This window comes from Pontibacter sp. JAM-7 (genome assembly GCF_048548695.2).
Classification (GTDB): Bacteria; Pseudomonadota; Gammaproteobacteria; order Pseudomonadales; family Balneatricaceae; genus Neptuniibacter.
Genome location: NZ_JBLYIF020000010.1, coordinates 1,594 through 58,885, shown reverse-complemented (window position 1 = coordinate 58,885; position 57,292 = coordinate 1,594). Strand labels below are relative to the sequence as shown.

The window sequence follows — 57,292 nt, the reverse complement described above, 5'->3', positions numbered from 1 at the left end:
AAACCCCACCGGCAGATAAACACTGCCCTGTAGCGGTCAGGGAGGCGCATTCTACACCGCACAGAATTAAGGTCAACCGTTAAGGAGAGATTGGGCGCTATTTATTTTTTCAGCACAAAAACCGAGCAGGGCGCTCGCTCGACCACTTTTGCTGTCACTGAGCCAACCATCAGTTTATCTAAAGCGCCATGTGTCTGCGCTCTGATGACAATCAGATCAGCCTTTTCCCGTTTAGACAATTGTACAATTTGTTCTTGTGCTTCACCGATGGCAACCATGCATTTCACATCTACCCCCGACAATTGAGATTGTGCCAAGTTGTCTAGCGCATTCAGCAAAGCAGCACGAGCCTTATCCTGACTACCTTTCGGGAAGTAAGATGCCACCAGAGGCATTTGCCAGTCCGGCATGACCGTCAGCAGAAAAATCTGCCCACCTTCGGTGAGGAACGGCCCTAGCTCCGCCAATGTCTCAGCGGTACCTTGCTTATCCTGCAAATCCAGAGGCACCAACACTTTCTTGAACATAGATCACCTCAGCTTGCAGCGTTTTCTCTGCGCCTGGTTTGTATAAATCCCATAACCAGCAACAATGCGAGGGCGGGCAGCCACAACCATTGCTTATCCGGCCGAATATTATCAGCTTCGATATAGAGGATTTTCCAATCGAAATCGATACCCACATTCTGTGCATCGCTGCCAAATTCCACCATATCCACAATGACATCCTGTTGGTCTATGCGTAGTTCAAGACCAGTCGACATGAGTTTTTCTTCGCCACTACCCTCTTCCGACAGCTGCAGCTGAACAGTCTTTTCAACCCAATCACCGTCTAGAGTTTCGCCTGCCACACGCATGCGCAAAGGCTGACCTGATGGTAGCTGCTCAGCATATTCAACGATTTCTACCGCAGATAGCTGCTGGGTTGGCGGAAACACTTCATCCCAAAAAAAGCCCGGCCTAAACATTACAAAAGCGATCAGCAATAACAAAATCGTTTCATACCAGCGATTTTTGGTCAGCCAAAAGCCCTGCGTTGCGGCCGCAAACACCAGCATAGCAACCAGAGCACCAAAGATTGTCATTAACAAGTGCGGCACGCTTTCGATGCCATAGAGGATTAACTCTGTATTGTAGATAAACATGAAAGGCAGTACCGCAGTTCGAATATCGTAGGTAAAGCCTTGAATACCGGTTCTGATCGGATCAGATCGCGCAATAGCAGCGGCGGCGAAAGCAGCTAACCCCACTGGAGGCGTATCGTCAGCCAAAATACCGAAGTAAAACACAAATAAATGCACCGCAATCAGCGGCACGATCAAACCATGCTCCGCGCCAAGGGTAACGATGACCGGCGCCATCAGTGTTGATACCACGATGTAGTTAGCAGTTGTTGGCAGACCCATGCCAAGAATCAGACTAATGATCGCCGTAAACAGCAGCATCAGGAACACATTACCGGCAGAGATAAACTCAACAAATTCGGTCATGACCAGGCCGATACCTGTCAGGGTTACAGTACCAACAACGATACCGGCCGCTGCAGTCGCAACGCCAATACCGATCATGTTGCGTGCCCCCGATACCAAGCCATTAAATAGATCTTCGACGCTCTCAACAAGATGTCGGGCAAGATCCTGCTCTTGACGGAAAAATGCTTTCAACGGCTTATGCGTTAATATAATTAACACCATGAAGACAGTAGCCCAGAATGCGGATAGACCCGGCGAAAACCGCTCTACCGTCAGGCACCAGATCAGCACACCTACGGGTAACAGGAAATACAAACCTGATTTAACCGTTGGCCCGGTTTCTGGCAACTGCACGATATCAGCCTCAGGATCATCCATAACCAGGTCCGGGTATTTTGTCGCATAACGCAACAAAAACAGGTACAGAATCAATATGCCGCCACCGGCTAAGAGGTAGGACCAACTGCCCAGATATTCTTTACTCCATCCCAGGCCGTAATATATTGCCAATGAACCAATACAGACCCCAAGAATAATAAACGCCCAAACCACAAGTTTTTGTGCCAGCGTTGCTTTGTTCCTGCTTGGCAGGCCCTCCATGCCGGCTTTCAAAGCTTCAAGATGGACGATATAGATCAACGCAATATAAGAAATAAGCGCGGGCAGGATCGCATGCTGGATAACTTCGATATATGAGATCCCGACATACTCAACCATGAGAAATGCCGCAGCCCCCATAATCGGCGGCGTTAACTGACCATTGGTAGAGGCCGCTACCTCAACCGCACCAGCTTTATATGCGGGAAAACCCACCCGCTTCATCAACGGGATAGTGAAAGTACCCGTGGTTACCACATTGGCAATAGAGGAGCCCGACACCAGTCCACTCAAACCAGAAGAGACAACGGCCGCTTTTGCCGGACCGCCGCGCATATGACCCAGGAGAGAAAAAGCCACCTGCGTGAAATAGTTACCAGCACCTGCTTTATCAAGCAGCGCACCAAACAGCACAAACAAAAACACAAAACTGGTGGAGACACCCAGTGCCACACCAAAAACACCTTCAGTCGTTAACCACTGATGGGACATCGCTTTATTAAGGCTTGCCCCTTTATGTGAGATCACCTCTGGCATGTAAGGGCCGGCAAAGGTGTACAACAAAAACACTGAGGCCACTACCATCAATGGTGGGCCAAGCGCGCGACGTGTCGCCTCAAGCAGCAAGATCATGCCACACACAGCAACCACGATATCGCGCGTGATTGGAGCACCTGCCCGATCTGCCAATTCAGCGTGAAAAACCACCAAATAACTGGCGCAGAAGGCACCCAGCAACGCAAACAACCAATCCTGCCAAGGCACAGAATCAAAGGAAGACGATTTCAGCGCGGGAAACGCTGTAAAAGAAAGAAAAATCGCAAAGCTCAGGTGAATAGCACGAGCTTCGGTATCATTAAAAACTGCAAAGTTGACGATAAATGGTAACGGTGAGGCATACCACAGCTGAAATAATGCCCAGCTCAGCGCTACTAACCATAAAAATTTACCCGGCAGGCCTGCAGGAGATCTGGCTCCCGAATCAGATTGAGCCACCATCTGCTGAACTTCATCAGCAACACTCTGTGCATGACGCCCGGTTTCATCCATGGAGGGACCTCCTCATCATTACCACGATAACAGCCCGGGGACTGACCCCGGGCAGATGCTTTTATAGAAGGCCTGCTTCTTTATAGTATTTCATCGCACCCGGGTGCAGCGGTGCTGACAAACCATCTTTTATCATCTCCTCTTTTTTCAGATTGGCAAAAGCGGGGTGTAACTTACGAAAATCATCGAAGTTTTCGAATACTGCTTTCACCACCTGATAAACAACTTTTTCAGGCACCTGAGCAGAAGATACGAAGGTTGCACCCACACCAAAGGTAATTACATCATCCGGGTTACCACGGTACATTCCACCTGGGATAACAGCTTTACGGTAATAGCTATTATCGCCCACCAGCTTGTTAACCACATCATCATTCACGTTTACCAATGTGCTGTCACACGAGGTAGTTGCTTCTTTGATCGCACCACTTGGATGCCCCACAACATAAACCATGACATCAATCTTATTGTCACAGAGCGCACTGGCCTGCTCCGATGCTTTCAGTTCAGAAGCCAGAGCAAGATCGTCCAGCGTCAAGCCCTTAGCATTCATCAGAACTTCAATCGTCCCACGCTGCCCCGAGCCCGGATTACCAATATTGACCCGCTTACCCTTGATATCATCAAAATCTTTGATGCCTGAGTCAGCTCTGGCAACAACCGTAAAAGGCTCAGGATGCACTGAGAAAACGGCTCTTAAATCCGGGTTAGCGCCCATCTCTTCAAATTTACTGGTGCCTTTGTAAGCATGATACTGCCAGTCAGACTGGGCTACCCCCATGTCCAACTCACCCGCACGAATCGTGTTGAGGTTGTAGACCGAACCACCGGTAGACTCTACGGAACAACGAATACCATGCTCTTTACGCCCCTTGTTGACCAGCCGACAGATCGCACCACCAGTAGGGTAATACACGCCAGTCACACCACCGGTACCGATGGTTATGAAATCCTGCGCCTGAACCGTCGGCACCGCAACAGTCAAACCTACGCCCAATGCAGTACCCACGACTGCGGAAACCAATGTTTTTTGTGCTCGCATCACTCTCTCCCTGCATTAATCAGTCTGACACTGTGTAATATGCTCATTTTTATTAATACGCCACTTATCAGCCTAGTGGCATTCCTAAGATTTTCAAGGAAATCAATATATTAATGTGAGCGGGAGAAACGATGCAGCTGGCGATATGGGAACACATCCACCAGCACACCCTGCTGTACCTGAGATTGCATACTTAACCAGCATTCCACCGATAACAGGTCACCATGTAATTCATTAAACAACCGCCTGACTTTTGGGTGACAAGCCGTTAACAGAGAAAACTCTTCCGGGAACACATCATTTTGACTTACCGAATACCAAGGTTCGCCCGAAAGCTCCTGCTCTGGGTACATAGGTTCAGGTATCCGGCGAAAGTTGCACTCGGTAAGGTACAGAATTTCGTCATAGTCATAAAACACTACCCGCCCATGCCGGGTTACACCGAAGTTTTTAAATAACATATCGCCCGCAAAGATATTCGCCGCCGCCAACTGCTTAATCGCTTTGCCATATTCGTTAATGGCGTTAAATAACGCCGTATCATCATTGCTCGACAGTGCATCATCGATATAAATATTCAGTGGCGTCATATACCGCTCAGTCCATAAGTGGCGAATAATCACCCTGGACTCTTCAATCACCACACTATTGGCAGCCACCAATTGCAGTTCTTGCAATAACGCCTCGGAAAAACGCGCTTTCGGAAAACTGAAGTTAGTAAACTCTTGGGTATCCGCCATCCGGCCTACCCGGTCATGCCGCTTAACCAATTGATACTTTTCCTTCACGCCCTCACGGGTAATCTGTTTCGAAGAGGAAAACCGGTCTTTTATAATTTTGAACACGACCGGAAAAGAGGGCAGCGTGAAAACGGTCATAACCATACCTTTAATACCCGGTGCAATAATGAACTGATCCTCGCTTTGCGCTAGGTGCGCCACAAAACTACGAAAGAACTCCGCTTTACCCTGCTTGTAAAAACCGATCGAACTGTAGAGTTCCGGTATAGACTTTGCGGGAATTAACGTATGAAGAAACCGCACGAATTCAGATGGGATATCGACATCAACCAGGAAATAGGAACGAGTAAAGCTAAAGATAATGGAGACATCATTCTCATCGCAGATCAAAGAATCCACATATAATGCGCCCTGCTCGTTATTGAGAATCGGCAATACAAAAGGAATACTCTGATCAGCAATATGTACCCTACCCACCACATAGGCTGCTTTGTTGCGATAAAACAGACTACGAATAACCTGCACCGACGCGCCCTGCTCCGACAACCTGGCTAACGGCAGAACACCTCGTGCCCGCACCACCAGATTACGAATATCACGACGCAGATTTTCCCAGGGCGCTTGCAACGGCAGATCTTGTAATAACCGGGACAGCAGTCTTACACCACCCAATTCAGCCAATGGGTATGTACGATAGATCGCACCACCCGTATTAATCAGCCGTTCCCGCCAGGATGAAAAAATGAACATGTGCTCATCGTCTATCTGCCGGTGGCGAAAAACATGACAGTACACAGAGTTATAAAAGGTCTCCGCCAGTTCCGGGTCTGTCCGCTGCTGCAATAGCCGACGATAGTAAGGTTTAGCCTTATTCCATAACTCTGGTGTATACAACGCCTCGCCTAACAGCTGCTGCATCTCTGAAGCGGCCGCCACCACCATGGATTCATACAGGTCGATACGCTGTGCTGAAAGCGTTTGAATCGCCCCCCAGTCAGCACCCTCGAAAAAAACCTGTGCCTCCTCGGTTATTTCCTGAAAGTTCAGGCGATACTCCGCAAAATACACCATAACGCTGGCAGCAATTCGCTGATATGGCTTACGTTCCATGCTCGATACTCAAACCTAAGATGTTGGACCGAATTATTCGCACGATAAATTGGATCACATGATGATTCTGTCATGCAGCTTAGATTACACTGAAACCAAACAGCCAGCTGATCATAAGCCGATGTATACCATTCCAACATTTTCTGTAACCCAAAAACCACGCGCCATTGCTGTTTTGACCAGCGGCGGCGACTCGCCAGGCATGAACCCAGCCATTCGTGGCGTCGTGCGCGCAGCACTCAATCAGGATATTCGTGTAGTGGGCATACACCGCGGTTATAGCGGGTTAATCACAGGTGACTTTGAAGAAATGAACTCTGCGTCTGTCACCAATATCGTGCAACGAGGCGGCACCTTGCTGAAAAGTGACCGATGCCTGGCATTCAAAGATGCAAAAGTACGCCAGCGTGGCGCTCAGATATTGCAGGAAAATACAATTGACGCCCTGGTAGTGATCGGTGGTGACGGCTCACTGACGGGAGCTCACTTACTGTGCCGTGAAAGTGGCATTCCAGTGGTCGGACTACCGGGCACCATCGACAATGACATCTTTGGCAGTGATGACACCATCGGCTTTGACACTGCGGTTAATACCGCACTCGATGCCATTGACAAAATTCGTGACACCGCCCTATCTCATGAAAGCCTGTTTTTGGTAGAGGTTATGGGACGCAACTCTGGATTTATTGCCACCCACGTCGGCATTGCCTGCGGCGCGGAGATGATTGTGGTGCCTGAGTATGAAGTTGAGGTCGATGCGATCTGTTTTCAACTGGCGAATAATCGACGTACCGGACAAGGTTCTAGCGGCATCATCGTCGTAGCAGAAGGCCCTGAACCCGGCCTGACATATAGCCTCGCCCACCAACTCGAAGCAAACGGGCAAATAGCCAAGGTCTGCATATTGGGCCATATACAGCGCGGCGGCAGCCCCTCAGGTCATGACCGAGTTCTGGCCTCCTGCCTTGGGGCATCTGCGGTCGATTATCTATGTGCCGGTTATTCTGACATTATGATTGGGGTGCAGAATGGCGCCATCTGTGACACGCCGCTGAAGCATGTCATCGCGAATAAAAAACCGCTTGATCCGACCCTGTTTCAACGCGCACTTCTGTTGCACAAATAAGTGCCACCAATCAAGGAACGTTAAGAGATGAAAAACCCGTTGTTATTTCGCAGCCTAATCAGGTTCTTCTTTCAAGGCCTGCTGATACTGCTACCAGCGGTGCTCACTGTCTATCTCGTCTACCTGATCTTCGCCGCGTTGAATAACACCGTATTTTCAGCCATTGGTAGCGTTATTCAGGTATTTTTTCCTGCAATATCTCCCGGCGCAGAAACAGTGTTACTGGGAGGCCTCTGCACGCTGGCATTAATCATACTGACCGGAGCAATTGCCTCAAACTACCTAGGGGCTATCGTCCTGTCCTGGCTTGACCGCCTGCTGGAAAAGACCCCGGTTGTTAAATTACTTTACAACACCTTAAAGGATCTATTTAAAGCTTTTCTTGGCGATCAGAAAAGCTTTGAGGCCCCTGTACTGGTTACCCTGACACCGGATGGCGCCATCAAGGCCATGGGGTTTATTACCAATGACCAGCTTGATGAATTTGGCTTGGCACAGGACGTGGCGGTTTACCTGCCCCAATCCTACAACTTTGCCGGCAATCTGATTATCGTGCCTAAAGACCGTATAACTCGTTTAGACGCCAAAGCCAGCCGAGTGACCACGTTTGTAGTCAGTGGCGGCATTACCAGTGCGAGCAAAGGGGAAGGCTCTGCGCTGAAAGAGACTACCGAATAAACGGGTTGGTGAGGCGCTCCACACCCAGCTCAGAATTAGGTCCATGCCCCGGAATAAACATGACATCATCACCCAAGGGCAGAATCTTTTCCTTAATCGCCTGAATGAGATCAGCATGATTGCCCCGAGGGAAGTCAGTGCGACCGATGGAGCCCCTGAAGAGCACATCACCAACTAATAACAGCTTCTCCGCAGCATGAAAAAACACCACATGACCGGGCGTATGCCCGGGGCAGTGAATCACCTCTAACCTCTGGTTACCCACTGCCACCTGATCCTGATCATTTAGCCAACGGTCAGGGGTAAAACTATCGCATACGGGAAAATTAAACATCCGGCTCTGCTCTGCCATACCATCGATCCAGAATTTATCATCGATATGCGGCCCTTCCACAGGCAGCTTGTGCGTCTGCATCAACTCAGCTGTGCCTCCAGCATGGTCAATATGGGCATGGGTCAGTAGCACTTTTTCAAGTACCACACCTTCCTCTGTGACCGCAGACAGAATACGTTCCACTTCACCACCAGGATCAACCACAGCCGCTTTTTTAGTCTCTTCACACCAGATCAGCGTACAGTTTTGCTGAAATGGCGTTACAGGAATTGTTCTGAATTTCATAAACTTGTTTGAATTTACTCTTAATCTGAGGGACAAAAACTTGCGCTGAATTTGCTACCATCTGCGTAATATTGCTATCAGCCTACCTTTTAACTGGCGCAGAACCTGCGTCAACTCTAACAGAGTTAGCTGAGAGTGATAAGAAATCCACATACCTGAACTGGTCACATGCAGCATCAACAGTGTTGCAGCGAAACTAAACGGGATGTTTTATACTTGCGGTTTGCTATTGCCGGTGACGATTGGTCCGCACTTAGAAAAAGATCCCTCTCGTTCGGTAGCCAGACCATCCACGTGGGACTCTGAACTTTGCGTCCCGTACTTGCGTACGGTTTGCCTTTATCGAGAGAGGATCCTTTGCTGGAGACGGAAAGCTGATTGAAACAGGACTGGTCCAACCAACAAACCTTAACGTAAGATTAACAGACATCGGTGCAAAAGCAATTTAATCACGATACAATTTTTCATTAAATTGCAAAAAATGCCTAAAAACTTTCCATAAACGACCGATGAAGAATAATATCTTTAAAGATACAAGCTGTTACTAACAGGGAACCCATATATGGAAACCTCTTCCAAGACCCATCCAGCGGACTCATCTGCTGACTTTCTAGACTGTATGCGTCTTATTGAACGTCTACATCGACGGATTCTCGATCTGTTGAAACTTCGTCTAGATTCATTGGGTTACACCGATGTTAACAGTGTGCAAGCCCTGTTGATGCACAATATTTCAGATCGCGAAATGACTGCAGGTGAGTTAAGAACACGTGGCTACTACCTCGGTTCCAATGTGTCATATAACCTGAAAAAGCTAGTTTCCAATGGTTACATAAATCAGGTCCGATCCGAGCACGATCAACGCTCAGTTCGCATCAGCCTTAGCGACAAAGGCAAGGCAATCCATGACCTGGTTCAGGAAATGTTTGATAAGCAGCTGGATCAGATTAATGCTGAAGACGTGATGAATGACACATCATTCTCACAACTAAGCAGTCAGCTGAAGGAAATTGAAAAGTTCTGGGATCTGCAGATCGGTTTTTCCTGACTACAAATTTATTACAAAAAAAGGGCGAACCGCGGTTCGCCCTTTTTTATTACAGCTTGTGATATATCTCGGCACCCGTTGCCTTAAACTCCGCTGATTTATCCTGCATGCCTTGTTCAGCCTGCGCATTTATCGCCGCAACCTGATCGGCATCCAGTTCACGTACTTCCTGCGAAATTTTCATGGAACAGAACTTCGGCCCACACATTGAGCAGAAGTGTGCCACTTTGGCAGATTCCTTAGGCAGGGTTTCATCATGGAACGCTTTAGCCGTATCTGGATCCAAACCAATATTAAACTGATCTTCCCAGCGAAACTCAAAACGCGCCTTGGACATCGCATTATCACGAATTTGCGCACCTGGGTGGCCTTTCGCCAGATCCGCCGCATGAGCAGCAATCTTGTAGGTGATGATACCGGTTTTTACATCATCCTTATTCGGCAGCCCTAGATGCTCTTTTGGCGTCACGTAACAAAGCATGGCACAGCCATACCAGCCGATCATCGCAGCACCAATACCCGAGGTAATATGGTCATAACCAGGGGCAATATCTGTGGTCAATGGACCCAGTGTGTAAAACGGCGCTTCATGGCACTCTGTGAGCTGTTTATCCATGTTTTCTTTAATCATGTGCATAGGCACATGGCCCGGACCTTCAATCATCACCTGCACATCATGCTCCCAGGCGATCTTAGTCAACTCACCCAGGGTTTCCAGTTCAGCAAACTGCGCTTCATCATTCGCATCGTAAACTGACCCTGGACGCAAACCGTCTCCCAGCGAGAACGAAACATCATAGGCTTTGCAGATCTCACAGATATCTTCGAAATGGGTATACAGAAAGTTTTCCTGGTGATGGGCTAAGCACCATTTGGCCATGATAGAGCCACCACGCGAGACAATGCCTGTCATGCGTTTAGCTGTCATTGGTACATAGCGCAGCAACACACCCGCATGAATGGTGAAGTAGTCCACACCCTGTTCTGCCTGCTCAATCAACGTATCGCGAAACACTTCCCAGTTCAGGTCTTCAGCAACACCATTCACCTTTTCCAGCGCCTGGTAGATTGGCACAGTACCGATCGGCACCGGAGAGTTCCGAATAATCCACTCCCGGGTCTCATGAATATTCTTGCCGGTAGAAAGATCCATGATGGTATCTGCACCCCAGCGGATACCCCAGGTCATCTTTTCCACTTCCTCTTCAATACTTGAAGAGAGCGCAGAGTTACCAATATTACCATTAATCTTCACCAGGAAATTACGCCCGATGATCATCGGCTCAAGCTCAGGATGGTTAATATTGGCAGGAATAATAGCGCGGCCTTCTGCCACTTCTTTGCGCACAAATTCAGGCGTAATCTCTTCAGGCATATAGGCTCCGAAGTTTTCTCCCGGATGCTGTTCTGCAATAAGGTTACCCTCAGCACGCGCCTTTGCCAGCTTCATATTTTCGCGAATCGCGATATATTCCATCTCCGGCGTAATAATACCCTTGCGTGCATAATGCAGCTGAGACACATTCTTGCCGCTTTTGGCACGCAGGGGTTTGCGCTGCAAATGGAAACGCAGGGCATCCAGGCGAAGATCCGCCTCTCGCACACGCCCATACTCTGACGTTAGCTGCTCTAGCTGTTCTGAGTCATCACGCTCAGCAATCCAGCTTGCCCGCAGCGGATTCAAACCTTTGCGTACATCGATCTGCGCTTCCGGGTCCGTGTAAGGACCAGACGTATCGTAAACAAACAGGGGAGCATTTGGTTCACCACCGAATGCCGTTGGCGTGATATCTAATGTAATTTCGCGCATCGGCACCCGAATATCGTCCCGAGAACCCTCAACATAGACCTTGCGTGAACGCGGAAAAGGTTGCACAGAAGCATGGTCAACCTGAGCTGACTGACTAAGCACTTTTGCCTGTGCATCGATAGGCGTTTTATCCGTCATGGTATTAACCTGTAATAGTTATGATTATTAATAAAGCACCTGTTAAGACCAGAGTGCATAAAAATGATTTACCGGCCCGTGACCTGAGCCCACATTAAGCTGACCGGACATTTCAATAGCAGCAGTAATATAATTTTTGGCTAACGACACAGCCTGCGGCAGATCCGCCCCCTTTGCTAACGCAAGCGCTAACGCCGAGGCAAGTGTACAACCCGTGCCATGCGTATTATTGACTGCCAGTTTAGGGCACATGAACTCGTAGTACTGCTCTCCATCAAACAGCACATCAATACAATTTTCGCCGGGCAAATGCCCACCTTTAAGTAAAACCGCAGCACCACACACGTCGTATAAAGCCCGCGCTGCCTGCTTCATTTCGTCCACGGACACCGGCAATACTGTATCCAGTAACTTAGCAGCCTCAGGCAAGTTCGGTGTTATCACCGCAGCCAAAGGAATCAGCTCCGTGAGATAGGCATCTAAGGCAGACTGCTCCAGCAAACTATCTCCACTGGTGGCAACCATGACCGGGTCAACCACTATCGGCCCAGTGAAATTCGCCTTGAGGTAGCTAGCCACTCGTTGAACCACCTCAGCACTTCCCAGCATACCGGTTTTAATGGCACTGATATGTATGTCATCCAGGACCGCAGCTAGCTGATCCTCAACCAAATCTGCTGACAATACTTGACTAGCCGTCACTCCCTGAGTGTTCTGTGCAGTCACTGCAGTAATAACTGAGCAGCCATAGCCACCTAAGGCAGCAAAGGTTTTCAGATCAGCCTGAATGCCAGCGCCGCCGCCGGAATCAGAACCCGCGATAGTCAGGATATTGAGGGGACAAACAGATAACACGTCAGGCACCTTCATCAATCAAGGGGAGCGCTAACGGGATATGAAAAAGAGCGAAAATAAGACGTTTAGACATCTGGATTTCCTACGCCGGGGCAAGCCGGATCAGGTTCTACGGGTATATTCTCAGCCCTTAAGGGCACCCCGACCAAGATAATAGGTTCAGTTTATCGCTGAAAAATTAAACTGTCCAATCCCCTGCAGGAAAGACCGAAAAAGAATTAGCCATGTAAGCGATCAGCAGCAAAAAACCACTAACAACAAAGATAATTTCCACCCCGCTTTCTACCCATCAGAAATTAAGAAGTTTTCTTATACCAATAAACAACAAAGCCACCATAATAGGAAACGTGGATCTCCTGTTCACGGAATGAATACAAGGATGGCATGTAAGCGACAAAGGATTGCAGGACGCACACGGAAGAATTAGATGTCGCAAGGACAATGGATGCCAATAAGGGGCGCTTCAAGGATTGAGGTGCCCCTTTTATTTTCTCTTCTACATCCAATCTGTATTTCGCGCTATCCCGCCTGAACTCAATGTAAAATTAGGCAGTTTTCCTATTTCGCTTTCCGGCTTAATTACCATACTAGAAGTTATAGGATCTCCTGTTTATGGAACAAACAACAGGGATGAACGGTCAGCGGCACGGGAGGGCAGGACGCTCAGGGAAGCATGTCACGCCGCATGGAATCTTGGACACCGAACGAGGGCATCTCATAGCATGAGATGCCCTTTTTATGTTCTGTAGGAGTGTCACTTTTTCAGTTTTGCGTGACTGACTGAGCGACCACTGGCATACCAGTACGCGGGTTAACCCATAGCTGATCGCTCAACTCCGATAAAGGCGCCTGACAGCCAGAAATCAGCCAGTCTGCCAGGGCAGAACCAACATCAGGCCACTGAACCGGCACAGGAGACGCTGAATTGAACCAGTTTTGCAGCTGAGGATCTTGCAGTGTTTTGATCACCACACCGTATTCCAGCTGACTCAAAACCCGCGCATTGGATATCTGCTCCAGCTGCCCTTGCTGTGGTAAACAAAGAATCTTTTTACCATACTGCATTGCCTCGCTGAGCAAGCCAAATCCTGCGTTACAAATCACCCCTTCACAGCTGGCCAGATCACGTTGAAAACCATGCCTGGAAAATGGGCAGAGCACGATATTATCTTCTACCCGTTGCTGGCTAACATTGCAGTAAACAAAAAATCGGAGCGTACTGAAGCGCTTTAAGCACTGGATAATCTCTGACAGATCATCATGCGGTAAGTAGATAAGGTACTTATATGGCTCAGACACCGGGCCATATAAGGGGGCCTGAATCATTGGCGGCAAGCAGTGTCCGCCAAATGATTGCCAATGTAGACCGATTGCCTGTGCCACTGGCGCAAACAGTTTAATCTGAGGTTTCAACAAACGCCAAATCGACCGATCCGGCAAAGCATGCAGAAACGCATATTGATGAGCAATACCAACTGATGGCACCCCTCTTAACCGGGCAGCCCAAGCAGAAACAGGTTCAAAATCACTCACCACCAGATCATAGCCAGACAAGTCCAATGCCCGTATATCTTTAATTAGTCGTAAATACTGATTTTTCAGCAATGTTCGCCAGCCATCAACCCGCCCCTTTCGCATGCAAAAGGTCAGACCTGTGCGGCACTGGTAGTCGCCAAAGGGCTCCATATTAAATAATTGATCTCGCGCCCGGCCGCTGAACAGGAAATCCACTTCCGCACCACGCTCAGCCAAAGCCGGTGCCAAAACCCTCGCCCGCGTAATATGGCCGTTGCCAGTAGCCTGTACGCCGTAAAGAATCTTCATCAAGCATACCCACACAAACGCAGAGCCAGCACGGCACATCCGCTGCCAAGTAGTGCCCCGGCCAGAATATCGGCAGGAAAATGTACGCCCAACATAATACGAGCAGCACCTACCAAGACTGCAAATAAGTACCCCAATACCAACAAGGCCGGATAAAAAAACGCCAGCACGGTAACAAACACAAAAGCAGCAGAGGCATGACCAGAGGGAAAACTAAAACGATCTGCTGGCTGGATAAATGCCTGATGCGCTTGTAGCACCACAAAAGGACGATCTCGTTTAATCGTGCGTTTCAAAATCAGGTACAGCGGCAGCTCAAATGCAAACGCCAGCAAACCAACGGTTAAAAAAGCACTACCATCCACTGGCTCAAACAGCGCCAGTAAAACACCAACCGCCAGATACAAGAAGCCATCGCCAAGACGGGAAATCTGACGACTGATTTTAGCAATAAGCCTTGCTTTCGGCAGTTGTAAACACCAGCTAAACGCCAGTGTATCGAGATGAGAGAGTTTCTGCAGGCTATTCATAGCTCAGGCTCCGCGAGTTCGCTTACTGCCTGATGCTGACTGCCGGGGGTTACATCAAAATGAATATAAAATGACAGTTATGTGACTGCCTAGCTGTGCTTCTCGGCGGTTTCATGCAACCACCGCGCCGCCCTGCGCACCATTCGTTCCGGCCAAAGCCAAGGAGTAATGTGCCCTTGCCGTTTCAGTTCCGCTACTTGCACCGGGTGCTTACAAAACGATTGCAGGGCCTGAGAATAGGAAAGCGGCAACACCTCGTCACGATCTCCATGCATCACGAGCAAATCAAACGGCATCTCCTGACGTACGATTTTGCAACGGTAGTTAAACAGGCTGGCTAATGTCTGTAAGGGATAGTCATATACCATCAACGGATCTTTGAGCAGTTCATCCACTGCGGGATGATCGCCCAGCAAACGTTCAAAATCGAGAAAGGACTTTAACGGCACCTTATAGGTCGGGAACCAAAGGGCAGAACCCCAGAGCCAATTCCAACCCATACGGTGCATAAGATCCGGGGCTCGGTCAGGTAACAACAAGGTATGACAGAGCACAGCCTGAACACGCGGATCTCGCTCAGCCAGAGCGACAGCAAGCAGTGCACCTATCGAATAGCCATAGACCATCACCGCGCCATTATAACGCTGCTGCAAGACATCCAGCACAGCACTGACAGCATGGCTCATCTGCTCAACCGTATAATGCCCACGATCACCACCACTGTAGCCATGCCCCGGCGGATCAATGGCCACCACGTTAAACCCCTCGCGGGAAAGCTTATAAAGCAACTCTGCATAAAGTTCGCTATAGGTACCCATACCCGGCAGGAACAATACCAGCGGCGCATCAGCACCATACTCATACAGCTCACAATGGACTGCCGAAGCACCAACATTAAAAGCCTGACGCTGTTCAAGATAAGGATCCAGCTTGAGTTTTTTGCGCAATTCCATGCGAGAAGGCAAATGCTCATGGGAAATTACCGGCTGCCTGATCTGAACGGTCATATTGCTACTCCACTAACGCTGACAATGGCGGCAAAAAACTGTTGAACGCTGCCCCAATTTAATTTCTACCAAGGGTTCAAAACACTTGATACAAGGCTTACCACCGCGGCCATAAACATTCAGCTTCTGTTTAAAATAGCCGGGCTTGCCATCTGAACCACTAAAGTCCCGCAGCGTCGTGCCACCCTGCTCTATTGCTGCAACCAGCACCTCCTTGATGCTTGTCACCAGATCCGTCAAACGCTGTCTGGATATATTACCGGCGGGTCTTTTGGGATGAATACCTGCCAAAAACAATGCCTCGTTAGCATAAATATTGCCAACGCCCACCACAACTTTACTATCCATGACCACCTGTTTGATGGCGGTTTTACGGCCACTGCAACGCTGTTGCAAGTAAAGAGGGTTAAACGCATCCGAGAGTGGCTCAGGCCCAAGATCAGCAAGTAGAGAATGCACTTCACCCTCTGCCTGCCAGAGCACAGAACCAAACCGTCGCGGATCCGTCAGACGCAACATCTGACCACTCTCCAGCAGTATATCCACATGATCATGCTTTTCCGGCGCAGTTCCCTGCGGCAAAACCCGCAGACAGCCGGACATACCCAAATGGATCATTACCTCACCGCCAGTCAAATGCAGGAGAATGTATTTCCCGCGGCGCGTCACGGCCGTTATTCGATTATCTGGCAATATACTGAACAACAGATGTGGAACTGGCCAGCGTAATCGGGGCTGTCTTACTTCAAGCCCCGAAATTTTCTGTCCTTCCAAGTAGGGCCGGATACCCCGGCAACTGGTTTCGACTTCTGGTAATTCAGGCATGTGATTTCTACGGCTAGCGATTTATTCAGCATAACACCGCACCTGAGTTACGGCATCAAATGCATAAAAAAACCCGGCATTGCCGGGTTTTTTATATTAGACGCGATTACTTAATCTTCGATTCTTTGTACATCACGTGCTTACGAACAACCGGATCATACTTTTTGAATTCCAGTTTTTCCGGTGTGTTTCGCTTGTTCTTGTCGGTGGTGTAGTAGTGACCTGTACCGGCAGAAGAAACCAGCTTGATCTTGTCGCGAATGCCTTTAGCCATGACTGCGCTCCTTATACCTTGATGCCGGTGGCACGAACATCAGTCAAAACTGCGTCGATACCTTTCTTATCGATGATACGCATACCTTTAGAAGATACACGCAGACGAACAAACTTCTGCTCACTTTCTACCCAAAAACGGTGCCAGTGCAGGTTCGGCAGAAAACGACGACGGGTTTTGCGTTGTGAGTGGGAAACATTGTTCCCTGTAACCGGACGCTTACCAGTTACCATACATACTCGAGACATGGTAATACCTTAAAATACTTGTTGAAGTTACGTTCCTATCCAGGATATTTATCAATGCAACTTAAGCCAACTGCGTCTGCACTCTCCAGACTGACGATCGCATCTCAGGCGGAGCGTCCCGTAACTAGACAGAATACCGTACCGGAGTGTGGATAGAAGGTCGCGAATTATACAGCAATCAATGCTATTGCCAATAGTTTTTACAGCAAACCCTGCTCTGCCATAGACACCACTTCACCATCGCCAACCACCATATGATCCAGCACTTTTACTTCAAGCATCTGTAGGGCAGCAGTGACATCTCGGGTAATCTGCTGATCTGCCTGACTTGGCTCAGCCACACCAGACGGATGATTGTGCGCCAGTATCACCGCTGCCGCATTAAGATGTAATGCCCTGCGAGCGATTTCACGGGGATACACCGCTGCGGCAGTCAAAGTACCCTGAAACAACTCTTCATATTCGATAACCCGGTGTCTGTTATCCAAAAACAAGCAGGCAAACACTTCTCTTAATTGATGTCGCAAGCGACTGGAGAGATAACAGCGAACATCATGTGGACTGTTCAGGGCTGACTCTCGCATCAAGCCGGCAGCCAAATGCCTGCGCGCCATCTCCAGCACAGCTTGCAATTGAACATACTTGGCAACCCCAAGCCCATGAGCCGCACAAAAACTGGTTTTGTCGCACTCCATCAGCTCGCGCAATCCACCAAATGCCTGTAACAGCTCGCGAGCCAAGTCTACAGCCGTCTTTCCCTGAACCCCCGTACGCAAGAAGATTGCCAACAACTCGGCATCCGACAGCGCCGCAGCACCCTGCTGTAACAACTTTTCCCGCGGCCGCTCCGCCGCAGGCCAATCGGTAATTGCCATATTTCACCTCCGTGTGAAATTGAAAAATCAGCTTAAAAAAACTGAATTGATATAAAGTCAATCTACGCAAGTTTAGTGGAAAATGATAAAGTTACGACTTCAATTCAAGCACAACACCCGGCGCCATTAGCGCAACGGCCTCTGCTTTCACGGTACGTGTCAGGTATGCATAGACTTACTAACAAACAGATCATTCTTGGTATCACCGGCGGCATCGCGGCTTATAAAAGCGCCGAACTAACACGCCTGTTAAAAGCAGCAGGGGCAGATGTTCGCGTCGTAATGACCAGTGCCGCGACAGAATTCATTACCCCGTTAACGCTACAGGCGCTCTCAGGCAACCCCGTACACCGCCACCTGCTGGATACTGAAGCAGAAGCAGGAATGGGCCATATAGAGTTAGCCAAGTGGGCTGATCTGGTATTGATTGCTCCCAGCAGCGCCAACTTCATGGCACGGCTCGCCAGCGGCCTGGGTGACGACCTGCTGACCACCCTCTGCCTGGCCACCGATGCTCCTATCTGCCTGGCCCCGGCGATGAATCAGGCAATGTGGCGGGATGCCAGTACCCAACGTAACGTTGAGCAGCTCAGCGCTCGCGGTATACGTTTATTTGGCCCTGGTGTGGGCGAACAGGCCTGTGGAGATACCGGCGCCGGCCGTATGCTGGAACCCACCGAACTGGCGCAGCTAGCAGCCAACTGTTTTCATTCGGGCTGCCTGAGCGGTAAGACAGTATTCATCACTGCCGGTCCTACCCGTGAACCGCTTGATCCGGTGAGGTACCTCTCCAATCATAGCTCCGGAAAAATGGGTTACGCCCTGGCACAGGCAGCGATTGATGCCGGCGCCAGGGTGCGTCTGATCAGCGGCCCGGTCACACTTACCCCGCCAGCCCGGGTAGAGTGCGTTCAGGTCGAAACCGCAGAACAGATGCTGGCCGCATCTATCCGCGATATTGAACACTGCGATATTTTTATTGCCGCCGCCGCTGTGGCCGATTACCGCCCGACAGCAGTGGCCGAGCATAAAATTAAAAAAGGCTCTGAAGAGATTATGGAGCTGCATCTTGTCAAAAACCCGGACATCGTCGCCAGCGTAGCTTCGCATACTCACCGCCCATATACCGTAGGTTTTGCGGCTGAGACTCGAGACCTGCTGACCTACGCCCGTGACAAACTGGAACGTAAAAAACTCGACCTTGTGATCGCCAATGATGTGTCACGTCAGGAGATCGGTTTTGGCAGTGACGAAAATGCCGTAACTCTGGTCTGCCGGAACAACGATACCCCCCTGCCACAAACCAGCAAACGTCAACTGGCTGTAAAACTCATTGAAGAGATTGCCCGCCGCGCTTCAGCGGACCAGGAAACCGTAGCCGACTTTTAACTTGCCACTAGGATAGCCCATGCGTTACCCACTCAACGATCTAGACCCAACCATTTTTCGTGCCTATGACGTCCGGGGCATTGTTGGCTCCGCGCTCAGTGACAGCACCGTCTACCACCTTGGCAGAGCCTTCGCAGCGGAAGCCCGCAGCCAAGGTGTATCTTTGGTGCATGTCGGTGCTGACGGTCGACTTTCCAGCCCGGCATTAAAAACGATATTCAGTGAAGGCCTGTCCGACGGTGGCTGCGATGTTTGTGATGTCGGCTACCTGCCAACACCAGGCCTGTACTATGCGGCCCATCAGCATACTGAATGCTCTGGCGTCATGATCACCGGCAGCCATAACCCGGCCGATTACAACGGTTTTAAGATGATGCTGGCAGGCCATACCTTATCGGGTGATGATATTCAAAAACTACAAACACGCATCCGACAGCAAGATTACAGCGAGGGCGCCGGTAGCATTCAGCATCTTGATATTCGCCAACAATATCTGGAACGCATTCTGGGTGACATTCAACTGACCAAGCCACTCAAGGTCGTGGTTGACTGCGGCAACGGCATTCCCGGAGAGCTGGCACCACAACTGATGGAGCGACTCGGCTGCGAAGTCATTCCTTTATACTGCGAGGTTGATGGCAACTTCCCAAACCACCACCCGGACCCAGGCAAACCCAAAAACCTGATCGACGCCATTGCCAAGGTGCGTGAGACCGGTGCCGATCTGGGGCTGGCTTTCGACGGTGATGGCGACCGAGTCGGCGTGATCACCGCCAGCGGGCAGATTGTCTACCCAGACCGGATCATGATGCTGTTTGCCGAAGATATCCTTACCCGCAACCCGGGTGCTGAAATCATCTTCGATGTGAAGTGCTCCCGCCTGCTGGCCGATGTGATTCGTCAGGCCGGTGGCGTAGCAACCATGTGGCGAACCGGCCACTCGCTGATCAAACAAAAAATCAAACAGAGCGGCGCCCTGCTGGGCGGCGAAATGAGTGGCCATATTTTCTTCAAAGAGCGCTGGTACGGCTTTGATGATGCCCTCTATAGCGCAGCGCGTCTGCTGGAGATACTGGCGTCTTCAGATGCCAGCGCAGATGAGCTGTTCAATCGCTACCCTGAAGACATTAGCACTCCTGAGCTGAATATCACTGTCACCGACGAAAACAAGTTCGATATTGTCACAGCATTGCAGCAGCTTAGCTTCCCCGGCGGTAAAGCCAATCATATTGATGGCGTCCGAGTTGATTACCCGGATGGCTGGGGGCTGGTACGCGCTTCCAATACTACCCCGGTGCTGGTATTGCGCTTCGAAGCTGAATCAGACGCAGCATTGAACCGTATCCGGGATGATTTTCAGCAGAAGCTACATGCAATAGATCCGCAACTGACTATTCCAGCCGAATAACAAATATTAGCTGATCCGGTACATAGGCCAGATCACAATAATAAGGAACGACCATGCCATTGACCCGTCAAGATGCCATAACCACCGCCGAGGTTCTGAGTCAGGCAATGCCTTATATCCAGCGCTTTGTCGGTAAGACCATCGTCATCAAATATGGTGGTAATGCGATGATCGATGAAACACTACAGAACAGTTTTGCGCGGGATATCGTCATGATGAAACTGATCGGCCTGAATCCGATTGTAGTACATGGCGGTGGCCCCCAGATCGGCCAACTACTCAATGATTTAAAAATAGAGTCTCACTTTATCAACGGCATGCGCGTGACTGACTCTAAAACCATGGATGTGGTGGAGATGGTGTTGGGTGGCGCTGTCAACAAACAAATTGTCGGCCTGATTAATAGCAATGGAGGTCTGGCCATTGGCCTGACGGGCAAAGACGGGCAACTACTGCGTGCCCGCAAACTGAAAGTAAAACATAAAACCCCGGAGATGGAAGCCCCAGAAATCATCGATATCGGGCATGTTGGTGAAGTCGCCAGCGTCAATGTGAAAGTTCTGGACATGCTGGTCAACTCGGACATTATCCCGGTCATCGCTCCCATAGGCGTGGGCGAAGATGGCGCTTCCTATAACATCAACGCAGACTTGGTCGCCGGCAAGGTAGCCGAAGTATTACAGGCCGAAAAATTGATCTTGCTGACTAACATCGCCGGACTGATGGATAAAGACGGTCAAGTTTTGACTGGTCTTACCACTCAACAGGTAGATGAATTGATTGCTGACGGCACTATCTACGGTGGCATGTTGCCCAAAATTGACTGCGCACTGGGTGCCGTAAAAAGTGGTGTGAACAGTGCACATATTATTGATGGCCGAGTTGAACACTCCTGCATGCTGGAGATCTTCACTGATGAAGGTGTCGGCACCCTGATCACCAACCGCGGTTAAGGAGTTAGCATGCCCGAGGTAAAACTAAATCGACGTGACCAGATCCTGCAAGCCTTAGCAGAAATGCTTGAAGGCAGTGCCGGTCAACGGATCACCACTGCGGCGCTAGCAAAAACGGTAGGGGTCTCTGAAGCCGCGCTCTATCGTCACTTCCCCAGTAAGGCCCGCATGTTTGAGGGCCTGATAGGCTTTATTGAAGATACAGTTTTCAGCCGGGTGACCACCATCACACAAAGTGAAACTAACGGAGTGCGGCAGTGCGAACAGATTTTAACCCTGATACTGACGTTTGTAGAACGTAATCCCGGTATGGCGCGGTTGCTTACCGGAGATGCGCTTACCGGAGAAACCGACCGCCTACGCCAGCGCATCAATCAGTTTTTTGAGCGGCTGGAAACACAGATCAAGCAGATTCTGCGCGAAGCAGAACAGCGCGACGGTCTGCGCACTCACAGCACCGCAGGCACCACCGCCAACCTCTATATCGCAACGATTGAAGGACGTATCCGGCAGTTTGTTCGCACTGAATTCCGGCGCCGGCCAACCGAGCTATGGTCTGACCAATGGGCCCGACTGGCAGATGGCACCTTCCGGCCAGTCTGACCCGACACTGGCCAATTAATGGAACTGTTGCTTGAACAACTAAGTCTGTTACTGCTTTCACTGATTGCCAACGGGCTCTCAGCCATGGCCGGCGGAGGTGCCGGCCTGTTGCAATTACCCGTACTGCTGTTTCTTGGCCTTAATTTCAGCATGGCATTGGCAACCCATAAGATTGCCAGTATCGCGCTTGGCGTGGGTGCCACCCTGCGTCATATGAAGGAGGGCCGACTAGACTGGCGCTTCTGTAGCTATATTTTGTGTTGCGGTTTACCGGGCGTGGTTCTGGGGGCAGACCTGGTGTTGCAAATACCTGAAGGCTGGACAGTACTCAGTCTTGGACTGCTCACCAGCGGTCTTGGCCTCTACTCTCTGCGAAAAAAATCCCTCGGCATGGAGCTAGAAACTAGACACAGGGACCTGCCTGGTATGGTTATTGGCGGCATCGGTCTGTTTCTGATTGGTACCCTGAACGGTTCCCTGACTTCAGGCACCGGGCTATTTGTCACGCTGTGGCTGGTACGCTGGTTTGGCCTGGACTACAAAACCGCAGTCGCTTATGTACTGATTCTGGTTGGCCTGTTCTGGAACGGAGCAGGCGCCATTACCGTAGCACTGCAGCAGGCCCCACGTTGGGACTGGTTACCGGCATTACTGCTTGGCGCTGTTGCTGGTGCTTATCTGGGCGCACATGTTGCCATTAGTCGTGGCAACCGCTTGGTTAAGCGTGCGTTTGAAACCCTGACCATTCTGGTAGGGTGCAAACTCATCTATGACGGCTGGTTATTGCTGACGGCAATCAACACTGCCATTGGGCTGGCAGAATAAAGCGATCAAGCGCGCAGGTATACGCTGTTGGCGTTTCAATAACTGCGAGGCAGGTATCAATGTAATGCCCTGCTGCGTTAATTGGGGTAACTCTCTTTCCAAAAAACTCAGGGTTTCTGGATAGGGGTGCCCAATCAAAACAGCGAAACCTTGCTCACGGGCAGTCTGGAGTGCTTTTTCATACTGCCCTGCCAGTGCTTCAGGCGTGGTTTCATTGTCGAGAAATACATCCCTGATCAAATAAGGCAGACCCGCATGATGCGCGACTTGCCAGCCTTGCGACTCAGGATTGGTAAAACTATCGACAAAAAACAGGTTTTTCTCCAGCAGCAGCGACATTAACTCTGCCATGCTGGTCATATCCGCCGTCAGGATACTGCCAGTATGATTGTTCAATCCAGTAACATGAGGAACTGATGCCAGCGCTGCAGTCAGGACGCTACGCTTTTCCTCGTAGGACATGTCCACCAATAATCCACCATCGCCTAACCAGCGGTCATCCGCATTTTGCATCGGTTGATGGAGCAAAATATCCCGTTGTTTAAGGAACGCCTGTTCCGCCAAGGATTTCGCATGCGGGGTATGTGGCAGAAACGCCAAGCTAACCGGACCCGGCAAATCAACAGCACGCTGCCCCAAGGAATGGTTAAAGCCAATATCATCAATGATGACTACCAAAACGGCTTCTGCCTCCCCAGCGATGACAACAACCGGGGTAAAGCTGAGCAGCAACAGACTAAGCAGCCTATTGAAGCAGCCAGATTTCATCGCTGAATGATCACCAAGGCTTTCAACAACCCCAGAGCTTCATATAGCAGGTAATCCTTACTCGCTAAGACCTGACTGTCCTTGTTATTGGGCTGCTGAGGATCAGAAGAGCCATTTTCAAGGTGCCCGCTAAGTTCGCGCTCCTTGATAAATTCAGGCTGTTCCTCTCGCAATTTAATCTCAGCATTCTCAACCTGAATATCCGGCACAATGCCCTGCGCCTGAATAGAACGACCGCTAGGCGTGTAGTAACGCGCGGTAGTGAGTTTTAGCGCCCGGTCTTCACTCAGTGGAAGAATGGTTTGAACAGAGCCTTTACCAAAAGTATCCTGCCCCATAATCACTGCCCGCTTATGATCCTGCAGGGCACCGGCAACAATTTCAGACGCTGAAGCCGAACCACCGTTAATCAGCACCACCACCGGAATATCGCCAATTGCCGTGCGTTTGGTAGCATGGAATTCATGTTTAGCTTCTTCTAAGCGGCCTTCGGTATAAACAATCATACCCTCATGGAGAAACGCATCGCTGACTTCCACCGCTGCCTGCAACACCCCGCCGGGGTTATTACGCAGGTCTAGAATCAATCCCTTCAGCTCAACGTCGAGCTGCATTTTTTCCAGCTGCCTGACCAGCTCTTTACCAGTATCCACCTGGAACTGAGTAATACGCAGGTAGGCATAGTCATTATCCAGTAAGCGGCTTTTCACACTGGCAACCTGAATCACCGCGCGCTCAACCTCAATTTCCAGCGGCTTTTCTTCGCCTTGCCGAATGATGGTCAATAACAGGGAGGTACCAGGCTCACCGCGCATCAGGCTAATAGCATCATTCAGGTCCATACCCTGCACTGCCTGATCACCCAGCTTGGTAATCAGGTCGCCGGCTTTGACGCCTGCACGTTGTGCCGGGGTATCATCAATCGGCGCAATGACGCGGATAAAACCATCTTCCATTCCCACTTCAATACCCAGCCCACCGAACTCACCACTGGTATGCTCCTGAAGGTTGGCGAACTCATCCTCAACCAGATAGGTTGAGTGAGGATCAAGACCGGCCAACATTCCCCGTAGCGCATCTTCCAATAATTTGGCATCGCTAACCGGCTCGACATAAGCTGACTTAATGCGCTGAAACACTTCAGTAAAGAGGCGCAGCTCTTCAAGGGGTAACTGTTTTTCAGAGTCAGAGGGACTACCTGCAGGTTCAGCCTGTACAGGAACAGCCACGAAAGATACCAACAGCAAACCGACACTCAGGGTACGCCAAACCATAGGTAACACCGCCGTCATCTTCATAGTCTGTTCCTTATTGTTGTAACTCTGCCAAGGCTAACGCCGACCCAACCAGCCTATCGGGTCCTTGGGCTGACCTTTAAAACGTAACGCGAAGTAAAGCCCTGTGCTCTGCCGACCACCACTGTCACCCACTGTAGCAATGGCATCACCTGCCGCCACCCAGTCGCCAGCCTCTAGTAGCAGGCTCTGGTTATATCCATACAGCGTCAGATAACCCCCACCGTGATCAAGGATTGTCACCAAGCCATAGCCCCGCAGCCAGTCAGAAAACACAACTCGGCCATGATGTACGGCCCTGACCGCCTTGCCTTCTTCACTCTTAATCCAAATGCCATCATAACTGATATTGTTTTGCTTGCTACCAAAAACCCGCCCGATCTGACCTGTCACTGGCCAGGCCAATTTTCCTTTACGGCTTTTGAAGGGCGTGTCATCGGTCACCAGTACCGCAACATTCAGGCTGGCTTCAATCTCACGCAATATTGCCTGCAAACGAGTCTGGTCGAGTTTAAGCTGCTTCAGCTCTGAGCCACCCTGGCGCAGCGTTTCCTGTAATGAAGCTAAGTGTTGCTGACGCTGATCACGGGTGCGTTGCAGTTGTATTAGCTCTTGTTGTAACTGTTGCTGCTTCTGGACTATTTCCTGCCTTGTAGCCAACAACTGGGTATCAGTATTCTTCAGAGCTGATAACTGTTCTCTGAACAGAGCTATATCTTTGGCGAGTGATTCACTTAGCGCATCATGGTAACGCAGCATTCGATCGAGGGCCTCCGGATCGCGCTGATTAAGTAACAACTCCAGCCGCGGCTGATTACCTGATTTGTAGCGTGAAACCAATTGTTGCTGAAGCCGTTCAGCGCGTTGATTAAGGTCTGATTCAATACGAGCCTTACGCTGCTCCAGATCAGACTCTCTGCCGCCCAGACCCGCCAACTGTTGATCCAACTGACGAATCTGCCGTGCCAACTGACCCGCTTGCAACTCTACCTTTTTCAATGATTGACTAAGTTTGCGCGACTCACCTTCCTGGCTCTTCATCTGGCCAGTGAGTTTTTCAATCCGGCTCTGCAGCTGTTTGATCTGCTTTTGGGTAGCGGCCTGCTCTGGGGCAGCAGCATGGGACGTGATGGTTAGCATTAGCAACCACAATGTCACAAACCAAATGCGCCAGCTCACCGCCATAGTGCGGAGTACCTTGTGAGTCAGGATTTGAACTGGACCAGAGACTGGCCGGTCATCTCGGCAGCCGGCGGCAGGTCCATAAGTGCCAACAGCGTTGGTGCCAGATCACACAAAGCCCCATCTTGCAGTGTCACACTGTCACGACGCGGACCATCATAAATCAGCGCCACCGGCCAGTTAGTATGTGCCGTATGAGGCTGACCTGTTGTAGGGTTAACCATCAATTCAACATTACCATGATCAGCGGTGATCAGGGTTTCACCGCCCACCTCAGCCATCGCAGACAGCACCTTACTGAGGCAATCATCAACTACTTCGCAGGCTTTAACTGCAGCATCAAAATGACCGGTATGGCCAACCATATCGCCATTGGCAAAATTACACACAATCAGGTCAAATTTACCGCTACGAATTGCTTCAACCAGTTTCGCTGTAACCTCAGGCGCACTCATCTCCGGCTTAAGATCATAGGTAGCAACATCCGGCGATGGCACCAAAATCCGCTCTTCACCCGGATAGACCTCTTCCTGACCACCATTAAAGAAGAAGGTGACATGGGCATATTTTTCAGTTTCTGAGATACGCAGTTGAGTTTTACCCAGTCCAGACAGGTATTCACCCAGATCATTATGAATAGCCTGAGGTGGATACGCACACGCCGCCTGGATGTCCGCCGCATACTGAGTCAACATCACGTAACCCGACAAGAGCGGCTGTTTGCGACGCACAAAACCATCGAATTCATCCCCCGCTGTAAACGCATAGGTAATCTCACGCGCCCGATCCGGGCGGAAGTTGGCACAGATCAGGGCATCACCATCATTGATTGTTGCCACCGGAGCGCCATCCGCTGTCACCATTACCGTCGGTGCAACGAATTCATCATTTTCATTACGCGCATAAGCTGCTTCCAGCGCAGTCAATGCGGACTCGGCTTTAGCCTCAGACTCACCAAGAGCCATGGCATTATAGGCTCGCTCTATACGATTCCAGCGCTTATCGCGATCCATGGCAAAGTAGCGACCACTCACAGTAGCAATCTGAGCAACTTTGAGAGATTCACACAGTTCCTGAGCGGCTTGCAGAGAGGATTCTGCTGAACGCGGCGGCATATCCCGCCCATCCAGAATTGCGTGCAGGCAAACCTGCTTGGCACCACGTTTTACCGCCATCTGCATCAGGCTGAAAATGTGTTGTTCATGACTATGAACACCACCTGGCGACAACAGACCCATGATATGAACCGCCTTATTTGCCGCGATGGCTTTATCCATCGCGTCTACCAGCGCATGATTTTCGAAAAAATCACCATCTACGATGGCTTTCGAGATCCGGGTGAAATTTTGATATACAACACGGCCCGCACCAATGTTCATATGCCCGACTTCCGAGTTACCCATCTGCCCATCAGGCAGACCCACAGCCAACCCTGAGGTTTTAATGCGCGCATTGGGGTTGCTGCTTAGCAGACTATCCCAAACTGGAGTATTTGCAGCAGTAATCGCTGAAGATTCGGTCTGCTCAACACCATAACCATCAAGGATAATCAGGGCTTTGGGGGCACGTTGTGCTGTCATATCAGGCATGAAACTCTTGTTAAATCTAAGGAAGACAGCAATTTTACTGTGATTCTGCCAACAACGCTAACCAACGCTGATTATGGATTGCCCGCAATCCAAACAGCAAATGAGCTTTGCCCCTTATACCACTGCAGATCGCATTGTATACTTACCGCCTCACACTAACCCTCACAGGCGACGTTTGGATAGAACATGGATCAAGTGCTTGAATTTATTAGTAATCACTACCTTCTGGTAGCCGCCTGGGTATTTACCCTGATCATGCTATTGATGGCTGAAAGCCGCAAATCCGGCAAATCTGTCAGTCCAGCCATTGCGACCCAGTTGATCAATAAAGAAAACGCCGTTGTGCTCGACATCCGCGCCAATAAGGAATGGGCGAACGGTCACATCACCAGTGCAATCAATATTCCGCTGGCAGACCTGGATCGGCGCATCGGAGAACTTGAAAAACACAAGACTCACCCCATTGTAGTTGTATGCAACCTGGGTCAGTCTGCTTCGGCGGCGACCAAGAAACTCAAGGATGCAGGCTACAACGCTGTCCGGCTATCCGGCGGCATGACCGAATGGAAAAGCCAGAGCTTACCGGTAGTAAAATGATGCAAAGCGAAGTATTAATCTACACCACAGCCTGGTGCCCGTTTTGTATTCGGGCAAAAAAATTGCTGGAGCATAAACAGATCGAGTATACCGAGATCAGCCTTGATGCAGACCCCAGCAAACGGCAGGAGATGATGGCACGTAGCCAACGTCGCACCGTGCCGCAAATTTTTATCGGCGATACTCATGTCGGTGGTTGTGATGACCTGTTTCGTCTTGAGATGACCCAAGCACTGGACCCCTTGCTGAGCCCTGCGCCGACTACACACAATAAGGATTAGATATGTCTGAAGAAAACTCAACCGCTGGCCAAGAAGCCACCGGCCCCCAGTTTGCAGTGCAGCGCCTGTATATCAAGGATGCGTCCTTTGAAGCGCCAAACATGCCGGCAATTTTCACCAAAGGCTGGAAACCTGAAGTCGGCCTGGAGTTGAATAATGCCTCCCGCCGCATTGGCGATGATGTGTACGAAGCGGTCCTGACCCTGACCATTACAGTCAAGCTTGAAGAGGAAACCGCTTACCTGGTTGAGCTACAGCAGGCTGGTATATTCTCAATCAGCGGTTTAGGTGAAGCTGAACTGCATCATACACTGGGTGCATTCTGCCCCAACCTGTTGTTCCCATATGCACGAGAAGCTATTGACAACCTGGTGACCAAAGCCAGCTTCCCGGCATTGATGCTACAGCCGGTGAACTTTGATGCCATGTACGCACAGCAAATGGCCCAGCGCCAGGCACAGCAGGAACAGCCTGAAGCTCAGCACTAAGCTGAATATAAAAAACGGAGCCTAGTGCTCCGTTTTTTATATTGCCCCAGGGTAACCCAACTGCCGCCAGGCCTCGTACACTACAATTGCACACGCATTCGAAAGATTAAGACTGCGACTGTCAGCGCACATCGGCAAACGCAGGCGCTGCTGCTCAGGCAGTGCCTCCCTTACTTCCGCCGGCAGACCTCGGGTTTCAGGCCCCAGCAGCAATACATCCCCCTGACAGAAATCAGCCTCAGAGTGACAGCGTGACCCCTTAGTCGTCATCGCCCATACCCGAGCAGAATCAGACAAACCCGCCAGGCAAAGGTCAAGACTGGCATGCACTTTGACTGCTGCAAATTCATGGTAATCCAAGCCCGCCCGGCGCAACCGCTTATCATCCAGTTCGAAGCCCAGCGGCTCGATCAGATGCAACTGACAACCCGTATTGGCACAGAGGCGAATAATATTGCCAGTGTTAGGTGGTATCTCTGGCTGATAAAGCACAACATGCAACATAAAATAATCCCCGCAAGGGCGGGGATTATAGAAGATTACGCGACAAAAGCAGACTCAGACTTCATCATTGTCTTCACTTTTACCATCTTCCATCCCTAATTCTTTAATTTTTCGAGTCAAAGTATTACGCCCCCAACCCAATAACTCAGCTGCATCCCGGCGACGGCCAGCAGTATGCTTTAATGCGGTTTCTATCATGATACGTTCAAACGCCGGCACCGCAGTATCCAGCAAGTCACTTTGACCGAGACTAAGCTGCTGATCAGCCCAGTTACGCAAACTGTGCTCCCAGTTGCTACCTGTCACCGCCTGCTCCTGGGTACGCGCCATCAGCTCCGGCGGCAAGTCTTCCACCAGCACTTCACGCCCAGTTGCCATCACGGTAAGCCAACGGCAGGTATTTTCCAGCTGCCGCACATTCCCAGGCCAAGCAAGATTACACATATAGGCCTCAGTTTCTGGCGTCAGCGTTTTCGGCTCTACATTCAACTCTTCCCCAGACTGTTTGAGGAAGTAACGCGACAACCGAGGAATATCTTCACGGCGTTCTGCCAGTTTTGGCAAACGTACGCGTATCACATTCAGACGATGGAACAGGTCTTCACGAAAGCGCCCCTGCTCCACCAGCTTTTCCAGATTTTGGTGGGTAGCGGCAATAATACGCACATCCACTTTGACCGGCGTATGGCCGCCAACGCGATAAAATTCACTATCCGCCAACACACGTAACAAGCGAGTCTGAGCATCGGCAGGCATATCACCGATTTCATCCAGGAACAGAGTACCGCCATCGGCTTGCTCAAAACGGCCACGTCGGGCTGCTGCGGCGCCAGTAAAGGCTCCTTTCTCATGACCAAACAGTTCTGACTCAATCAGGTCATGAGGAATCGCCGCCATATTCAACGGAATAAAAGCTTTTTCTCGACGCGGACTGTGTTTATGCAGCGCATGCGCCACCAGCTCCTTACCTGTACCAGATTCACCATTAATCAGCACAGTGATATTAGACTGCGAGAGCCGACCGATGGCACGAAAAACTTCCTGCATGGCAGGCGCTTCACCAATGATTTCAGTGGTATCTTCATCGATCTGCTCAATCTCGCTTCCCCGCTGTTCCATAGCATGCGCCAGCGCTCGCTTGACCAGGTTCACCGCATCGTCAACATCAAACGGTTTCGGCAAGTATTCAAAACCGCCCCCCTGATAAGACGCTACTGCAGAGTCTAAATCGGAGTGAGCGGTCATGATTATTACAGGCACCTGAGGACAGTTATCCTGGATAAAATCCAATAACCCCAAACCATCAGTCCCCGGCATCCGAATATCACTGATGATGGTATCCGGGGTATCCATATCCAGACGGCGGATAGCCGAATCAGCATTATCGAAAGATTCAGTATCGACGCCCGCTGATGACAGTGCTTTTTCCAGCACCCAGCGAATAGACCTGTCATCATCGACAATCCAAACCTTACCTGGCAGATTCATGGTTCAGCTCCAACGGTATAAAAATTTGAAAACGTGTTTCACCAGGACGAGTATCACACTCAATAAGCCCCTGGTGCTGGTTAATAATCGACTGCGCTATTGAAAGCCCAAGCCCAGTTCCTTCTGCACGCCCACTCACCATGGGGTAAAAAATACGGGTAAAAATGTCTTCCGGTATACCTGGCCCGTTATCGATTATTTCGACACAACATACCAAACGATGCTTTTCGGCACCCAGGGTAATCTGACGCAGGGCCCGAGTCCGTAATTGGATGCATGGCTGCTCGATATTCGCAGCATTCAACGCCTGCATACCATTACGTACAATATTCAAAAAAGCCTGTATGAGCTGCTCCCGGTCACCAATAAACTCCGGAATACTGGGATCATAATCCCGCTCAAAACAGATAGACTGGCCGCTTTCCGCCGTGATCAAGCTGCACACCCGTTCCATAATGGCGTGGATATTAATTGAGCTCATTTGCGGCAGCTGACGCGGACCCAGCAACCTATCAACTAAGTTTCTGAGCCTGTCTGCTTCTTCAATAATAACCCGGGTGTAATCATGCAATAGAGGCTCATCCAGCTCTCTCTCCAGTAACTGGGCTGCACCACGAATACCCCCCAGCGGATTTTTTATCTCGTGAGCCAAGCCCCGGATCAGTGTACGCGCACTGGCATGCTGGGTCAGCAGATCTTCCTCGCGCTCAATTCGCATCAGGCGATCACGCGGCTGGATCTCGATAATCAGATACTTCGATCGACCAATAAACAGCGGATTCACGCTGTAATCGACAATCAGGTCATGCCCTCCCAGGGTACGCAGCTTAGCTTCACGCAAGGTGTAGGGGTGGCCTGACAAAAAGGCTTCGCGCAAATTCGCACCTTCCAGAGCCGACCCTGGAAACAGGTCCAACACTTCCGCCTGCTCCAGCCTACGCCTGCTCGCTTCCAGCAACATCTCGGAAGCCGGATTAGCGTACTCCAGAGACAAATCTTTATTCAGCATGACCACAGCGGTGGACAGGTTCTCCAGCACTTGCTTATGGCGTTCGAATTCAGGCACGTTCCGCTCTCTCTACTTATTAACGGGTTTAATTGCAAAATACACACCAAGTCATCACATTCAGCAAACGCCCCAAAACAGGGGGACTTCAGACCCATTCCTGCGCATCGCCAGCAGCAAAACCCCAGCCTATAGCACTATATTGGTGCACTCAATGCGCTGCGCCCCAGACTAATGCTTTCTGACAATTTTAATAACGTCACTTATGGTCACATCCGACCAAGCAGACAAAAAAAAGCCTCCGCATGGGAGGCTTTTTTCAACAATCAGATCTTATACGGAGTAGTACAGATCGAACTCAACTGGGTGAGTCGTCATGTTAACGCGCTCAACTTCTTCGCGCTTCAGCTCGATGTAAGCATCCAGCATGTCATCAGTAAATACACCACCTTTGGTCAGGAACTCACGGTCAGTTTCCAGAGCCTGCAGCGCTTCTTCAAAAGAGGAAGCAACGGTTGGGATCTCTGCAGCCTCTTCTGGAGGCAGATCATACAGATCCTTATCAGCAGGTTCGCCTGGGTGGATTTTATTCTGGATACCGTCCAGACCAGCCATCATCAGCGCCGCGAAGCACAGGTAAGGGTTGGCAGAAGGATCAGGGAAACGAGTTTCGATACGACGCGCTTTAGGGCTGGTTACGTAAGGAATACGGATGGAAGCTGAACGGTTACGGGCAGAGTATGCCAGCATAACTGGAGCTTCGAAACCTGGTACCAGACGCTTGTATGCATTGGTAGAAGCGTTAGTCAAAGCGTTCAGGGCTTTAGCGTGCTTGATGATACCACCAATGTAGTACAGAGCCATTTCACTCATACCAGCATAAGCATCGCCATCAAACAGGTTAACGCCATCTTTAGACAGAGACTGGTGAACGTGCATACCAGAACCATTGTCGCCTACCAGCGGCTTAGGCATAAAGGTCGCTGTTTTACCATACGCGTGGGCAACGTTGTGTACACAGTATTTCAGAACCTGAACTTCGTCAGCTTTGTTAGTCAGCGTGTTTGGACCGATACCGATTTCACACTGGCCAGCAGTCGCAACTTCGTGGTGATGCACTTCAACGTACAGGTCCATCGCTTCCATTGCATCACACATTGCAGCACGCAGGTCATGCAGGGAATCGATTGGTGGTACTGGGAAGTAACCGCCTTTCACACGAGGACGGTGACCGGTGTTACCGCCTTCAATTTTGTGATTGGAAGCCCAAGACGCTTCTTCTGAAGAGATTGTGTAACCACAACCACTGATGTCAGCATGCCACTGCACTTCGTCAAACACGAAGAACTCTGGCTCTGGACCGAACATCGCAGTATCAGCAATGCCAGTAGACTTCAGATACTCTTCAGCACGCTTAGCAACAGAACGCGGATCACGCTCGTAACCCTGGCCAGTAGTAGGTTCAACGACATCACAGCGAACGATTACAGTCGATGCTTCAGAGAATGGATCCAGCAAAGTGGCGCTGTCATCAGGCATCAGAATCATGTCGGATTCGTTAATGCCCTTCCAGCCCGCAATAGAGGAGCCGTCAAACATCTTACCTTCTTCGAAGAAATCATCACCCATATCGGATACAGGGATGGTAACGTGCTGCTCTTTACCTTTGGAATCGGTGAAACGCAGGTCAACCCACTTCGCTTGACTTTCTTTGATCAGATTCAGAGTCTTCTCTGACATTGCCATTCTCCACACATATAATTGTCAGGCCTACGAGTAAGTGCGCAACCCTGAGACACTTGGGAAATAAAATCGGTGATGATGCTTGAGCAAACTTTATGCCAAGACATCGTTGCCGTAAACACTTGAAATTAGGGCTTCCACTGTCAGCGGCACTCAACCCTAAAGCACCATAAGTGAACACTCTGCCTGATTATGCACCAAATTAATGCATAAAAGCTTACTCAACCGTAAAGATGTCACCAATCCTGTGCAATCATAATCCAAGATGAGCAAAAACGCTTGGACTCCATCACGCTAAAAGTACTTTGCACAACATTTTCAGCATAACACCAGACCAGAGCTGCATTACAGCATGATCTCACCACGCCCGAGTATGCCAAATTAAGCCACAGCTTTACCCTGCGATGATTCGCGATATAGTCGGCAACGGTTTTATTTCTATCCGCACCGCCACAAAACGGTTAAAATGCCGCCAACCTTCGTGCGTACCTGTTACCACTACGCTGAATTACCGGCGCAGTCACTGCACACGAACCTATTGTTAACCCACCTTAAAGATCTGCTATCAATGTCGCTGAATATAAACAACTTACGCAATATCGCCATTATTGCCCACGTTGACCATGGTAAAACCACCCTGGTCGATAAACTACTGGCTCAGTCAGGCACGCTGGGACGCCGTGATGAAGGCACCGAACGCATCATGGATTCCAACGACCAGGAAAAAGAGCGCGGCATTACCATATTGGCTAAGAATACCGCCATCACCTGGAATGATTACCGCATCAATATCGTCGATACCCCAGGGCATGCGGACTTTGGTGGTGAAGTAGAGCGCGTTCTATCGATGGTAGATTGTGTATGCCTGCTGGTCGACGCTGTTGACGGTCCAATGCCCCAGACACGCTTTGTTACCCAGAAAGCATTTGATCAAGGCCTGCGCCCGATTGTGGTAGTGAATAAAGTTGACCGCCCTGGTGCACGCCCAGACTGGGTCATCGACCAAGTCTTTGACCTGTTTGACAGCTTGGGAGCGACCGAAGAACAGCTCGATTTCCCAATTGTTTATGCCTCAGCCCTTAACGGTATTGCCGGACCTGACCCTGACGAAATGGCAGAAGACATGACGCCGCTGTTCGAAGCGATAATTGAACATGTGTCACCGCCAGAAGTTGATCTTGAAGGGGCATTCCAAATGCAGATTTCTGCATTGGACTACAACAGCTACGTTGGTGTCATCGGGGTGGGCCGTATCAGCCGAGGCAGCATCTCCCTGAATACACCGGTTAAAGTGATTGACCGTGAAGATAAAGTACGTAACGGACGCGTCCTGAAGATCATGGGTTACCACGGCCTGGAGCGTATCGATGTCGATAACGCGCAGGCTGGTGATATCGTCTGTATCACGGGGATTGAGGAACTTAATATCTCTGACACCCTGTGCGATCCGAATAATGTTGAAGCACTGCCAGCGCTGAGCGTTGATGAGCCGACTGTGTCCATGACCTTCCAAGTAAACGACTCACCGTTTGCTGGCCAGGATGGTAAATTTGTCACAAGTCGCAACATCAAGGAACGCCTGGAGCGTGAGTTGATTCACAACGTTGCCCTTCGTGTTGAACAGGGCGAAACACCAGAGAAATTTAAAGTTTCCGGTCGTGGTGAGCTGCATCTGTCAGTACTGATCGAAACCATGCGTCGCGAAGGCTTCGAACTTGGCGTGTCTCGCCCAGAGGTCGTGCAGAAAGAGGTGGATGGAGCAATCCACGAGCCTTACGAAGACGTGTTGATCGACGTTGAAGATGAACATCAGGGCGCCGTTATTGAAGAGTTAGGTAAGCGCAAAGGCGATATGACCAATATGGAAGTAGATGGCAAAGGCCGCTCACGCCTTAGCTTCATCATTCCGTCCCGTGGACTCATCGGTTTCCGTTCACTGTTCCTGACCATGACTTCAGGTACAGGCATCATGACCTCAATATTTGACCACTATGGCCCGGTGAAAGACGGTGAAGTGGAAAGCCGTAATAATGGTGTACTCGTCTCTATGGTGACAGGTAAAGCACTGGCTTATTCTTTATGGAACCTGCAAAGCCGTGGCCGCCTGTGTATCGAGCCAAATATCGATGTATATGAAGGCATGTTGCTGGGTATACATAGCCGCAGTAATGACCTGGCAGTTAACCCCATCAAGGGCAAACAGCTAACCAACGTACGTGCATCCGGCACCGATGAAAACATCCAGCTGACACCACCAGTGAAATTTACTCTGGAACAAGCCCTGGACTTCATCGAAGATGACGAGCTGGTCGAAGTCACGCCAAACCATATCCGCCTGCGCAAGAAACTGCTGAAAGAAAACGAGCGGAAACGCGCTAAGAAGTAATATCCTACCAGGGCAGCTCAGCTGCCCTTTTTTATATCTGGCCGCAACCCGCTGTGAGCACATATACTGTTTGTCATCAGGACCGACGGAGCTTCCCATGCGCAGCCTCTACCCCGAAATTCATAGCAGCGCCGAACACAGACTTAGTGTTTCCCCACTGCATACTCTGTATGTAGAAGAGAGCGGCAACCCGTGCGGCATACCCGTTTTGTTTGTTCATGGTGGTCCCGGTGGCGGCTGCAGCCCACAACACCGGCGTTTTTTTGATCCTGATAAATACCGGATTATTCTGTTTGATCAACGCGGCTGCGGACACTCTACGCCCCATGCCAGCCTGACTGACAACCATACCCAGGCGCTAATTGATGATATCGAGCAGATTCGCAACTACCTGAAAATAGATGAGTGGTTACTCTTCGGTGGCTCCTGGGGTTCGACATTAAGCCTGCTATACGCCCAATCCCATCCTGAACGGGTAATCGGTCTGATCTTAAGAGGCATCTTCCTCTGCCGGCAACAGGACTTGCACTGGTTCTATCAACAAGGTGCCAATGCGGTCTTTCCCGATTACTGGCAGGACTATCTGCAGCCGATCCCAGCCTCGCAACACCACGACCTGCTTAAGGCTTACCATGACGTTTTGACCTCGCCCAACGAGCTGGCGAGAATGGCCGCCGCCAAAGCCTGGTCAGTTTGGGAGGGGCGCTGCTCTACGCTTGACCCAAACCTTGATGTGGTTGAGCACTTTACTGACCCTCACGTCGCACTGGCGATGGCACGTATCGAAGCACACTACTTTATCAATCACGCCTTTATTGAAGCTGATCAGATTCTGCAAAACTGCCCACGCATTGCTCATATCAAAACCATTATCGTGCATGGCCGTTACGATATGGTCTGTCCTCTGAACCAAGCACATGCGCTCTACCAGGCGCTACCCGACTCGGAATTGCATATCGTGCGGGATGCAGGCCATTCAGCGTTTGAACCCGGCATTACAGATAACCTGGTGCGTGCCACCGACAACTTCGCCCTGACTCTGGCATAATTACCCTCCCTTGCCAGCATCAGATCAAAGATTATGAAAGGATTGATACAACGGGTCACACAGGCCACAGTCAAGGTGAAAGGCGAAACCATCGGCCATATTGAACATGGCACTCTGCTTCTACTGGGCGTAGAAAAAACTGATACTCAACAACATGCCGACAAGCTGCTGCAAAAGGTACTGAATTACAGAATCTTTCCTGACGACAGCGGCAAGATGAATCTCAATCTACAGCAGGCCGCCGGTGGCTTATTGGTAGTATCCCAGTTCACACTGGTTGCAGATACTCAAAAAGGACTCAGGCCTGGCTTTTCCGTGGCGGCCGATCCCGCCCTGGGAGAGCGGCTTTATGACTACTTCGTCCAGCAGGCACAGCAGTCACACGCGACTGTTGCAACAGGCCGGTTTGGTGCAGACATGCAGATCAGTTTGATCAATGACGGACCGGTCACCTTTATGCTGCAGTCCTGAAGCAACCGTTTGCAGCCCGAGAATAAACTGCTTTGCAGGCATTTCAGCCTGCAATGGCCGGGTTAGTCTTGCCGCACGATAATGCTCATTAAACACATCGAAATATGCCATTAACAGGTCACCGGCGGTGTGGTCCCCAATCAAGTGCAGCAGTTCTGCTGCGATCTCTGCAGTACATAGCTGCTCCGGCGTAGCTGACTGACGTAAATGATAGCGGCTGGTGCGCGCTGTCTGCGGCAATGTAATCACCGGCAGGTGCTGCAGGTATTTGCTGAGTCTGAACATCCGTCGCGCCTGGCGCCAAGTACCGTCCAGTAAAATAAACAATGGCCGCTTCTGGGTGGCAGGGTATTGCACCATCCGATCTTCATAACCAGGTCCTGCTGGAAACACCAGATACGGCTGATATGAAGTGTCATTGAGCAGTGCCAAAAACGTCAAGGGTGGCTGAGTGCGCGACCACTCGAAAATTTTCGTATCAGGAAAACAATCCGCAATTAAACGCCCAGTATTTGTTGGCTTAAAACTTTCGTTATGGTGCATCAGCAGCACAAAGGAGGCGTCTCCTTGGGCCGAGGTACGATAACTGCAAATACATACCCGAATCGCGAGCAAACACTCAGGGCAACGATGGGTACGGGAGCCGCGAGCAATAAATGGCTTGTTTAAAACAGGTGTGGTCATAATAAATTTATTGTAGGGTAGGTGCCGTTTTTTCAGCGGTAAAGAGCGTCTTTGGTACTCCCCAGTCAAGCGTCCGCGCGCCCTTATGCAGTAGATGCAGAAACTGATGTAACTCATCCAGATTGAGCACCCCAGATGCCGTTGGTTCCGTATCAGTGCCATAGAAGCGCAGCTGGTAACGGCCTTCCCGGTGACTAACATCCAGTCGGTGCAGCACTTCTGTGCTCAGCGTGGTCAGGGTGTCATCTTCTCGATCCACCTGAACATTTTGCTGAGCCGATTCATGGTAAAACTGGGCCAACTCTGCCTGATGAGGCTGCGGCGCTGGATTCGCAGCATCGGACATCTTCTTCAACATCTCCGGCATTGCGCTTAACAGTCGCAGCACCAGCCGCCGGGTCAGCCAGAAGTCAATCCGAGGGTCCGCGTTTTTCAGGTTACCCACTAGCAAGATCCGATCTTCAACCGGATCAAACTTGAGGGTAAATGCGGCAATATTAATCATCTTATTCCTTTCGCCGATAGCGTAGAATCAAGCTTGTAATAACCACTGATTCTTAACTAGAGTGCTGTTTCTGATGCCGACGCAAAACCCCAGCTTTCGTTTTGTGATCCCACCTCGCCCAGAAGTTTTGGTGAAAATGACTCAGCTTTTGCGCGCTGAAAATATTGATACCAACAAGATATGTCGCCTGATCAGGCAGGATGCTGCGCTCTACTCCGCCGTGCTGGGTACCATCAATTCAGCGGCATACGCACTGGTCAAACGCATCACCAGCATTGAGCATGCTGTCGCCCTGTTGGGACCTGTGAGAATATATAATATTGTACGCCTTAGTGCCCTGAAAAACAGTTTATCCAACCAATGCAGCCTCGAGCGTTTCTGGGACAGTGCCTCTGAAGTGGCCCAGTTGTGCAGCTTTATCGCAGAGAACTTCAGTCACCTGGACCGTGAAGATGCTTATACCCTGGGCATGCTGCATGACTGTGGCATACCGCTTATCCTGGTGCAGGATGAAGGCTTCAAAACCCAATTGCAGCACCTCAACACCCTGCCAATTGCCGAAAGTGAACAGGTTCAGCTCAAACTTTACGGCACCAGCCATTATCGCCTGGGAGCAGAAATGTTGACGGACTGGGGCTTCTCCAGCGATCTGTCTGCAGCCGTTGCCGCCCAGCCATACTATCAGGATGTATTACGACAGCCCGTCGATGGGCGGGAACATATGCGCTTTGCCTTAAGTTGCCTGACCTTGGCGCGGGATATTAGTGACGTGTACCGCCGTTATTGGCGTATGACCGACCGAGAAACCCAGCTGCATGAACTGAAATCTGCGCTCGAGTTTCTGGGGCTGAATGACCTGGACTATATGGACCTTCGTGAGGACTGCAGTACCTGGCTGGAATCCCTCTAATCAATCCACACCCGATAGCCCGCCACCGCCCAGCTCTGATACAATTCCTGCAACTTCCTTTTCATCCTGCAACATGCCACGCGCTTTCAGCTTGCGCGCCGCATGGAGACTTTTCATGTTTGAACTGCCGGTTGTTGATCTAAAAGATAAAGTCAGTGAAGAAGAGTGGCAGGTACGGGTTAACCTAGCTGCCTGCTACCGTCTGGTCGAGCACTTTGGCTGGGGCGATCTGATCTATACCCATATTTCTGCACGCATTCCAAAGACTGATCATTACCTGGTCAATGCCTTCGGCTTAGGCTTTGATGAGGTGACCGCCTCCAACCTGGTAAAAATCGATTTGGCTGGCAATATCCTCGATGACAGCCCATTTGAGATTAACCCCGCGGGCTTCACTATCCATAGCGCCGTACACGAAGTTCGGCATGATGCTCACTGCGTAATCCACCTGCATACCAAAGCCACCATTGCCGTTGCCTCCCTGCAGGAGGGTTTACAGCCACTCAGCCAATACTCGATGTTTTCCCTGACCTCTATGGCCCATCACGGTTATGAGGGGTTGGCCGTCAACCCCGCAGAGAAGCGTCGCCTGCAGCAGGATTTGAATGACAAGAATCACCTGCTACTGCCAAACCATGGCGCTCTGACAGTCGGGCCGACGGTCGGTGACGCTTTTATGCGGATGTACGATCTGCAACGGGCCTGCGAAGTCCAGCTCTTGATTCAGGCCAGCGGCCAGCCGGCCATTACCATCGCTTCTGAGGTGCAAGACGGCATCTTCAACCAGGCCAAAGTCGTCCACTCTGGTTCAACCGGTGGCCAGAAAGCCTGGCCTGCCATGTTACGCAAAGCCTATCGACTTGACCCCGACTTCTGTAATTAAACGTTTTTCAGTAAAGGTTCTGACATGAAAGTCACCCGTGTAGAAATTTTTGATATTCACTGCCCTAAACGTCCGGTATGGAATCCGGTATTTGTCCGCATTCATACCGATGAAGGCATTTCCGGCGTGGGTGAAGCCGGCCTTGCTTATGATCTAGGCCACAGTGCTGCTGCCAGCATGATCAAAGAATTTGCCGAAGAAATGCTGCTCGGAAGAGACCCCTTCCAGACCGAAGACCTGTGGAATCTGATGCTGCGGGGCAGCTTTTGGGGATTAGGCGGTGGACCTGTGGTTTATTCTGCCATGAGTGCAATTGATACTGCGCTATGGGATATCAAGGGTAAAGCTTTGGGCGTACCTGTGTACCAACTGCTCGGTGGCAGAGTTAATGATGAGCTGCGTACCTATGCCAGCCAGCTACAGTTCGATTGGGGCCCTGAGTTTGCCAAACTTATCCATCCGGAAGAATACGCCCGCGCGGCGGAAAAAGCCGTGGCTGAGGGATATGATGCCGTCAAAGTTGACCCGATCATGTATGACGCGCAGGGCGATACCCACTTTGACCGCACCAAACTGTTCACCAATAAAGAGATGCAGCTGTTCCGTGGCCGCCTAATGGCGATCCGCGACGCGGTGGGTGCGGATGTGGATATTATTTTTGAATGCCACAGCTTACCGGGTGCCAGTACCGCGATTCAGTTAGGCGAACTGGCTGAAGAAGCCCGCTGTATGTATTTCGAGGAACCGGTAAACTACCTCAATTCCAAGCTACATAAGCGAGTGGCGGATAGGGTGAATGTGCCCATTGCTGGTGGTGAGCGCCTATATAATCGCTGGGGTGTCAGACCCTATCTGGAAGATCAGAGTCTCGATGTGCTGCAGCCGGATGTAGGGCTGTGCGGCGGTTTCACCGAAACCAAAAAAGTTTGCGACTATGCGGATATCTATGATGTGCGCATCCAGGCCCATGTCTGTGGCGGACCGATAGCCACCATGGCCGCCTTACACCTGGAAACCGCCATTCCTAACTTCCTGATCCATGAACACCACACCTATGCGATCAAGGATTGGAACCGTGAGTTATGCCTGCAGGATCCACAACCGGTGAATGGCAAGTTCCGCTGCCCTGATGAGCCAGGACTGGGTATTGAGCTGAATGACGAAGTGGTCAAACGCTCACCCCATGTCGAAGTGAAATAACTTAACCGATACCAAACCGATACACCCGCCGTGCATTGTCAAAAAACAACTCGGCGGGTAGCGTTTTACCTAACTGATCCACATAATGCTGCCACAGCTCAGCATAAGACAGTGCCAATTCAGACACCGGAAAGTTACTGGCCAACATCAATTGTGATGTCGGCAGCGCCTGCAACAGGTACTGCAGTATTGGTACAACTTGTGACATGCGCCAGTCGGCATTCAGCATCTCCCAGCCTGAGCATTTAACAAAACAATTAGGCAGATGCGCCAGCTGCTGAATAGCCTCACACCAGCGGGGCTCAAGGTCGATCACTAGGCCTGCATGATTCAGCACAATATCCAGCTGCGACCTGGTTACGGCCAGATCGACAAGACAGTTAACGACCGCAACTGACTGCAGGTTCACCTGCAACTCTAACAACATCCCTTGCTGTTCCAGCAGTGCCAGATTGTCCCCCGTGCTGGCAGATTGCAACACAGCGGCAGCATCTTCAGCCAGAATATTACGTATCCCAATACAGTTAGGAAACTTGGCAAGCTGAGTCAGAGTGGCAGCAAAATCTGTCGAGGTTAAATCGGCAAAACCAATACTTCGAAACGGCAAGGCACAGTGCTGCTGCAACCATGCCTGCTCTCTCCAGGGGCGCTGATTATCAAAGCCCGCTTCTATATGGACAAAACCCGCCAGTTGAATATGCGCGGGCAATATCAGATCCTGCTCTAAGAAGTTTCGTTGCAGTCGCTGTTTATGGGGCCAGTATGGCGGTTGCCCATCCTGCAACCAGTCATAGTGCCCCTGCATCAGATCAAACAGATGCACGTGCGGATCGATTATCCGCAACACCTCTGTTTCACTGTCAACGCGCAGTGTAGCCACCATCAATGACCTGCAGGCTGCCGGTGATAAAACGTGACTCATCCCCCGCCAGAAACGCCACCAGTGCAGCAACTTCCTCTGGTTGACCAATCCGACCCAAGGGCTGTTCTGCCGCTTCAGCCGCATGCACTTGCTGTGGGTCTGCACCACTGCGCTGGCAATAACGATCAATCGCCTGATGATAGAGCGGAGTCTCAATTGTGCCGGGACAAACAGCGTTGGCACGAATACCATCACCGGCATAATCCAAGGCGGTTGTTTTCGCCATGGAAGCCAGGGCTGCTTTGCTCAGGTTATAGGCAAAAGAGTGGGGTTTACCCACTATCGCCTGATCAGAGGACATCAGAATCAGGCTACCGCTCTTCTGTGCACACATCACTGGCAAGGCAGCATGCAACAGGTAGTAGGTGCCCTTTACGTTAATATCCAAGACTCGCTCAAACGCTTCAGGGGACGTATTTCCCAGGGTCGCCGACAAGTGCACCCCGGCATTTGCCACCACAACATCAATGCGCCCGGCTTGCTCGGCGACCTGCTGCACCGCTGATTGCACTTGTCCCTGATCAGCCATGTCACAGCTTAGATAGTCAATGGTCTCAAGCGGTGCTGAGACATCCAGGTTGAAGACCCGAAAACCATCCTGTCGCAGACGCTTGACCACCGCTTCTCCGATGCCAGCACTGCCGCCACTGACAATCGCAACTTTATTCACACATTCACCTCAGTCATCACACCTTCAGCGACGGCAAAAGCCAATATATAAGCCCGCTCATCTGAATAACTCAGATGCACCTGCTGAATGCCCAGTGTTTTTGCCCACTGTTTAGCACCACCGCTAAGCTCCACCACCGGACGGCCATGTTGATCCTTGTTAATCTCAATATGCTGCCAGCTGACACCCCTGCCAATCCCACTGCCCAACGCCTTAGCAATGGCTTCCTTGGCAGCAAAACGCTTTGCCAGATAACGCGGTGCATCCTTCGCCTGAGCAAATGCTATCTGCTCGGTACCGGTCAATATCCGCGCGGATAATTTAGGCGTTCGACGCAGGGCCTGCTGCATACGCTCCAGCTCAAGCAGGTCGGTACCAAGCCCCAGAATCATCGCTGCAGGGCATCCCTGGCCGTCTGCACCCGCTGCTGCGTCTGCAGCAACAGTTGCTTCATTTCACGAATAGCCGGCTGCAACCCAGTAAATACGGCACGAGCAATAATGCCATGACCTATATTCAGTTCATTGATCTGAGGAATCTCGGCGATTTGTTCCACATTGTGGTAATGCAAACCATGCCCTGCATTCACCACCAACCCCACCTGCCAGGCATGCGCTGCAGCCTCCTGAATCCGCTGCAGTTCAACCTGCTGCTGAGCAGGATCGGCAGCCTCGGCAAAGGCACCAGTATGCAACTCAATTACTGGCGCACCACAACGCACCGCCGCATCAATCTGTGCAATATCCGGGTCAATAAACAAAGACACTTCAATGCCTGCGCCAGCAAGACGCTGGCAAGCATCGGCCACTCGGCTCTCTTGGCCAATAATATCCAGTCCGCCTTCTGTGGTTAGCTCTTCTCGCTTTTCCGGTACTAAGCAGCAATGAGCAGGCTTCACATCGACAGCAATCTGCAGCATCTCTTCAGTGACCGCCATCTCAAAATTCATTCGGGTCTGCAAAGTCTGACTGAGCAGGTAGATATCCCGGTCCTGAATATGACGACGGTCCTCCCTCAGGTGAACAGTAATGCCGTCCGCACCGGCTTCTTCCGCCAAGGCTGCGGCCTGAACCGGGTCAGGATAGCGCGTTCCCCGCGCCTGACGTAAGGTTGCCACATGATCAATGTTGACACCCAACAGCAGTCTATTCGGTTCTAACAAAACACGCTCCTTACATTTTTTGAAATAATCCGCGACTGCGCAGTGGCGCACCGCCCAGTTGATGATCAATGGCCAATCTCATCAACCGTTTTGCCGCCCGCCGGACTTGTGGGTCAGAGTAGTCATCATTGGCTATTTGTTGTAACTGGCCACCCCAAAAACAGCAAGGCCGTTCCAACTCGGTTGGCGCGATGGTAACAACTAAACCCTGGCCCGGCTGGAATAGATAAAGCTGCTCTCGCTGCAACTGAGTCAAATCAGGCAAACAGCCCAGTTCATTCAGCAAACGGTGTTCAAAGGTGCGCAAACCACCTTCAATATCCACAGCTGACAATAGTTCGTTGAGAACATACTGATAATAGACATAAAGCCTGGGGTGGGCATCAAACGGTAGCAGCAAACGTTGCAGCAACTCGTTGACATAGAGTCCACAAAGCAGTGAGTTACCGTTGAGCAGTAGCGTTACACCTACGGCTTCAGCCTGCTGCAGAGTTTTCAATTCCTGGCGGCCCCGCCAACTAATTTGCACAGGGACAAAGGGCTGCAAGATACTACGAAAACGAGAACCTGGTCGGCGTGCGCCCTGTACTACGGCAGACACACGTCCTTGCTCAAGGGTGAAAAAATCGACCAGCAGGCTGGTATCCCTATAAGGGCGACTGTGCAGCACATATGCGGCTTGCTGCTCAATCCGTGCCACCATCAGCTATCGCTGTACCCCAAGCTACGCAGGGCACGTTCATCATCCGCCCAGCCACGGCGTACTTTCACCCATAGGTTAAGCATTACCTTGCTTTCGAACATTCGCTCCATATCAAGCCTGGCATCACGACCAACGGTTTTAATGCGGCTACCCTTATCACCAATAACAATACGCTTCTGGCCGTCACGCTCCACTAATATCAGAGCACTGATATGCAGTACGCCATTGTCAGCCAGCTTGTACTCTTCTATTTCAACGGTCGTACCATAGGGGACTTCATCACCCAAGTTACGCATCAGCTTTTCACGCACCATTTCCGCGGCAAGAAAACGTGCACTTTTATCGGTTAACTGATCTTCCGGAAAATGGTGAAAACCCTTGGGCATATGTGCCTTGATAAGGTTTTCCAGCTGTTCGATATTGTGGCCCTGCTTGGCAGAAAGAGGCACCATTTCGGTGAATTTCATCCGCGAAGCATGCTCTTCCATAATGGGCAGCAACGCCGCTTTATCCTTTAACTGATCAACTTTATTTACCGCTAAAATCACTGGACAACGCGCATGCTTGAGCTTATCCAGTACCAGTTGATCTTCCTCAGTCCAGGCAGTTCTATCCACCAGAAAAACCACAAGATCAACATCCCGTAATGCATCAGAGGCGGCCTTGTTCATATAGCGGTTCAGGGCTTTTTTGCCATCGTCTTTATGCAAGCCTGGGGTATCAACATAAATGACCTGAAGATCATCATCAGTTTTAATACCCATAATCTGATGACGCGTGGTTTGAGGCTTACGCGAAGTAATACTCAGCTTCTGGCCAAGAATATAGTTCATAAGGGTGGACTTACCGACATTTGGACGGCCGACAATCGCCACAAAGCCGCAACGCTGGTCCGGGTTCTGGGGCTCCAACAGGTGCTTTAAATCATCAGACATCAGGTTTCTCCACCTCGAGTACTTGTAGTGCCATACGAGCAGCTTCTTGCTCAGCCTTGCGCCGACTGCTTCCCTCGCCTCGTGCGGGCTCACTTAACCCTGAAATTCGGCAGGCAATAAAAAAGGTTTGGTCATGGGGGTCGCCAAATACCTTTTCCAGCTCATATTCCGGTAACGCCAGACGCCTCGACTGTAAAAATTCCTGCAGCCGGGTTTTAGGGTCTTTCAGCGTAACCTTGGGATCAAGCTTCTCCAGGCGACCACCCAATTGCGCCAGAACAAACTGACGGGCAGTCTCCAGGTCACTATCCAGATAAATAGCACCAATCACTGCTTCTACAGCATCAGCAAGAATAGAGTCGCGACGGAAGCCTCCGCTTTTCAGCTCACCACTGCCAAGCCGCAGGTAATCACCCAACTCAAGTTCACGTGCGACTTCTGACAGGGTAACCCCTTTGACCAGCTTAGCCCGCAGACGACTAAGCTCGCCCTCGCGGGCAGCAGGAAATCGCTGAAACAAGGCTTCAGCAATTACAAAATTGAGAATAGAGTCACCCAGAAACTCAAGCCGCTCATTATTGTGTTTGCCACAACTACGGTGGCTGAGCGCTAATTCACACAGTGACTCATCCTTGAAGGTATAACCGATCCGGCGGATCAATGAGGCAACAGGTTTTATCAAGGCAGTTTAGCTTGTAATGATTCGTCAAATTTAACCAAGGCATCCACGTTGTAATAAATGGGTACCTGATCCTGATACTTCACTTTAAAAAAGATAAAACCTTTATCCCGGCTAATCGTCAGCCAATCTTCTTTATCTTTGCCGCGAAACTTATAGATCGAGTTAATGGTTAGTCGTCTGTTGATGGTGGTGCGTATCGAACGATTACTCTGCACGACCATATCCTTGTTCAGCAGCACCTCATTTAGGATACCGACAATCACTTTATGGTCTGTATATGAGGGGTATAGTTTCATGCCTACACTGAATATGCCTGCTCCCAGGCCAATCATCAGAATAATAAGCAGGATGGAAGCTCCAGACTGATATCTTGGGTTCTTTGCGTTCATCTCAGAATCCTTCATTGAATCAAGCGTGTATCACTGAACTGTGGGATACTGAAAAACGTTGGCCAGTGCATCCAAACTGCAAATGCTTTTCCGACCAGCAATTCATCAGGCACAAATCCCCAGTACCGACTGTCATTACTATTATCGCGATTATCACCGACCATAAAATAATGCCCGGCAGGTACAACCCATTCGTTATTCAAGGAAGGTCGCGCCAGGTCATTGAAGATCTGATGATCGATCCCACCCAGGCTTTCTTCCAACAACAACCGTTGCGGACGACTTGGTGGCAACTGGGCCAGTAAGGTTTTGTCCTGAGCAACGCCATTAATATACAACGTTTTATTGCTATATCGAACTACATCACCCGGCAAGCCAACAACCCTTTTAATATAATTTACCGCAGGCTGCTTGGGATATTTAAACACCACCACATCACCCCTCTCAGGGGTATTGATGTCAACAAACTTGCTATTTAAAACGGGCAGCCGTAACCCATAATAAAATTTATTGACCAGAATAAAGTCACCTATTTTTAAAGTAGGCAACATCGAGCCAGACGGTATTTGAAAGGGCTCTACCAAAAACGAACGCAGTATTAAAACCAGCAACAGCACTGGAAATACCGACCGCCCGGTATCTACCCAACCAGCCTCACGACTCAGTTCAGCCACTGCATTAGCCGGCAGTGAACCACCAGCCTGAGCCTGTGCCGCTTTTAGCCTGGCATTACGTTTTGGTGCCAGAAACAACCTGTCATACAGCCAAATCAAGCTAGATAGAAATGTCAGCGCAACCAGTATCAGTGCAAAATCAAAATCCATTGCAATAGTTTTCCCTATTAACTGTCGACTTTCAGCACGGCAAGAAAGGCATCCTGAGGTATTTCCACGCTACCAACCTGCTTCATGCGTTTCTTACCCTCTTTCTGCTTCTGCAGCAGCTTTTTCTTACGGCTGACATCACCACCGTAACACTTGGCAAGTACATTTTTACGCAACGCTTTAACCGTTGTACGGGCAATAACTTTACCACCCAGAGCTGCCTGGATAGCGACATCAAACATCTGCCGCGGAATAACCTCTTTCATTTTTTCACACAACAGCCTACCACGGTATTGCGCATTATCCCGATGCAGTATTACCGCCAATGCATCTACTTTATCGCCGTTGATGAGGATATCCATCCGCACCAGTTTGGCCGGCTGAAAATGGGTAAAGTTATATTCCAGCGATGCATATCCCCGGCTGACCGATTTCAACCGGTCAAAGAAATCCAGCACCACTTCTGCCATTGGCAGCTCGTAGGTAACCTGCACCTGTTTACCAACATAAAGCATCTGCTTTTGTACACCACGTTTTTCTACACACAAACCAATAACCTGACCCAGATAGTCCTGTGGCACCAGAATATTTGCTTGTACGATAGGTTCACGCATTTCATTAATGCCCGCCGGATCCGGCAGTTTCGAAGGACTATCGATCTGCACCACATCTCCGTTATTGAGCTCAAGCTCATAAACTACGGTAGGCGCTGTGGTAATCAGGTCAAGGTTATATTCTCGTTCCAGCCGCTCCTGAATGATCTCCATATGCAGCATACCCAAAAAGCCACAGCGGAAACCAAAACCCAGAGCGTCAGAGGTTTCGGGTTCAAAGTAAAGCGAGGCGTCATTCAGCGTCAGTTTTTCCAACGCTTCACGGAAATCCTGATAATCATCGGCACTGGTTGGAAATAAACCGGAATAAACTTGAGGTTGGACCTTCTGGAAGCCGGGCAAGCTATCGACATCCGGTGTTTTCTGATGGGTTAACGTATCCCCCACCGGAGCACCATGAATATCTTTGATACCGGCGACCACAAACCCAACTTCACCCGCTCTCAGTTCAGGGCACTCTGTACGCTTTGGCGAAAAAATCCCCAGTGATTCAACCTGATGATTCAGTCCTGTGGATTTGACGATAATTCGGTCTTTTTTACGCAAAGTGCCCTGTTTAACACGGACCAGGGACACGACCCCCAAATAGGGGTCAAACCACGAGTCGATAATCAGCGCCTGCAAAGGTGCAGAGATATCACCAACCGGGGCAGGGATGGAGAGAATCAGTTGCTCCAATACCTCTTCCACACCCATGCCGCTTTTAGCTGAACAAGGCACGGCATGACTGGCATCAATACCGATAACCTCTTCTATTTCCACCCTGACTCGTTCCGGATCTGCCTGCGGCAAGTCCATCTTGTTGAGAATAGGCACAACTTCCAGCCCCTGTTCAATGGCTGTGTAACAGTTAGCCACTGACTGAGCTTCCACCCCCTGGGCAGCATCTACGATTAACAAAGCACCCTCACAAGCCGCCAAGGAGCGCGATACCTCATAAGAGAAATCAACGTGGCCGGGGGTATCGATGAAATTAAGCTGGTAGGTCTGTCCATCCTTAGCGGTATAGTTCAGGGTCACGCTCTGGGCTTTAATGGTGATCCCGCGCTCCCGCTCCAAATCCATGGAGTCCAGCACCTGTGCTGCCATTTCCCGCTCACTAAGACCGCCACACATCTGTATAAACCGATCAGCCAATGTGGACTTGCCATGGTCGATATGTGCAATGATGGAAAAATTACGAATATGTTCGAGGTTACTCACGTGCTGTATTTCCAAATACCTGAAGCGGAATTAAAGGCGGCAAGTGTACCGTAATTCAGAGAAACCGGCTATCAGATCACCATAGAAAAGGGGGCCTAAGCCCCCTCACCTAATCATATGACTCTGGTTTAATCACCTAATTTGAGGGGGATAAACATTGGACTGCCACGACGAACAATCCGCAACGGCACTGCCCGATCCTCCGGCAAGTCAGCAACCACTCGGTTGAACTCGTTTACAGACGCCACCGACTGTCCATTAAGCATGGTAATGACGTCGCCCACCATCAATCCAGCTTGCGCCGCAGCACCTGGCATCACCTGCCGCACGACCACACCCTCACTCACTTGCCATTTAGCGCGGCGCTCTTGATCCAACTCAGCCACGTCGATATTGAGACGGTTCTGATCTGTCTGTGGCACCTGCTGCGTGGCCTGAGCAAGCTGCTGCTGATCAGGTAAAGTACCAATTGCCACTTGCAACGACTGCTGTTTACCGGCGCGAACAATCCCCATGCGAGCCTTCATTCCAGGTTTTATACGCCCAACAAAGTGCGGCAGATCTGCAGAGTGAACCACTTCGCGACCATCAAAAGACTGGATGATATCCCCCTCTTGCAAGCCCGCCTTCTCCGCAGGGCTGTCAGGCAGGACTTTCGCAACCAGGGCACCGGAAGGCTTCTCTAAACCAAAGGACTCAGCCAGGTCTCGATTCACCTCTTGAATAATCACACCCAGCCAACCACGGGTCACAAAGCCTTTCGCTTTGATCTGATTAGCCACTTCGACAGCAACATCAATCGGAATTGCAAAGGAAAGCCCCATAAAACCGCCGGAACGGGTATATATTTGCGAGTTAATCCCCACAACCTCACCGGCAAGATTAAATAGAGGCCCACCAGAATTACCCGGATTAATCGCCACATCGGTCTGAATAAATGGCACATAGGTTTCTCTGGCCAGTGCTCGCTGTTTAGCACTGACAATGCCGGCAGTCACACTATGGTCAAACCCGAAAGGTGAACCAATTGCCAATACCCATTCACCCACTTCCAACTCAGCCGAGCTGCCAAGTTTCACCACGGGCAGATCAGCGGCATCAATTTTCAGTAGCGCAATATCGGAGCGCTCATCGCTACCAACCACTTCTGCTTCAAGCTCACGGCGATCAGACAAGCGGACAATGACTTTTTCTGCATCTGCCACCACATGATGATTGGTTAAAAGATATCCATCAGACGATATGATAAACCCAGAACCAAGTGATTCCGGAGCTTTATGCTGGGGCGGTTGACCACCCTCGGGGAATTTAAAGAAGTGCTTAAAAATATCCGGAAGCTCTTCACCATTGGGCCCCCTGAAGATCCTATTCTGCTGACCTTCACTTTCCTTTTGTATCGTACTGATGTTAACAACAGCCGGCGATGCCTGTTTGACCAACCCCTTAAAGTCAGGCAGTTCCACCGCTCCAACCGGCAGGACAACTAGCAGGCTAAGAATACAAATAAAGGAATAGATTCGCTTCATGGAGCTATACACCTAAGTTACTGGTTTCTTGCAAAACAATGCGGGTCAATACAGGCTGAAATTGGGTCGAGCGGAAAAACAACTGACTGGCAAACCGCACCGCAAGAAAGCCAAACGCCAGCCCAGTCAAGGCAATTAGAATAGTTACAGGCTCTGGCAGGGCAAACAGGTGAGCTGCCACCGCGCTCAAAATCAGTAACAGCAAAGGCAGCAGGTATGTGGTTAATGTCGCCTTTAACAAAGCGCCCTCTTCCACCCCGACCATTACACTATCATCAACGTGCACTGTGATATCGGCTGGATTTAGCACCTTGAACACAAACGCTTTTTGTCCGGATGCCTGAACCAAAAGCTTCTGGCCACAACCATGCTTAGCCGCACAAGCAGCACAAGTACTCGTTTTGGTGGTTTCAACCCAGATACCTGCTGCACCCACTTCAACAACCCGGCCATGTTCCTCAATCATTGATCTATTATTCAGCCGGATGTACAGAAGCCGCGATACGTTCAGCGATCATCAGCGGCACATCGCCCACCACTGTCACAAAATGATCACCAACCCTCTTACCAACCGCAACGACGTTATCCGTCTGGCTGACACCAGGAGGAGATGACTGATGGTCAATATCCTCAATACAGACCGTGAACGCATTCCGGCCGTTACTGTAGACCAGCAGTTCTGCATGCGGAATAACATTACGACGCATTGGTAAAAAACCTTCAGGCAACCAGCCAGCATTCCATTGCGGTTCTTTTGGAGTCAGCATTTGTTGATGCTGTTCGATATAACGATCCATCCCCTGCGGTAATCGAATAATATCAGGTTCCTGAATCTGTTCTGCCAAGGTGCGACCCTGACCATACTGAGCCCGCACAATGCCTTGTGACACTGGTGCAGCTGGTAGATTAAAAGCCGGACGCGCATCAGCTAATGGAGTCGTTTCAGGCGTTGATTGATAGGTCTGCGCACCAAGGATAACCATGGCCGTAACCGATGCGGCAACGGCCATGCTGGCAAATGGTTTCCAAAAGGAACCGGATGCTTCCGTTGCATTCCGGGTGGACTGTTTATAAGTTTCTTCATCCGTAACAGCCTGCATGACTGCAGTACTGATATCCATTGCAGGAGAGGATACTTTCTCCGACAGCAGTGCCGAGCGGGCAACATGATAACGCTGCCAGGTACGACCCAGCTCAGGTTCGCTTTCTATGCACTGCATAAGACGGCGCACTTCAAACTCACCCAGCTCACCGTCCATTAAGGCGGAGAGTTTTTCGCTGGACTGTTCAGACATAGTGCATTACCTCTGAATAAATGTTCATTAGTTAACTCGCCAAAAGTGGCCGAATTTCTTTATCTATAGATTCACGGGCACGAAAAATACGTGAACGCACCGTGCCCACCGGGCAATCCATAATACTGGCGATATCTTCATAACTGAGACCTTCAAATTCGCGTAGCGTCAAGGCCACTCTTAGGTCTTCTGGTAATCGATCCAGCGTGCGCTTAATCACCTTCTCAAGCTCGTCCCGGTATAACTGATTTTCCGGTGTTTCAATATCCTTCAGGTCGCTATCACCTTCAAAATATTGAGCATCATCAATATCTACATCAGTGGGCTTTCGCCCTCTGGCAACCAGATGGTTTTTAGCGGTATTGATCGCTATCCGATACAACCAGGTATAAAACGCACTATCGCCACGAAATCTGGGTAATGCGCGATAGGCTTTGATAAACGTTTCTTGCGCAACATCCATGGCTTCATGGGAGTCATATATATATCGTCCAATCAAGCCCACAATTTTATGCTGGTATTTTTTAACCAGTAAATCAAAGGCCCTTTTATCACCGGCTTTTACCCGCTCAACCAACTGCTGGTCAATCACCGCCTGGCTTTCATTTGACACTCATTTTTCCTTAATACCGACTTCTCAGTGTTCAGGTTTCACATATCATCCTGTGAACCCAAGGCATTAGTATCTCTTCTACCCCAAGTAATGATCAACCTGTACTGAGCATCAGGACACTGTTAAGAACATAAGACATGTTTGAAGTTCCACTAGTACAAAAAAAAATCTTACAATAGAAGCCTTGCACCCAGCCTTAGGAATCAGCAGTACATGGCCACCCATCACCATTATGACGCACTTATCATTGGCAGCGGCGCCGCTGGCTTAAGTATGGCCCTGCATCTAGCACCAGATGCCAAGGTAGCGGTACTCAGCAAACGAGAACTTACCAGTGGCTCAACATGGCTGGCACAAGGAGGTATCGCAGCAGTACTCGACACGACCGATAGCACCCAGGCCCATATTCAGGACACCATGGTGGCCGGGGGGCAGTTAAGCCATCAGGATGCGGTTGAATTTACCATCAACAACGGCAAAGCAAATATTGAATGGTTAATTGAACAGGGCGTTGCGTTTACCCAATACAATGCAGATGATTACCATCTGACCAAAGAAGGGGGTCACTCCCACCGTCGCATTATCCACTCCGCCGATGCCACTGGCCGTGCGCTGCAACAAACCCTGATCGAAAAAGCACGCAGCTGCGCCAATATTGACCTGTTTGAGCATCACATTGCCGTCGACTTGATAACAAGGCGCAAACTACGCTTACCGCACAATCGCTGTATCGGCGCCTATGTTCTAAACGAAGCCACCGGCCACGTCGAAGTATTCCAGGCCCGCAATGTAATTCTTGCTACCGGAGGTGCATCCAAAGCTTACCTATATACCAGCAATTCAGATGGGGCAACTGGCGACGGTATTGCCATGGCATGGCGCGCTGGGTGCCGGGTAGGCAATATGGAATTTAACCAGTTTCACCCTACCTGCTTATACCATCCCCAGGCTAAATCTTTCTTAATCTCTGAAGCGGTCAGGGGTGAAGGCGGAAAATTGCTTCTGCCTGATGGCAGCCGTTTTATGCAGCATTTCGATTCAAGAGCCGAACTCGCACCCCGGGATATTGTCGCCAGGGCAATTGACCACGAAATGAAACGTCTCGGTTGCGACTGCCTTTACCTTGACATATCTCACCAATCCAAAGCCTTTATAAAAGAGCACTTCCCAACCATTTATGACCGCTGTGCTGAGCTGGGGATCAATATCGCCAAGGACCCTATACCTGTTGTACCTGCAGCCCACTATACCTGCGGCGGTGTTGTCACCGATCTTCAAGGCAGAACAGATATCCCGGGGCTTTATGCCATTGGCGAAACATCCTTTACCGGCCTACATGGTGCCAACCGCCTGGCCAGTAACTCATTGCTAGAGTGCTTGGTTTATGCTCGATCTGCCTCCGACAACTTATTGAGTTCACTTGTTGAACCCGTTGATCAAGCGTTAATTCCTGATTGGGATGAATCCCAAGTCACAAACTCGGATGAGGATGTGGTTATCTCGCATAACTGGGAAGAAATCAGGCGCTTCATGTGGGATTACGTAGGCATTGTCAGAACCACTAAACGTCTGCAACGCGCAAAACACCGCATAGAGTTACTGCAACAGGAAATCGGTGAATATTACAGTAACTATAAAATCAGCAATGACCTACTGGAACTGAGAAATCTGGCCGTGGTGGCCGATTTGATCATCCGTTCAGCCATGCAACGTCAGGAAAGCCGCGGTCTGCATTACACTCTGGACTTCCCGGATGAAAACCCTGAAGCCTTGGACACTATCCTGACACCTGAAAATTTTTCCTGGCTGAAAGGTTAATTACGCTCAGCGACCAACTTTGCAAACCGAGCCAGGACCCGCAGTCGACGAAACGTGTCCTGACTACAGCTATCCTTAAATATGAAAACGGTCAATGGCAAAAGCTGTCCTGGCACAGAAACAGCAAACAGCACCAGAAACGGTGTTACTAGGCTTGCCCGAATGGCCTCAGCCTGACAAGAGCGGCCACTATTACACCCCAGAACCATCAGGCCCTGATCAGGCAACCAGCGAAGCGAGGTAATGGCATGCGATGCGCTCAGCGAAACATCCTTGCGCCAGCTGTAAAGCGCTAAAACACAAATACCCATTAGCAATACCCCCTTACCAACCGGTGGCAATCGAGTAACAACAACAGCGTATGCAGCTAACAGATGAAATAGAAGATGAAGCCCCGCCGCGAAGCGAGAGGGAGTTAAGCGAATACGATCAAGGCTGAACACGATCCAGTATCAACCGTACAATACGATGCAAGTCCGGATCTGCGGGCTCCTCCCGCTCCATTAACCACAAGAACAGATCCTGATCCTCACATGCCAGCAACCGAACAAACGCATCCTGATCAGCAGGTTCAAGTTGCCTGAACGCCTCAGTGACAAAGGGCACAAATAACACATCCAGTTCCAGCATTCCGCGTCGGCTTTGCCAAGCTAAACGACGGATATCTTCATCACTGTACATAAATCTAACCTGTGTATTTAAAGCTGTAAATTCCACAATTCAGGCAAATTAGCGAGCGAGCTAAGCCTGCAAGACAACCAGCATCAAGCTCACGCGCCATCTGAATTTATCAGGGAGCTACTATAATTCACCCTAGACCTCGATGCACCAATCACAAGACAACAGAAGAAAGATAAACCACGGTTAATCACAGATGCCACGGTGCCTGCACCATAAAACATTAAGTTTGAATGACCACCAAGCCAATCCCCAACACAGCTCTACCAGAACAACATGAGCCACATAGTTCTTCATACTCAATACCCAGCTTTCGACCTACCCAAACCCGATAAAACACTACCAAGGTAGCATTTTAAAAAAAACCAAAACCATAAGAATGATAGCTAATATTTAGTAAAATTTTATTTAAATTTAAATACAACTGTATTAGGCTGGATCAGGTTTTACAACCAGCCCATTCGCTTAGCAAAAACGAGCAAAACGCTCAGAAAAGGGACTGAAAAACGTCGCAAAACAATATATTGGACAAATAGACAAGGATCTCCTCATCATGAAATACAACCCTAACTTTAAACCTCTCGCGCTTGTAGTGATGATGGCAGCCGCCTCTGCTGCCCAAGCTGAAGACGCGATGCTGGATGTAAACCTTGACGCCTCTGCTGGTGCAGCAGGACCTCTGGCAGCAGCATCTGTTGATGTAACAGCTACCGGCTCTGTCATCGTTGAAACTCCGACTCTTCCCGCTGCAGGCGAACTGGCAACTGAAACCTTGAGCAGCGTCACTGGCCTTACTGGCGGACTGCCCATTCCTGAAGATGCACTTACTACCGTAACTGACACACTAGGCACTGCCACAGACCTGGCCAGCGGTACTGTTGACACAGCAACCGGCCTAGTTAGCGGCCTGCCTGTTGCAGGTGACCTGGTCGGTGACGCAACCGGTATCATTGGCGACCCGTTGAGCGCCGTTGATGGAATTACGGGTGACCCTCTGGGCACAGCGACCGGACTCGTCGGTGACCTGCCACTGGTCGGCGGTGTAGTAGATACCGCTACAGGTGTCGTAGGCGGCCTGCCTGTTGTAGGTGACCTGGTCGGTGACGCAACCGGCATCGTTGGCGACCCGTTGAGCGCCGTTGATGGAATTACGGGTGATCCTCTGGGCACAGCGACCGGACTCGT

Annotated in this window: 58 protein-coding genes, 1 pseudogene and 2 riboswitches; of the genes and pseudogenes, 19 read left to right on the top strand and 40 right to left on the bottom strand. The window is 50.3% G+C overall.

What is annotated here, in order from left to right; translation table 11 throughout:
- Positions 1-101: 101 nt before the first annotated feature.
- From ACFVYJ_RS13020 to aceK, 4 genes are all read right to left on the bottom strand, one after another.
- Entirely contained in the window at positions 102-527 is a 426-nt protein-coding gene (locus ACFVYJ_RS13020) for a universal stress protein (RefSeq protein WP_419415729.1), read from the bottom strand.
- 8 nt (positions 528-535) lie between these two features.
- Positions 536-3,118 (bottom strand): TRAP transporter permease, encoded by a 2,583-nt coding sequence (locus ACFVYJ_RS13015; protein WP_419415730.1) that lies wholly within the window; start codon positions 3,116-3,118, stop codon positions 536-538.
- Between the two features lie 61 nt (positions 3,119-3,179).
- Positions 3,180-4,160: a TAXI family TRAP transporter solute-binding subunit gene (locus ACFVYJ_RS13010; protein WP_419415731.1), complete on the bottom strand. Its 981-nt coding sequence runs from the start codon at positions 4,158-4,160 to the stop codon at positions 3,180-3,182.
- Positions 4,161-4,270: 110 nt separating this feature from the next.
- Entirely contained in the window at positions 4,271-6,010 is a 1,740-nt protein-coding gene (gene aceK / locus ACFVYJ_RS13005) for a bifunctional isocitrate dehydrogenase kinase/phosphatase (RefSeq protein WP_419415732.1), read from the bottom strand.
- Positions 6,011-6,131: 121 nt separating this feature from the next.
- Here aceK and pfkA point away from each other — a divergent pair, with 121 nt between their 5' ends.
- Positions 6,132-7,136 carry a 6-phosphofructokinase gene (gene pfkA / locus ACFVYJ_RS13000; RefSeq protein ID WP_419415789.1) on the top strand — a complete coding sequence of 335 codons (1,005 nt, stop codon included), beginning with the start codon at positions 6,132-6,134 and terminating at the stop codon, positions 7,134-7,136.
- Positions 7,137-7,163: 27 nt separating this feature from the next.
- On the top strand, positions 7,164-7,814 hold the full coding sequence (locus ACFVYJ_RS12995; RefSeq protein ID WP_419415733.1) for a DUF502 domain-containing protein: 651 nt from the start codon (positions 7,164-7,166) through the stop codon (positions 7,812-7,814).
- Here the strand turns inward: ACFVYJ_RS12995 and ACFVYJ_RS12990 are convergent.
- Positions 7,804-8,433, bottom strand: a complete 630-nt coding sequence (locus ACFVYJ_RS12990; protein ID WP_419415734.1) for an MBL fold metallo-hydrolase — start codon at positions 8,431-8,433, stop codon at positions 7,804-7,806. The two genes, ACFVYJ_RS12995 and ACFVYJ_RS12990, sit on opposite strands and share 11 nt — an antisense overlap.
- A 273-nt stretch (positions 8,434-8,706) precedes the next feature.
- Positions 8,707-8,781, bottom strand: a riboswitch (cyclic di-GMP riboswitch).
- 214 nt (positions 8,782-8,995) lie between these two features.
- On the opposite strand from ACFVYJ_RS12990, the gene ACFVYJ_RS12985 reads away from it, so the two are divergent.
- Positions 8,996-9,481 (top strand): MarR family winged helix-turn-helix transcriptional regulator, encoded by a 486-nt coding sequence (locus tag ACFVYJ_RS12985; protein ID WP_419415735.1) that lies wholly within the window; start codon positions 8,996-8,998, stop codon positions 9,479-9,481.
- 49 nt (positions 9,482-9,530) lie between these two features.
- Here the strand turns inward: ACFVYJ_RS12985 and thiC are convergent, their stop codons facing one another.
- The 9 genes from thiC to radC form a co-directional block, all read right to left on the bottom strand.
- The gene (thiC, locus tag ACFVYJ_RS12980; RefSeq protein WP_419415736.1) at positions 9,531-11,429 is read right to left on the bottom strand and encodes a phosphomethylpyrimidine synthase ThiC; all 1,899 of its coding nucleotides are present in this window, start codon (positions 11,427-11,429) and stop codon (positions 9,531-9,533) included.
- 42 nt (positions 11,430-11,471) lie between these two features.
- On the bottom strand, positions 11,472-12,284 hold the full coding sequence (thiD, locus tag ACFVYJ_RS12975; protein ID WP_419415737.1) for a bifunctional hydroxymethylpyrimidine kinase/phosphomethylpyrimidine kinase: 813 nt from the start codon (positions 12,282-12,284) through the stop codon (positions 11,472-11,474).
- A 61-nt stretch (positions 12,285-12,345) separates the two neighbouring features.
- Positions 12,346-12,438: riboswitch (TPP riboswitch) on the bottom strand.
- A gap of 608 nt (positions 12,439-13,046) precedes the next feature.
- Entirely contained in the window at positions 13,047-14,108 is a 1,062-nt protein-coding gene (locus tag ACFVYJ_RS12970; protein WP_419415738.1) for an MJ1255/VC2487 family glycosyltransferase, read from the bottom strand.
- A complete protein-coding gene (locus ACFVYJ_RS12965) occupies positions 14,108-14,638 on the bottom strand; it encodes a phosphatase PAP2 family protein (protein WP_419415739.1) in 531 nt (176 codons plus the stop codon). Before ACFVYJ_RS12965 ends, ACFVYJ_RS12970 begins: the two co-directional genes overlap by 1 nt.
- A gap of 89 nt (positions 14,639-14,727) precedes the next feature.
- A complete protein-coding gene (locus ACFVYJ_RS12960; RefSeq protein WP_419415740.1) occupies positions 14,728-15,645 on the bottom strand; it encodes an alpha/beta fold hydrolase in 918 nt (305 codons plus the stop codon).
- Positions 15,646-15,657: 12 nt separating this feature from the next.
- Positions 15,658-16,470 carry a bifunctional DNA-formamidopyrimidine glycosylase/DNA-(apurinic or apyrimidinic site) lyase gene (gene mutM, locus ACFVYJ_RS12955; protein ID WP_419415741.1) on the bottom strand — a complete coding sequence of 271 codons (813 nt, stop codon included), beginning with the start codon at positions 16,468-16,470 and terminating at the stop codon, positions 15,658-15,660.
- 106 nt (positions 16,471-16,576) lie between these two features.
- Entirely contained in the window at positions 16,577-16,744 is a 168-nt protein-coding gene (rpmG, locus tag ACFVYJ_RS12950) for a 50S ribosomal protein L33 (protein WP_419415742.1), read from the bottom strand.
- An 11-nt stretch (positions 16,745-16,755) separates the two neighbouring features.
- Positions 16,756-16,992, bottom strand: a complete 237-nt coding sequence (gene rpmB / locus ACFVYJ_RS12945; protein ID WP_419415743.1) for a 50S ribosomal protein L28 — start codon at positions 16,990-16,992, stop codon at positions 16,756-16,758.
- A gap of 200 nt (positions 16,993-17,192) precedes the next feature.
- On the bottom strand, positions 17,193-17,867 hold the full coding sequence (gene radC, locus ACFVYJ_RS12940; RefSeq protein ID WP_419415744.1) for a RadC family protein: 675 nt from the start codon (positions 17,865-17,867) through the stop codon (positions 17,193-17,195).
- A 165-nt stretch (positions 17,868-18,032) separates the two neighbouring features.
- Here radC and coaBC point away from each other — a divergent pair, with 165 nt between their 5' ends.
- The 5 genes from coaBC to ACFVYJ_RS12915 are packed head-to-tail and all read left to right on the top strand — an operon-like array spanning position 18,033 to position 23,045.
- Positions 18,033-19,256, top strand: coding sequence for a bifunctional phosphopantothenoylcysteine decarboxylase/phosphopantothenate--cysteine ligase CoaBC (gene coaBC, locus ACFVYJ_RS12935; RefSeq protein ID WP_419415745.1), 1,224 nt, complete (start codon positions 18,033-18,035; stop codon positions 19,254-19,256).
- A gap of 19 nt (positions 19,257-19,275) precedes the next feature.
- Positions 19,276-20,664: a phosphomannomutase/phosphoglucomutase gene (locus ACFVYJ_RS12930; protein ID WP_419415746.1), complete on the top strand. Its 1,389-nt coding sequence runs from the start codon at positions 19,276-19,278 to the stop codon at positions 20,662-20,664.
- Between the two features lie 53 nt (positions 20,665-20,717).
- The gene (gene argB, locus ACFVYJ_RS12925; RefSeq protein ID WP_419415747.1) at positions 20,718-21,617 is read left to right on the top strand and encodes an acetylglutamate kinase; all 900 of its coding nucleotides are present in this window, start codon (positions 20,718-20,720) and stop codon (positions 21,615-21,617) included.
- Positions 21,618-21,626: 9 nt separating this feature from the next.
- The gene (gene slmA, locus ACFVYJ_RS12920; RefSeq protein ID WP_419415748.1) at positions 21,627-22,220 is read left to right on the top strand and encodes a nucleoid occlusion factor SlmA; all 594 of its coding nucleotides are present in this window, start codon (positions 21,627-21,629) and stop codon (positions 22,218-22,220) included.
- A gap of 18 nt (positions 22,221-22,238) precedes the next feature.
- A complete protein-coding gene (locus tag ACFVYJ_RS12915; protein ID WP_419415749.1) occupies positions 22,239-23,045 on the top strand; it encodes a sulfite exporter TauE/SafE family protein in 807 nt (268 codons plus the stop codon).
- On the opposite strand, the gene ACFVYJ_RS12910 is transcribed toward ACFVYJ_RS12915, so the two are convergent.
- Genes ACFVYJ_RS12910 through gpmI form a run of 4 tightly spaced genes read right to left on the bottom strand, consistent with a single transcriptional unit; the run spans position 23,001 to position 27,879 of the window.
- Positions 23,001-23,813 (bottom strand): divergent polysaccharide deacetylase family protein, encoded by an 813-nt coding sequence (locus ACFVYJ_RS12910; protein ID WP_419415750.1) that lies wholly within the window; start codon positions 23,811-23,813, stop codon positions 23,001-23,003. The two genes, ACFVYJ_RS12915 and ACFVYJ_RS12910, sit on opposite strands and share 45 nt — an antisense overlap.
- A complete protein-coding gene (locus tag ACFVYJ_RS12905; RefSeq protein WP_419415751.1) occupies positions 23,810-25,111 on the bottom strand; it encodes a S41 family peptidase in 1,302 nt (433 codons plus the stop codon). Before ACFVYJ_RS12905 ends, ACFVYJ_RS12910 begins: the two co-directional genes overlap by 4 nt.
- A gap of 33 nt (positions 25,112-25,144) precedes the next feature.
- Positions 25,145-26,293, bottom strand: coding sequence for a murein hydrolase activator EnvC family protein (locus ACFVYJ_RS12900; RefSeq protein WP_419415752.1), 1,149 nt, complete (start codon positions 26,291-26,293; stop codon positions 25,145-25,147).
- A gap of 20 nt (positions 26,294-26,313) precedes the next feature.
- On the bottom strand, positions 26,314-27,879 hold the full coding sequence (gene gpmI, locus ACFVYJ_RS12895) for a 2,3-bisphosphoglycerate-independent phosphoglycerate mutase (RefSeq protein WP_419415753.1): 1,566 nt from the start codon (positions 27,877-27,879) through the stop codon (positions 26,314-26,316).
- A gap of 186 nt (positions 27,880-28,065) precedes the next feature.
- On the opposite strand from gpmI, the gene ACFVYJ_RS12890 reads away from it, so the two are divergent.
- From ACFVYJ_RS12890 to secB, 3 genes are read left to right on the top strand one after another with little or no spacing between them, the layout of a single operon-like run.
- On the top strand, positions 28,066-28,476 hold the full coding sequence (locus tag ACFVYJ_RS12890) for a rhodanese-like domain-containing protein (protein ID WP_419415754.1): 411 nt from the start codon (positions 28,066-28,068) through the stop codon (positions 28,474-28,476).
- Entirely contained in the window at positions 28,473-28,757 is a 285-nt protein-coding gene (grxC, locus tag ACFVYJ_RS12885; protein WP_419415755.1) for a glutaredoxin 3, read from the top strand. Before ACFVYJ_RS12890 ends, grxC begins: the two co-directional genes overlap by 4 nt.
- A 2-nt stretch (positions 28,758-28,759) precedes the next feature.
- Positions 28,760-29,245, top strand: a complete 486-nt coding sequence (gene secB, locus ACFVYJ_RS12880) for a protein-export chaperone SecB (RefSeq protein WP_419415756.1) — start codon at positions 28,760-28,762, stop codon at positions 29,243-29,245.
- Positions 29,246-29,281: 36 nt separating this feature from the next.
- Here the strand turns inward: secB and trmL are convergent, their stop codons facing one another.
- The 4 genes from trmL to glnA form a co-directional block, all read right to left on the bottom strand.
- Positions 29,282-29,749, bottom strand: coding sequence for a tRNA (uridine(34)/cytosine(34)/5-carboxymethylaminomethyluridine(34)-2'-O)-methyltransferase TrmL (trmL, locus tag ACFVYJ_RS12875; RefSeq protein WP_419415757.1), 468 nt, complete (start codon positions 29,747-29,749; stop codon positions 29,282-29,284).
- 54 nt (positions 29,750-29,803) lie between these two features.
- Positions 29,804-31,237, bottom strand: a complete 1,434-nt coding sequence (gene glnG / locus ACFVYJ_RS12870; RefSeq protein ID WP_419415758.1) for a nitrogen regulation protein NR(I) — start codon at positions 31,235-31,237, stop codon at positions 29,804-29,806.
- Complete coding sequence (gene glnL / locus ACFVYJ_RS12865) at positions 31,221-32,303, bottom strand: nitrogen regulation protein NR(II) (RefSeq protein WP_419415759.1); 1,083 nt, start codon at positions 32,301-32,303, stop codon at positions 31,221-31,223. Before glnL ends, glnG begins: the two co-directional genes overlap by 17 nt.
- 273 nt (positions 32,304-32,576) lie before the next feature.
- Entirely contained in the window at positions 32,577-33,983 is a 1,407-nt protein-coding gene (glnA, locus tag ACFVYJ_RS12860; protein ID WP_419415760.1) for a glutamate--ammonia ligase, read from the bottom strand.
- A 583-nt stretch (positions 33,984-34,566) separates the two neighbouring features.
- Between glnA and typA the strand changes: the two genes are divergently transcribed.
- From typA to dtd, 3 genes are all read left to right on the top strand, one after another.
- Positions 34,567-36,372 carry a translational GTPase TypA gene (typA, locus tag ACFVYJ_RS12855; protein ID WP_463255374.1) on the top strand — a complete coding sequence of 602 codons (1,806 nt, stop codon included), beginning with the start codon at positions 34,567-34,569 and terminating at the stop codon, positions 36,370-36,372.
- A gap of 97 nt (positions 36,373-36,469) precedes the next feature.
- Positions 36,470-37,420, top strand: coding sequence for a prolyl aminopeptidase (gene pip / locus ACFVYJ_RS12850; RefSeq protein ID WP_419415762.1), 951 nt, complete (start codon positions 36,470-36,472; stop codon positions 37,418-37,420).
- 33 nt (positions 37,421-37,453) lie between these two features.
- Entirely contained in the window at positions 37,454-37,891 is a 438-nt protein-coding gene (dtd, locus tag ACFVYJ_RS12845) for a D-aminoacyl-tRNA deacylase (protein ID WP_419415763.1), read from the top strand.
- Here the strand turns inward: dtd and ACFVYJ_RS12840 are convergent.
- Together ACFVYJ_RS12840 and ACFVYJ_RS12835 are read right to left on the bottom strand one after the other, a co-directional pair.
- Entirely contained in the window at positions 37,799-38,575 is a 777-nt protein-coding gene (locus ACFVYJ_RS12840; protein ID WP_419415764.1) for a tRNA-uridine aminocarboxypropyltransferase, read from the bottom strand. The two genes, dtd and ACFVYJ_RS12840, sit on opposite strands and share 93 nt — an antisense overlap.
- 7 nt (positions 38,576-38,582) lie before the next feature.
- Positions 38,583-39,080, bottom strand: coding sequence for a hypothetical protein (locus ACFVYJ_RS12835; RefSeq protein ID WP_419415765.1), 498 nt, complete (start codon positions 39,078-39,080; stop codon positions 38,583-38,585).
- A 73-nt stretch (positions 39,081-39,153) separates the two neighbouring features.
- Here ACFVYJ_RS12835 and ACFVYJ_RS12830 point away from each other — a divergent pair, with 73 nt between their 5' ends.
- The 3 genes from ACFVYJ_RS12830 (at position 39,154) to ACFVYJ_RS12820 (ending at position 42,073) form a co-directional block, all read left to right on the top strand.
- Positions 39,154-39,990: an HDOD domain-containing protein gene (locus ACFVYJ_RS12830; protein WP_419415766.1), complete on the top strand. Its 837-nt coding sequence runs from the start codon at positions 39,154-39,156 to the stop codon at positions 39,988-39,990.
- A gap of 115 nt (positions 39,991-40,105) precedes the next feature.
- Entirely contained in the window at positions 40,106-40,873 is a 768-nt protein-coding gene (locus ACFVYJ_RS12825; protein ID WP_419415767.1) for a class II aldolase/adducin family protein, read from the top strand.
- Between the two features lie 24 nt (positions 40,874-40,897).
- Positions 40,898-42,073: a mandelate racemase/muconate lactonizing enzyme family protein gene (locus ACFVYJ_RS12820; protein WP_419415768.1), complete on the top strand. Its 1,176-nt coding sequence runs from the start codon at positions 40,898-40,900 to the stop codon at positions 42,071-42,073.
- A gap of 1 nt (position 42,074) precedes the next feature.
- On the opposite strand, the gene ACFVYJ_RS12815 is transcribed toward ACFVYJ_RS12820, so the two are convergent.
- The 14 genes and pseudogenes from ACFVYJ_RS12815 to rpoE all read right to left on the bottom strand — a co-directional run bounded on the left by ACFVYJ_RS12815 (position 42,075) and on the right by rpoE (position 53,611).
- A complete protein-coding gene (locus ACFVYJ_RS12815; protein WP_419415769.1) occupies positions 42,075-42,953 on the bottom strand; it encodes an amidohydrolase family protein in 879 nt (292 codons plus the stop codon).
- On the bottom strand, positions 42,934-43,665 hold the full coding sequence (locus ACFVYJ_RS12810; protein ID WP_419415770.1) for an SDR family NAD(P)-dependent oxidoreductase: 732 nt from the start codon (positions 43,663-43,665) through the stop codon (positions 42,934-42,936). The genes ACFVYJ_RS12815 and ACFVYJ_RS12810 overlap by 20 nt, the downstream gene beginning before the upstream one ends.
- Positions 43,662-44,057, bottom strand: a complete 396-nt coding sequence (locus ACFVYJ_RS12805; protein ID WP_419415771.1) for a holo-ACP synthase — start codon at positions 44,055-44,057, stop codon at positions 43,662-43,664. Before ACFVYJ_RS12805 ends, ACFVYJ_RS12810 begins: the two co-directional genes overlap by 4 nt.
- The gene (gene pdxJ, locus ACFVYJ_RS12800; RefSeq protein ID WP_419415772.1) at positions 44,054-44,827 is read right to left on the bottom strand and encodes a pyridoxine 5'-phosphate synthase; all 774 of its coding nucleotides are present in this window, start codon (positions 44,825-44,827) and stop codon (positions 44,054-44,056) included. The genes ACFVYJ_RS12805 and pdxJ overlap by 4 nt, the downstream gene beginning before the upstream one ends.
- A 10-nt stretch (positions 44,828-44,837) precedes the next feature.
- A complete protein-coding gene (gene recO, locus ACFVYJ_RS12795; RefSeq protein ID WP_419415773.1) occupies positions 44,838-45,530 on the bottom strand; it encodes a DNA repair protein RecO in 693 nt (230 codons plus the stop codon).
- Positions 45,530-46,465 carry a GTPase Era gene (era, locus tag ACFVYJ_RS12790; RefSeq protein WP_419415774.1) on the bottom strand — a complete coding sequence of 312 codons (936 nt, stop codon included), beginning with the start codon at positions 46,463-46,465 and terminating at the stop codon, positions 45,530-45,532. Before era ends, recO begins: the two co-directional genes overlap by 1 nt.
- Complete coding sequence (rnc, locus tag ACFVYJ_RS12785; protein WP_419415775.1) at positions 46,458-47,147, bottom strand: ribonuclease III; 690 nt, start codon at positions 47,145-47,147, stop codon at positions 46,458-46,460. Before rnc ends, era begins: the two co-directional genes overlap by 8 nt.
- A complete protein-coding gene (locus ACFVYJ_RS12780; RefSeq protein ID WP_419415776.1) occupies positions 47,144-47,536 on the bottom strand; it encodes a DUF4845 domain-containing protein in 393 nt (130 codons plus the stop codon). Before ACFVYJ_RS12780 ends, rnc begins: the two co-directional genes overlap by 4 nt.
- A 68-nt stretch (positions 47,537-47,604) precedes the next feature.
- Positions 47,605-48,360: pseudogene (lepB, locus tag ACFVYJ_RS12775) on the bottom strand (signal peptidase I); the annotation flags it as partial.
- Between the two features lie 17 nt (positions 48,361-48,377).
- The gene (gene lepA, locus ACFVYJ_RS12770) at positions 48,378-50,177 is read right to left on the bottom strand and encodes a translation elongation factor 4 (RefSeq protein WP_419415778.1); all 1,800 of its coding nucleotides are present in this window, start codon (positions 50,175-50,177) and stop codon (positions 48,378-48,380) included.
- A gap of 128 nt (positions 50,178-50,305) precedes the next feature.
- Positions 50,306-51,703: a DegQ family serine endoprotease gene (locus ACFVYJ_RS12765; protein ID WP_419415779.1), complete on the bottom strand. Its 1,398-nt coding sequence runs from the start codon at positions 51,701-51,703 to the stop codon at positions 50,306-50,308.
- A gap of 4 nt (positions 51,704-51,707) precedes the next feature.
- A complete protein-coding gene (locus tag ACFVYJ_RS12760; protein WP_419415780.1) occupies positions 51,708-52,169 on the bottom strand; it encodes a SoxR reducing system RseC family protein in 462 nt (153 codons plus the stop codon).
- A gap of 7 nt (positions 52,170-52,176) precedes the next feature.
- The gene (locus tag ACFVYJ_RS12755; protein ID WP_419415781.1) at positions 52,177-52,998 is read right to left on the bottom strand and encodes a MucB/RseB C-terminal domain-containing protein; all 822 of its coding nucleotides are present in this window, start codon (positions 52,996-52,998) and stop codon (positions 52,177-52,179) included.
- A gap of 31 nt (positions 52,999-53,029) precedes the next feature.
- Positions 53,030-53,611, bottom strand: a complete 582-nt coding sequence (gene rpoE / locus ACFVYJ_RS12750) for an RNA polymerase sigma factor RpoE (RefSeq protein WP_419415782.1) — start codon at positions 53,609-53,611, stop codon at positions 53,030-53,032.
- A 213-nt stretch (positions 53,612-53,824) separates the two neighbouring features.
- Here rpoE and nadB point away from each other — a divergent pair, with 213 nt between their 5' ends.
- Positions 53,825-55,429, top strand: a complete 1,605-nt coding sequence (gene nadB, locus ACFVYJ_RS12745; RefSeq protein WP_419415783.1) for an L-aspartate oxidase — start codon at positions 53,825-53,827, stop codon at positions 55,427-55,429.
- Here nadB and ACFVYJ_RS12740 read toward each other — a convergent pair.
- Together ACFVYJ_RS12740 and ACFVYJ_RS12735 are read right to left on the bottom strand one after the other, a co-directional pair.
- Entirely contained in the window at positions 55,426-55,872 is a 447-nt protein-coding gene (locus ACFVYJ_RS12740; RefSeq protein ID WP_419415784.1) for a protein YgfX, read from the bottom strand. The two genes, nadB and ACFVYJ_RS12740, sit on opposite strands and share 4 nt — an antisense overlap.
- Positions 55,859-56,110, bottom strand: coding sequence for an FAD assembly factor SdhE (locus ACFVYJ_RS12735; protein ID WP_419415785.1), 252 nt, complete (start codon positions 56,108-56,110; stop codon positions 55,859-55,861). Before ACFVYJ_RS12735 ends, ACFVYJ_RS12740 begins: the two co-directional genes overlap by 14 nt.
- 550 nt (positions 56,111-56,660) lie before the next feature.
- On the opposite strand from ACFVYJ_RS12735, the gene ACFVYJ_RS12730 reads away from it, so the two are divergent.
- Positions 56,661-57,292 (top strand): hypothetical protein (locus ACFVYJ_RS12730; protein WP_463255364.1); only part of this gene is annotated, 632 nt, incomplete at its 3' end.

Coding starts and splice junctions, on each gene's coding strand:
- ACFVYJ_RS13020 (WP_419415729.1), bottom strand. CDS start 527: ATGTTCAAGAAAGTGTTGGTGCCTCTGGATTTGCAGGATAAGCAAGGT.
- ACFVYJ_RS13015 (WP_419415730.1), bottom strand. CDS start 3,118: ATGGATGAAACCGGGCGTCATGCACAGAGTGTTGCTGATGAAGTTCAG.
- ACFVYJ_RS13010 (WP_419415731.1), bottom strand. CDS start 4,160: ATGCGAGCACAAAAAACATTGGTTTCCGCAGTCGTGGGTACTGCATTG.
- aceK (WP_419415732.1), bottom strand. CDS start 6,010: ATGGAACGTAAGCCATATCAGCGAATTGCTGCCAGCGTTATGGTGTAT.
- pfkA (WP_419415789.1), top strand. CDS start 6,132: ATGTATACCATTCCAACATTTTCTGTAACCCAAAAACCACGCGCCATT.
- ACFVYJ_RS12995 (WP_419415733.1), top strand. CDS start 7,164: ATGAAAAACCCGTTGTTATTTCGCAGCCTAATCAGGTTCTTCTTTCAA.
- ACFVYJ_RS12990 (WP_419415734.1), bottom strand. CDS start 8,433: ATGAAATTCAGAACAATTCCTGTAACGCCATTTCAGCAAAACTGTACG.
- ACFVYJ_RS12985 (WP_419415735.1), top strand. CDS start 8,996: ATGGAAACCTCTTCCAAGACCCATCCAGCGGACTCATCTGCTGACTTT.
- thiC (WP_419415736.1), bottom strand. CDS start 11,429: ATGACGGATAAAACGCCTATCGATGCACAGGCAAAAGTGCTTAGTCAG.
- ACFVYJ_RS12970 (WP_419415738.1), bottom strand. CDS start 14,108: ATGAAGATTCTTTACGGCGTACAGGCTACTGGCAACGGCCATATTACG.
- ACFVYJ_RS12965 (WP_419415739.1), bottom strand. CDS start 14,638: ATGAATAGCCTGCAGAAACTCTCTCATCTCGATACACTGGCGTTTAGC.
- ACFVYJ_RS12960 (WP_419415740.1), bottom strand. CDS start 15,645: ATGACCGTTCAGATCAGGCAGCCGGTAATTTCCCATGAGCATTTGCCT.
- mutM (WP_419415741.1), bottom strand. CDS start 16,470: ATGCCTGAATTACCAGAAGTCGAAACCAGTTGCCGGGGTATCCGGCCC.
- rpmG (WP_419415742.1), bottom strand. CDS start 16,744: ATGGCTAAAGGCATTCGCGACAAGATCAAGCTGGTTTCTTCTGCCGGT.
- rpmB (WP_419415743.1), bottom strand. CDS start 16,992: ATGTCTCGAGTATGTATGGTAACTGGTAAGCGTCCGGTTACAGGGAAC.
- radC (WP_419415744.1), bottom strand. CDS start 17,867: ATGGCAATTACCGATTGGCCTGCGGCGGAGCGGCCGCGGGAAAAGTTG.
- coaBC (WP_419415745.1), top strand. CDS start 18,033: ATGCATAGACTTACTAACAAACAGATCATTCTTGGTATCACCGGCGGC.
- ACFVYJ_RS12930 (WP_419415746.1), top strand. CDS start 19,276: ATGCGTTACCCACTCAACGATCTAGACCCAACCATTTTTCGTGCCTAT.
- argB (WP_419415747.1), top strand. CDS start 20,718: ATGCCATTGACCCGTCAAGATGCCATAACCACCGCCGAGGTTCTGAGT.
- slmA (WP_419415748.1), top strand. CDS start 21,627: ATGCCCGAGGTAAAACTAAATCGACGTGACCAGATCCTGCAAGCCTTA.
- ACFVYJ_RS12915 (WP_419415749.1), top strand. CDS start 22,239: ATGGAACTGTTGCTTGAACAACTAAGTCTGTTACTGCTTTCACTGATT.
- ACFVYJ_RS12910 (WP_419415750.1), bottom strand. CDS start 23,813: ATGAAATCTGGCTGCTTCAATAGGCTGCTTAGTCTGTTGCTGCTCAGC.
- ACFVYJ_RS12905 (WP_419415751.1), bottom strand. CDS start 25,111: ATGAAGATGACGGCGGTGTTACCTATGGTTTGGCGTACCCTGAGTGTC.
- ACFVYJ_RS12900 (WP_419415752.1), bottom strand. CDS start 26,293: ATGGCGGTGAGCTGGCGCATTTGGTTTGTGACATTGTGGTTGCTAATG.
- gpmI (WP_419415753.1), bottom strand. CDS start 27,879: ATGCCTGATATGACAGCACAACGTGCCCCCAAAGCCCTGATTATCCTT.
- ACFVYJ_RS12890 (WP_419415754.1), top strand. CDS start 28,066: ATGGATCAAGTGCTTGAATTTATTAGTAATCACTACCTTCTGGTAGCC.
- grxC (WP_419415755.1), top strand. CDS start 28,473: ATGATGCAAAGCGAAGTATTAATCTACACCACAGCCTGGTGCCCGTTT.
- secB (WP_419415756.1), top strand. CDS start 28,760: ATGTCTGAAGAAAACTCAACCGCTGGCCAAGAAGCCACCGGCCCCCAG.
- trmL (WP_419415757.1), bottom strand. CDS start 29,749: ATGTTGCATGTTGTGCTTTATCAGCCAGAGATACCACCTAACACTGGC.
- glnG (WP_419415758.1), bottom strand. CDS start 31,237: ATGAATCTGCCAGGTAAGGTTTGGATTGTCGATGATGACAGGTCTATT.
- glnA (WP_419415760.1), bottom strand. CDS start 33,983: ATGTCAGAGAAGACTCTGAATCTGATCAAAGAAAGTCAAGCGAAGTGG.
- pip (WP_419415762.1), top strand. CDS start 36,470: ATGCGCAGCCTCTACCCCGAAATTCATAGCAGCGCCGAACACAGACTT.
- dtd (WP_419415763.1), top strand. CDS start 37,454: ATGAAAGGATTGATACAACGGGTCACACAGGCCACAGTCAAGGTGAAA.
- ACFVYJ_RS12840 (WP_419415764.1), bottom strand. CDS start 38,575: ATGACCACACCTGTTTTAAACAAGCCATTTATTGCTCGCGGCTCCCGT.
- ACFVYJ_RS12835 (WP_419415765.1), bottom strand. CDS start 39,080: ATGATTAATATTGCCGCATTTACCCTCAAGTTTGATCCGGTTGAAGAT.
- ACFVYJ_RS12830 (WP_419415766.1), top strand. CDS start 39,154: ATGCCGACGCAAAACCCCAGCTTTCGTTTTGTGATCCCACCTCGCCCA.
- ACFVYJ_RS12825 (WP_419415767.1), top strand. CDS start 40,106: ATGTTTGAACTGCCGGTTGTTGATCTAAAAGATAAAGTCAGTGAAGAA.
- ACFVYJ_RS12820 (WP_419415768.1), top strand. CDS start 40,898: ATGAAAGTCACCCGTGTAGAAATTTTTGATATTCACTGCCCTAAACGT.
- ACFVYJ_RS12805 (WP_419415771.1), bottom strand. CDS start 44,057: ATGATTCTGGGGCTTGGTACCGACCTGCTTGAGCTGGAGCGTATGCAG.
- recO (WP_419415773.1), bottom strand. CDS start 45,530: ATGGTGGCACGGATTGAGCAGCAAGCCGCATATGTGCTGCACAGTCGC.
- era (WP_419415774.1), bottom strand. CDS start 46,465: ATGTCTGATGATTTAAAGCACCTGTTGGAGCCCCAGAACCCGGACCAG.
- ACFVYJ_RS12780 (WP_419415776.1), bottom strand. CDS start 47,536: ATGAACGCAAAGAACCCAAGATATCAGTCTGGAGCTTCCATCCTGCTT.
- ACFVYJ_RS12765 (WP_419415779.1), bottom strand. CDS start 51,703: ATGAAGCGAATCTATTCCTTTATTTGTATTCTTAGCCTGCTAGTTGTC.
- ACFVYJ_RS12760 (WP_419415780.1), bottom strand. CDS start 52,169: ATGATTGAGGAACATGGCCGGGTTGTTGAAGTGGGTGCAGCAGGTATC.
- ACFVYJ_RS12755 (WP_419415781.1), bottom strand. CDS start 52,998: ATGTCTGAACAGTCCAGCGAAAAACTCTCCGCCTTAATGGACGGTGAG.
- nadB (WP_419415783.1), top strand. CDS start 53,825: ATGGCCACCCATCACCATTATGACGCACTTATCATTGGCAGCGGCGCC.
- ACFVYJ_RS12735 (WP_419415785.1), bottom strand. CDS start 56,110: ATGTACAGTGATGAAGATATCCGTCGTTTAGCTTGGCAAAGCCGACGC.